The organism is Acinetobacter pollinis (assembly GCF_015627175.1).
In the GTDB taxonomy this organism is placed as follows: Bacteria; Pseudomonadota; Gammaproteobacteria; order Pseudomonadales; family Moraxellaceae; genus Acinetobacter; species Acinetobacter pollinis.
In genome coordinates this window covers 57,672-111,084 of the sequence record NZ_VTDQ01000005.1, presented here as the reverse complement: position 1 = coordinate 111,084, position 53,413 = coordinate 57,672, and the positions used below count along the sequence as shown (strand labels likewise).

General features: G+C 36.9%; 48 protein-coding genes, 7 tRNA genes and 1 pseudogene (1 of these 56 running past the window's edge). 29 read left to right on the top strand and 27 right to left on the bottom strand.

The genetic code is table 11. The features are described 5' to 3' along the window. Positions 1-35: 35 nt before the first annotated feature. Positions 36-1,412, top strand: coding sequence for a sensor histidine kinase (locus tag I2F23_RS03945; RefSeq protein ID WP_228285380.1), 1,377 nt, complete (start codon positions 36-38; stop codon positions 1,410-1,412). 22 nt (positions 1,413-1,434) lie between these two features. Here the strand turns inward: I2F23_RS03945 and zupT are convergent, their stop codons facing one another. From zupT to pstS, 5 genes are all read right to left on the bottom strand, one after another. Next, positions 1,435-2,229, bottom strand: a complete 795-nt coding sequence (gene zupT, locus I2F23_RS03940; protein WP_195771263.1) for a zinc transporter ZupT — start codon at positions 2,227-2,229, stop codon at positions 1,435-1,437. Positions 2,230-2,482: 253 nt separating this feature from the next. After that, positions 2,483-3,262 (bottom strand): phosphate ABC transporter ATP-binding protein PstB, encoded by a 780-nt coding sequence (gene pstB / locus I2F23_RS03935; protein WP_195771266.1) that lies wholly within the window; start codon positions 3,260-3,262, stop codon positions 2,483-2,485. 82 nt (positions 3,263-3,344) lie between these two features. Then, complete coding sequence (gene pstA / locus I2F23_RS03930) at positions 3,345-4,187, bottom strand: phosphate ABC transporter permease PstA (protein ID WP_195771262.1); 843 nt, start codon at positions 4,185-4,187, stop codon at positions 3,345-3,347. Between the two features lie 2 nt (positions 4,188-4,189). Continuing rightward, positions 4,190-5,140 (bottom strand): phosphate ABC transporter permease subunit PstC, encoded by a 951-nt coding sequence (gene pstC, locus I2F23_RS03925; RefSeq protein WP_195771265.1) that lies wholly within the window; start codon positions 5,138-5,140, stop codon positions 4,190-4,192. Between the two features lie 77 nt (positions 5,141-5,217). Continuing rightward, entirely contained in the window at positions 5,218-6,249 is a 1,032-nt protein-coding gene (pstS, locus tag I2F23_RS03920; protein ID WP_195771261.1) for a phosphate ABC transporter substrate-binding protein PstS, read from the bottom strand. 625 nt (positions 6,250-6,874) lie between these two features. Here pstS and I2F23_RS03915 point away from each other — a divergent pair. From I2F23_RS03915 to I2F23_RS03895, 5 genes are all read left to right on the top strand, one after another. Then, a complete protein-coding gene (locus I2F23_RS03915; protein ID WP_195771260.1) occupies positions 6,875-8,992 on the top strand; it encodes a TonB-dependent siderophore receptor in 2,118 nt (705 codons plus the stop codon). Between the two features lie 166 nt (positions 8,993-9,158). Beyond that, a complete protein-coding gene (locus tag I2F23_RS03910) occupies positions 9,159-9,575 on the top strand; it encodes a DUF2946 family protein (RefSeq protein ID WP_407647992.1) in 417 nt (138 codons plus the stop codon). 73 nt (positions 9,576-9,648) lie between these two features. Further along, on the top strand, positions 9,649-11,658 hold the full coding sequence (locus tag I2F23_RS03905) for a TonB-dependent copper receptor (RefSeq protein ID WP_195771258.1): 2,010 nt from the start codon (positions 9,649-9,651) through the stop codon (positions 11,656-11,658). A 503-nt stretch (positions 11,659-12,161) separates the two neighbouring features. Next, on the top strand, positions 12,162-13,460 hold the full coding sequence (locus I2F23_RS03900; RefSeq protein WP_195771257.1) for an FAD-dependent oxidoreductase: 1,299 nt from the start codon (positions 12,162-12,164) through the stop codon (positions 13,458-13,460). Between the two features lie 41 nt (positions 13,461-13,501). After that, positions 13,502-14,314 carry an SAM-dependent methyltransferase gene (locus I2F23_RS03895; RefSeq protein WP_195771256.1) on the top strand — a complete coding sequence of 271 codons (813 nt, stop codon included), beginning with the start codon at positions 13,502-13,504 and terminating at the stop codon, positions 14,312-14,314. Here the strand turns inward: I2F23_RS03895 and I2F23_RS03890 are convergent. Then, positions 14,286-15,185 carry an EamA family transporter gene (locus tag I2F23_RS03890; protein ID WP_195771255.1) on the bottom strand — a complete coding sequence of 300 codons (900 nt, stop codon included), beginning with the start codon at positions 15,183-15,185 and terminating at the stop codon, positions 14,286-14,288. The genes I2F23_RS03895 and I2F23_RS03890 overlap by 29 nt on opposite strands. Positions 15,186-15,424: 239 nt before the next feature. Between I2F23_RS03890 and I2F23_RS03885 the strand changes: the two genes are divergently transcribed. Then, on the top strand, positions 15,425-15,745 hold the full coding sequence (locus I2F23_RS03885) for a hypothetical protein (protein WP_195771254.1): 321 nt from the start codon (positions 15,425-15,427) through the stop codon (positions 15,743-15,745). A gap of 45 nt (positions 15,746-15,790) precedes the next feature. Here I2F23_RS03885 and I2F23_RS03880 read toward each other — a convergent pair. Then, a tRNA-Thr gene (locus tag I2F23_RS03880) sits at positions 15,791-15,866 on the bottom strand. Between the two features lie 280 nt (positions 15,867-16,146). On the opposite strand from I2F23_RS03880, the gene I2F23_RS03875 reads away from it, so the two are divergent. The 7 genes from I2F23_RS03875 to I2F23_RS03850 are packed head-to-tail and all read left to right on the top strand — an operon-like array spanning position 16,147 to position 22,289. Then, complete coding sequence (locus tag I2F23_RS03875; RefSeq protein WP_195771253.1) at positions 16,147-16,551, top strand: ExbD/TolR family protein; 405 nt, start codon at positions 16,147-16,149, stop codon at positions 16,549-16,551. 2 nt (positions 16,552-16,553) lie between these two features. After that, on the top strand, positions 16,554-17,390 hold the full coding sequence (locus I2F23_RS03870; RefSeq protein WP_195771252.1) for a TonB family protein: 837 nt from the start codon (positions 16,554-16,556) through the stop codon (positions 17,388-17,390). Positions 17,391-17,416: 26 nt separating this feature from the next. Beyond that, entirely contained in the window at positions 17,417-19,648 is a 2,232-nt protein-coding gene (locus I2F23_RS03865; RefSeq protein ID WP_195771251.1) for a TonB-dependent receptor family protein, read from the top strand. 18 nt (positions 19,649-19,666) lie between these two features. Further along, on the top strand, positions 19,667-20,287 hold the full coding sequence (locus I2F23_RS03860; RefSeq protein ID WP_195771250.1) for a MotA/TolQ/ExbB proton channel family protein: 621 nt from the start codon (positions 19,667-19,669) through the stop codon (positions 20,285-20,287). Then, on the top strand, positions 20,280-20,849 hold the full coding sequence (locus tag I2F23_RS13890) for a phospholipase D-like domain-containing protein (protein WP_228284750.1): 570 nt from the start codon (positions 20,280-20,282) through the stop codon (positions 20,847-20,849). Before I2F23_RS03860 ends, I2F23_RS13890 begins: the two co-directional genes overlap by 8 nt. An 18-nt stretch (positions 20,850-20,867) precedes the next feature. Beyond that, positions 20,868-21,536: a phospholipase D-like domain-containing protein gene (locus I2F23_RS13885; protein WP_323127179.1), complete on the top strand. Its 669-nt coding sequence runs from the start codon at positions 20,868-20,870 to the stop codon at positions 21,534-21,536. Between the two features lie 3 nt (positions 21,537-21,539). Further along, positions 21,540-22,289: a CDP-diacylglycerol diphosphatase gene (locus I2F23_RS03850; RefSeq protein ID WP_195771249.1), complete on the top strand. Its 750-nt coding sequence runs from the start codon at positions 21,540-21,542 to the stop codon at positions 22,287-22,289. Positions 22,290-22,333: 44 nt separating this feature from the next. On the opposite strand, the gene hisF is transcribed toward I2F23_RS03850, so the two are convergent. Continuing rightward, the gene (hisF, locus tag I2F23_RS03845; RefSeq protein ID WP_195771248.1) at positions 22,334-23,092 is read right to left on the bottom strand and encodes an imidazole glycerol phosphate synthase subunit HisF; all 759 of its coding nucleotides are present in this window, start codon (positions 23,090-23,092) and stop codon (positions 22,334-22,336) included. 103 nt (positions 23,093-23,195) lie between these two features. Here hisF and I2F23_RS03840 point away from each other — a divergent pair, with 103 nt between their 5' ends. The 3 genes and pseudogenes from I2F23_RS03840 to I2F23_RS14080 form a co-directional block, all read left to right on the top strand. Further along, the gene (locus tag I2F23_RS03840) at positions 23,196-24,152 is read left to right on the top strand and encodes a homoserine kinase (protein ID WP_195771247.1); all 957 of its coding nucleotides are present in this window, start codon (positions 23,196-23,198) and stop codon (positions 24,150-24,152) included. A 3-nt stretch (positions 24,153-24,155) separates the two neighbouring features. Then, positions 24,156-24,776, top strand: coding sequence for a DUF1294 domain-containing protein (locus tag I2F23_RS03835; protein WP_195771246.1), 621 nt, complete (start codon positions 24,156-24,158; stop codon positions 24,774-24,776). Positions 24,777-24,787: 11 nt separating this feature from the next. Further along, a pseudogene (locus I2F23_RS14080) lies at positions 24,788-25,004 on the top strand (DUF4870 family protein); the annotation flags it as partial. A gap of 211 nt (positions 25,005-25,215) precedes the next feature. On the opposite strand, the gene hisA reads toward I2F23_RS14080, so the two are convergent. The 4 genes from hisA to hisB form a co-directional block, all read right to left on the bottom strand. After that, positions 25,216-25,941, bottom strand: coding sequence for a 1-(5-phosphoribosyl)-5-[(5-phosphoribosylamino)methylideneamino]imidazole-4-carboxamide isomerase (gene hisA, locus I2F23_RS03825; RefSeq protein ID WP_195771244.1), 726 nt, complete (start codon positions 25,939-25,941; stop codon positions 25,216-25,218). Positions 25,942-26,050: 109 nt separating this feature from the next. Next, positions 26,051-26,638: a DUF805 domain-containing protein gene (locus I2F23_RS03820; RefSeq protein ID WP_195771243.1), complete on the bottom strand. Its 588-nt coding sequence runs from the start codon at positions 26,636-26,638 to the stop codon at positions 26,051-26,053. Between the two features lie 105 nt (positions 26,639-26,743). Then, positions 26,744-27,361 (bottom strand): imidazole glycerol phosphate synthase subunit HisH, encoded by a 618-nt coding sequence (gene hisH, locus I2F23_RS03815; protein ID WP_195771242.1) that lies wholly within the window; start codon positions 27,359-27,361, stop codon positions 26,744-26,746. Continuing rightward, a complete protein-coding gene (gene hisB, locus I2F23_RS03810) occupies positions 27,362-27,958 on the bottom strand; it encodes an imidazoleglycerol-phosphate dehydratase HisB (protein WP_195771241.1) in 597 nt (198 codons plus the stop codon). An 86-nt stretch (positions 27,959-28,044) separates the two neighbouring features. On the opposite strand from hisB, the gene I2F23_RS03805 reads away from it, so the two are divergent. From I2F23_RS03805 to I2F23_RS03790, 4 genes are all read left to right on the top strand, one after another. Continuing rightward, positions 28,045-28,428 carry a GNAT family N-acetyltransferase gene (locus I2F23_RS03805; RefSeq protein WP_195771240.1) on the top strand — a complete coding sequence of 128 codons (384 nt, stop codon included), beginning with the start codon at positions 28,045-28,047 and terminating at the stop codon, positions 28,426-28,428. A 104-nt stretch (positions 28,429-28,532) separates the two neighbouring features. Further along, positions 28,533-28,608: transfer RNA gene (locus tag I2F23_RS03800), tRNA-Phe, on the top strand. A 123-nt stretch (positions 28,609-28,731) separates the two neighbouring features. Next, a tRNA-Phe gene (locus I2F23_RS03795) sits at positions 28,732-28,807 on the top strand. 161 nt (positions 28,808-28,968) lie between these two features. Then, positions 28,969-30,330, top strand: coding sequence for an Nramp family divalent metal transporter (locus tag I2F23_RS03790; protein WP_323127178.1), 1,362 nt, complete (start codon positions 28,969-28,971; stop codon positions 30,328-30,330). Here the strand turns inward: I2F23_RS03790 and I2F23_RS03785 are convergent. The 4 genes from I2F23_RS03785 to ompR all read right to left on the bottom strand — a co-directional run bounded on the left by I2F23_RS03785 (position 30,327) and on the right by ompR (position 34,683). After that, entirely contained in the window at positions 30,327-30,746 is a 420-nt protein-coding gene (locus tag I2F23_RS03785) for a GNAT family acetyltransferase (RefSeq protein ID WP_195771238.1), read from the bottom strand. The genes I2F23_RS03790 and I2F23_RS03785 overlap by 4 nt on opposite strands. Positions 30,747-30,819: 73 nt before the next feature. Further along, positions 30,820-32,319, bottom strand: coding sequence for an acetyl-CoA hydrolase/transferase family protein (locus I2F23_RS03780; protein WP_195771237.1), 1,500 nt, complete (start codon positions 32,317-32,319; stop codon positions 30,820-30,822). A gap of 153 nt (positions 32,320-32,472) precedes the next feature. After that, a complete protein-coding gene (locus I2F23_RS03775) occupies positions 32,473-33,882 on the bottom strand; it encodes an ATP-binding protein (RefSeq protein WP_195771236.1) in 1,410 nt (469 codons plus the stop codon). A 39-nt stretch (positions 33,883-33,921) separates the two neighbouring features. After that, the gene (ompR, locus tag I2F23_RS03770; protein ID WP_195771235.1) at positions 33,922-34,683 is read right to left on the bottom strand and encodes an osmolarity response regulator transcription factor OmpR; all 762 of its coding nucleotides are present in this window, start codon (positions 34,681-34,683) and stop codon (positions 33,922-33,924) included. Positions 34,684-35,011: 328 nt separating this feature from the next. On the opposite strand from ompR, the gene I2F23_RS03765 reads away from it, so the two are divergent. After that, the gene (locus I2F23_RS03765; protein WP_195771234.1) at positions 35,012-37,354 is read left to right on the top strand and encodes a Tex family protein; all 2,343 of its coding nucleotides are present in this window, start codon (positions 35,012-35,014) and stop codon (positions 37,352-37,354) included. 42 nt (positions 37,355-37,396) lie between these two features. Here I2F23_RS03765 and I2F23_RS03760 read toward each other — a convergent pair whose 3' ends face one another. Then, positions 37,397-38,284: an SDR family NAD(P)-dependent oxidoreductase gene (locus I2F23_RS03760; RefSeq protein ID WP_195771233.1), complete on the bottom strand. Its 888-nt coding sequence runs from the start codon at positions 38,282-38,284 to the stop codon at positions 37,397-37,399. A 342-nt stretch (positions 38,285-38,626) separates the two neighbouring features. Between I2F23_RS03760 and ettA the strand changes: the two genes are divergently transcribed. Continuing rightward, the gene (gene ettA, locus I2F23_RS03755; RefSeq protein ID WP_195771232.1) at positions 38,627-40,288 is read left to right on the top strand and encodes an energy-dependent translational throttle protein EttA; all 1,662 of its coding nucleotides are present in this window, start codon (positions 38,627-38,629) and stop codon (positions 40,286-40,288) included. 51 nt (positions 40,289-40,339) lie between these two features. On the opposite strand, the gene I2F23_RS03750 is transcribed toward ettA, so the two are convergent. Beyond that, on the bottom strand, positions 40,340-41,128 hold the full coding sequence (locus I2F23_RS03750) for a DUF4198 domain-containing protein (protein WP_195771231.1): 789 nt from the start codon (positions 41,126-41,128) through the stop codon (positions 40,340-40,342). Between the two features lie 94 nt (positions 41,129-41,222). Here I2F23_RS03750 and I2F23_RS03745 point away from each other — a divergent pair, with 94 nt between their 5' ends. Beyond that, entirely contained in the window at positions 41,223-42,137 is a 915-nt protein-coding gene (locus I2F23_RS03745) for a cation diffusion facilitator family transporter (RefSeq protein WP_195771230.1), read from the top strand. A gap of 9 nt (positions 42,138-42,146) precedes the next feature. Here I2F23_RS03745 and I2F23_RS03740 read toward each other — a convergent pair whose 3' ends face one another. Beyond that, on the bottom strand, positions 42,147-42,485 hold the full coding sequence (locus I2F23_RS03740; RefSeq protein ID WP_195771229.1) for a hypothetical protein: 339 nt from the start codon (positions 42,483-42,485) through the stop codon (positions 42,147-42,149). Between the two features lie 198 nt (positions 42,486-42,683). Here I2F23_RS03740 and I2F23_RS03735 point away from each other — a divergent pair, with 198 nt between their 5' ends. Then, entirely contained in the window at positions 42,684-44,879 is a 2,196-nt protein-coding gene (locus I2F23_RS03735; RefSeq protein ID WP_195771228.1) for a TonB-dependent receptor family protein, read from the top strand. Positions 44,880-44,979: 100 nt separating this feature from the next. Here the strand turns inward: I2F23_RS03735 and I2F23_RS03730 are convergent. From I2F23_RS03730 to I2F23_RS03715, 4 genes are all read right to left on the bottom strand, one after another. After that, positions 44,980-45,055: transfer RNA gene (locus I2F23_RS03730), tRNA-Glu, on the bottom strand. 23 nt (positions 45,056-45,078) lie between these two features. Continuing rightward, positions 45,079-45,154: transfer RNA gene (locus tag I2F23_RS03725), tRNA-Glu, on the bottom strand. A 112-nt stretch (positions 45,155-45,266) separates the two neighbouring features. Beyond that, positions 45,267-46,208, bottom strand: coding sequence for a lipase family protein (locus I2F23_RS03720; RefSeq protein WP_195771227.1), 942 nt, complete (start codon positions 46,206-46,208; stop codon positions 45,267-45,269). A gap of 106 nt (positions 46,209-46,314) precedes the next feature. Continuing rightward, entirely contained in the window at positions 46,315-47,733 is a 1,419-nt protein-coding gene (locus I2F23_RS03715; protein WP_195771226.1) for an amino acid permease, read from the bottom strand. A 184-nt stretch (positions 47,734-47,917) separates the two neighbouring features. Between I2F23_RS03715 and I2F23_RS03710 the strand changes: the two genes are divergently transcribed. The 3 genes from I2F23_RS03710 (at position 47,918) to I2F23_RS03700 (ending at position 50,402) form a co-directional block, all read left to right on the top strand. Further along, positions 47,918-48,823, top strand: a complete 906-nt coding sequence (locus tag I2F23_RS03710; protein ID WP_195771225.1) for a lysine exporter LysO family protein — start codon at positions 47,918-47,920, stop codon at positions 48,821-48,823. A 98-nt stretch (positions 48,824-48,921) separates the two neighbouring features. Beyond that, on the top strand, positions 48,922-49,497 hold the full coding sequence (locus I2F23_RS03705; RefSeq protein WP_195771224.1) for a TetR/AcrR family transcriptional regulator: 576 nt from the start codon (positions 48,922-48,924) through the stop codon (positions 49,495-49,497). After that, a complete protein-coding gene (locus I2F23_RS03700) occupies positions 49,497-50,402 on the top strand; it encodes a DMT family transporter (RefSeq protein ID WP_195771223.1) in 906 nt (301 codons plus the stop codon). The genes I2F23_RS03705 and I2F23_RS03700 overlap by 1 nt, the downstream gene beginning before the upstream one ends. Positions 50,403-50,430: 28 nt before the next feature. On the opposite strand, the gene I2F23_RS03695 is transcribed toward I2F23_RS03700, so the two are convergent. The 4 genes from I2F23_RS03695 to I2F23_RS03680 form a co-directional block, all read right to left on the bottom strand. After that, positions 50,431-50,506 (bottom strand) — tRNA-Glu (locus tag I2F23_RS03695). Positions 50,507-50,527: 21 nt separating this feature from the next. Continuing rightward, positions 50,528-50,603, bottom strand: a tRNA-Ala gene (locus tag I2F23_RS03690). Between the two features lie 61 nt (positions 50,604-50,664). Then, entirely contained in the window at positions 50,665-52,170 is a 1,506-nt protein-coding gene (gene gltX, locus I2F23_RS03685; RefSeq protein ID WP_195771222.1) for a glutamate--tRNA ligase, read from the bottom strand. A gap of 96 nt (positions 52,171-52,266) precedes the next feature. Beyond that, positions 52,267-52,590, bottom strand: a complete 324-nt coding sequence (locus I2F23_RS03680) for a hypothetical protein (RefSeq protein WP_195771221.1) — start codon at positions 52,588-52,590, stop codon at positions 52,267-52,269. Positions 52,591-52,961: 371 nt separating this feature from the next. Between I2F23_RS03680 and rsmH the strand changes: the two genes are divergently transcribed. Continuing rightward, positions 52,962-53,413 carry the 5' end (the start) of a 16S rRNA (cytosine(1402)-N(4))-methyltransferase RsmH gene (gene rsmH, locus I2F23_RS03675; protein ID WP_195771220.1) on the top strand. Its footprint extends 475 nt past the window's final position, so 452 of the gene's 927 nt are visible here — the first part of the coding sequence; the start codon lies at positions 52,962-52,964; its stop codon lies off the right edge, out of view.

Here is a 53,413-nt window from a genome sequence, read left to right as displayed (position 1 = left end):
TGTATATACATCGTTTATGCAGCTCAGTACGTAGGATGTATCAACAAAAATCATTAAGTACTCAGATGTCATGGTCAATTTCCATCTTCAGTATATTGCTGTTGGTTGTCATTGGGTTTGCAGCTTATCGTATTGCTCTTGAAGAGTCTCAAGAAGTCATTAATAGCCAAATGGAGCATATGGCTTACTTTTTAGAGCAAAATAATCCGACGTTAAGGACATCGACATTTAATCCAAAACGTCATTATGGAGAAGTTGATTTTTTCATTGATATCGTTGCCAAAGACCATCTGCAACAATCTGGATTGACTGGCGGTTATCTCATGCCATACAGTGATAAAAGCTACGTGAAAAGACAGAAAACATCACGTGGAACACTCATTATCTATGTCAAACCGATTGGTGATAAACAAATTCAAATTAGTCAACTGAATCATGTACGTGTCAACCTTGCAAAAGAGTTGGCCATTAATATGCTATTGCCTTATTTATTTTTTGTACCTTTTGGTATTTTGGGTTTATATAAATTAATCCAGAGACATTTACGTCCTTTATTTACACTTAAAGAGATTTTTTCAGTAAGACATCCCTCTGATTTATCACCCATTCATGTTCAGCAACTGCCTGCTGAGATCTCACCTGCAATTAATGAGTTAAATTATTTATTTAAGCGAATAGAGGAAGCACAAATTCAGCAAAAATCATTTGTTGCCAATGCTGCACATGAGTTAAGAACGCCATTAACGGCGATTAATTTACAAACAAATTTGTTATCTAAGCTCAAGCAAAATACAGCTCAATATGATGAAAATATGGTGGATTTAAGACTAAGCTTACAGCGAATGATTCGTTTGGTCGATCAGCTTATGAAATTGGCGCATCAAGATGACATGGCTGTAAATGAATTAGAGCAGATGAATGTAGTAGATGTATTACGAACTGCTTTAAATCAGCTATCAATGAGTGCAAAAGAAAAAAATATTCAAATGCAGTTTGTTGTCGATCATTATGAAGAAGTGTTTGTCTGGGCAACGCAGTCTATTTTAGAAACAATTTTTTTAAATTTAATTGATAATGCTATCAAGTATAATCGTACCAATGGTCAAATTTTAATAAAAGTTTATGCAGATCATTCGCATACAACTGTAGAGTTTCACGATGCAGGCCCTGGCATTGATGAGAGCAATCTAAAGAAAGTAAAGGAGCGATTTGTCCGCTTAGAAAGTACTCAGCATCAAGTTGTAGGTAGTGGTTTAGGATTATCTATTGTTGAGGCAGCATTGAAACTCATAGATGGTCAACTCTCCTTTACAGATTCATCGATTTTAAGTGGATTGAATGCAAAAGTAATGTTTAAAAATAAAAATGTATTGCCTAATGACACGGTCGTACATACAGGTAAATCTATTTAGATTTACCTGTTTTAAAATTGATTTATGCAAATTTAAATGCAACTAAACTAATAGCTAGAGCTGACATACCAATAACCAAACCATATACAGTTTCATGACCTTTGGCATATTTTTTTGCAGTCGGTAATAGTTCATCTAAAGCTAAGTACACCATCACACCTGCAATAATGCCGAATACGATACCATAGACCAAATCATTTAAATAAGGGGCTAAAAAGATATATCCGAGTAATGCACCGATGGGTTCTGCAAGGCCTGAAACAAAGCTTGCGGCCACTGCATAAAGTTTATTTTGTGTTGCAATATATACAGGGAGTGCAATTGCAATACCTTCAGGAATATTATGTATAGCAATTGCCAATGCCAATGGAGCACCTACAGTTGGGCTATCTAGTGTTGCAAAAAAAGTAGCTAATCCTTCAGGTAAGTTATGTGCTGTAATTGCAAACATAGTTAATAAGCCTGTTCGCATAATTTGTTTTGTATTTAATGCCTGAGAGGATTTTTCTTCTAATCCATCATGAGGATTGGGAATCACTCTATCTAAAATTAATACCAAGACGAGGCCGCCCAAAAAGGCAAACGTTGCGAAACTATAGCCTATATTTTCAGGATAGACATTTGAGAATGACTCAATTGATTTATTTAAGATTTCCGTTAAAGAAATATAAACCATTGCACCTGCTGCAAATGCTAAGCCAAAAGAAAGTAATCGAGGACTAGGCTGTTTAAAAAAACAGACCAGTACTCCTCCAATGACGGTTGCTAAGCTTGCAATAATTGTGACTAAAAAAGCCACTAAGATCTGACTATCCAATGTAAATTTACCCTCATCTGAATAATTATTGTAAGTGACTTAGATGGATCTAGCCCAAAATAAATCACTTTGAATGGTTATCACTAAGGTAATCGGAATTAGAAAAATATAAAAGTTTAAAACAAGAGAATAGGGAAGTTTTATTAGAGGAAATAACTTTTATGATGATTGGATATTGTGTTTATAAGATAGACCAAATAAGAAAATAAAAAAGGAGAAAGAATTTTTCTTACTTTCTCCTTGAAAATTGTACTTATCCGAAGCGACCAGTGATGTAGTCTTCTGTTTGTTGTTTTTGTGGGTTAGTAAATATATTGTTTGAATGATCTAGCTCAATTAATTCACCCATAAACATAAAACCAGTATAGTCCGATATACGGGCTGCTTGTTGCATGTTATGCGTTACAATAAGAACAGAGTATTGTTGTTTAAGCTCTTCAATGAGTTGCTCAATTTTTGCTGTTGAAATTGGATCTAATGCAGATGTGGGTTCATCTAATAAGAGAACCTCTGGTTTAAGTGCAACAGCACGTGCAATACATAATCGTTGTTGCTGACCGCCTGATAAACCTAAAGCACTTTTATGCAGTTTGTCTTTTACTTCATCCCAAAGTGCTCCGTCACGTAACGCTTTTTCTACACGATCATTCATGTCTGATTTAGAAAGCTTTTCATAATGACGGATTGCATAGGCAATGTTTTCATAAATTGTCATTGGGAAAGGGACAGGTTTTTGAAAGACCATTCCAATTTTTGCGCGAAGCTGATTAATTGAAATTTGGTCTTTAAGAATATTTTTCCCTTCGAAAATAATTTCACCTTCTGCACGTAGTTTGGGATAAATATCATAAATACGATTAAAGATACGCAATAGGGTGGATTTCCCACAGCCTGATGGACCAATAAGCGCCGTCACACGATGCTCAGGAATAACCATATTAATATTTTTAAGTGCTTGAGTGTCGCCATAGTAAAAGCTTAGATTACGAACATCTAACTTTGCTTTTTCTGGTTTAGGTGCTGTTTTATTCATAAAATCGAGTGTGATATCTGAATGATGAGGCGTAGAGGTAGATTGATGAGGGTTGCCTAGAATGGCTTCTTTAATATCCATCTTATTTCTCCTTTTTCACTAAGAGTGAACGTGAAATGATGCCTAAAATAAGAACAAAGAGCATCATAACCAATGCACCTGCCCAAGCCAGTGCGTGCCAGTCATCATAAGGGCTCATTGCATATTGGAAAATAACAACAGGTACATTTGCCATTGGTTGCATAATGTCTGTCGACCAATATTGATTGTTAAGTGCAGTAAATAAAAGCGGTGCTGTTTCACCTAAAATTCGTGCCAGTGCGAGCAATACCCCTGTGATAATGCCTGACATAGCTGCTCTATATAGCACTTGATTTACGATTTTCCAGCGAGGGATACCGAGTGCTTGTGCGGCTTCTCTCATGGTATTTGGTACAAGCTGTAGCATTTCATCTGTGGTACGTACGACAACAGGTAAAACCAAGAATGCGAGAGAAACTGAGCCTGCAAGGGCAGAGAAGTGTCCCATGCGTCTTACCATAATCTCATACACAAAGAGTCCAATTACTATAGAAGGTGCAGAGAGCAAAATATCGTTAATGAATCGAATACAAAAACCAAGTTTTGTATCTCGTGCATATTCAGATAAGTATGTTCCAGCAGCAATACCAACGGGTGTTCCCACAAAAATGGCAATAGCACTCATAATAATGCTACCGACAATTGCATTAAGCAGACCACCCGATTCACCTGGTGGTGGTGTCATGGCGGTGATTAAATTTAAATTAAGTGCAGGTAAGCCATTGATGAGAGTGGTCCATAGAATCCACACAAGCCAAAAGAGTCCGATAATTGCAGTGATGAGTGAGAAAACTTTTGCAAGAATATTTTTAATTTGTCGAGTTTTCCAAAGCATATTTGACATAATTATGCTCCCTCACGACGAGCCAAACGGCCTAACATGAATCTTGCTAAAGCAAGTACAATGAATGTAACAACAAATAGGATAAATCCTAATGCCAGTAATGAAGATAAGTAGAGACTTGAATCTGCCTCAGTAAATTCATTGGCAATGGTTGCAGAGATTGAGTTTCCAGGCTGGAGTAAAGAAATACTGAGTTGATGTGCATTTCCAAGGACAAAGGTAACGGCCATGGTTTCACCAAGTGCACGACCTAAGCCCAAGAAAATACCACCAAGTACAGAAGATCGAGTATAAGGTAAAACGATATCCCAAATGACTTCCCATGTGGTGTTCCCAACTGCATAGGCAGATTCAATGAGTGGTGTTGGCACAGTAGAAAAAACCTCTCGCATAATAGAAGATACAAAAGGAATAATCATAATACTCAGTACAATACCTGCAGTAAGCATACCTAGACCAATAGGTGGGCCTTGGAAAAGTTGACCAATCAAAGGTAAAGCGCCCATATGTTCATCTACCCATGGATAAACGTGGTCTGCCATGAACGGTACAAATACAAATAGACCCCACATACCGTAAATAATGGATGGGATTCCAGCTAATAATTCGATTGCAGTTGATATGGGTGTTTTTAACCAATTCGGTGCAAGATTAGTGATAAAAATTGCAATACCAAAGCTGACCGGAACAGCAATAATCATTGCGATACACGATGTGACCAATGTACCGTAAATAGGGACAAGAGCGCCAAATTGCTTACTTACAGGATCCCATGCGCTGTTCCATACAAATGAGGTGCCAAATGTTTGAAATGCTTCTTTACCTCCCCAAATCATTGAGAAAGAAGCAGCAAGCATAATCAGAAGAACAAAAAGAGCACAGCTTTTGACGGTATAGTGAAAAAGTTTATCGTTGCGTTGATCTTTTAGATCTGTATTACTATTTTGTTTCATCATCGAAGAGCTTCATTTTTAAAAGAAATAAATCCAACAAATCAATTTGCTGGATTTAGGGAGATAACTTGCATGAATTACTTGATGTTCTTCGACCAATAGCCCTCGATTTCCTTCACTAAGTTGTTTGGTAAAGGAATATAATCAAGTGCTTTTGCATCTGCTTGTCCATTCTCTAAAGACCATTTGAAAAAGTTCAATGCTTCACGGCTTTCATTCACAGATTTTGGTACTTTATGCATAATTACAAATGTTGTTGCTGTAATTGGCCAAGAGTTTTCACCTGGTGCATTGGTAATAATATTGTAGAAATCTGGGTTTTGATTCCAGTTTGTACCTGCTGCTGCTGCTTGGAACGTATTGGTGCTTGGTTGAACAAATTTACCTGCTTTATTTTGTAAAGCGGTATAACTCATTTTGTTTTGTAAGGCATATGCAAGTTCTACATAGCCAATAGAGCCTTTAATTTGTTTAACGTATGCAGCGACACCTTCATTCCCTTTGCCGCCTACACCTGTTGGCCAAGAAATAGATGTACCTTCACCAGCTTTTGTTTTCCATGTTGGACTTACTTTTGAAAGGTAGTTAGCCCAGTTAAATGTTGTACCTGAACCATCAGAGCGATGAACAACAGAAACACGTTGGTTCGGCAGTTTTAATTTTGGATTAAGTTTTTGAATGGCAGGATCATCCCATTTGGTAATTTTTCCTAAGAAAATATCTGCCAATACAGGACCTGTAAGTTGTAAAGCACCAGGTGCAACACCTTCAATATTTACGACAGGTACAACACCGCCAACAATTACAGGGAACTGTTTTAGACCAGCAGTGTTTAATTCTTGAGGAGTCAGAGGCATATCTGAAGCACCAAATGTGACTGTACCCGCTTTAATTTGTGCGATCCCACCACCTGAACCAATAGACTGGTAATTTACTTTATTGCCTGTTTTTGTATTGTAGGCCGCAGACCATTTTGAAAGTACTGGATAAACAAAAGTTGATCCTGCACCTGTGATTTCAGCAGCATGCGCAACAGAAATTGAAAGTGCTAAAGGTGCCACTAGAGCCATTAATGATGACTTAAATAGTTTTGTTGTGCGATATGCCATGGATGAGATTCCCCAAGTTTTGATAACCTATATTTGCTAAAAATATAGATGCGTATTAGACGAAACTGACTATAAATTAAGAGACATTTATGACACTCATATGACGGAAATATTTTAGTTTTATTACTAAATAGTCTTTTAAAAACAATATCTTATATAATTATAAATCGTAAAAAAATATGAATAAATTAAGTTCTATTTAATATTGATTTGATTCATTTTTATAATGAGTTTATCTTGTTTATTTATAAGGTATAAATGAATAATAGTTTGGACTGAAAAAAATACTTACTTGTCTATTTATTCATAAAATATATTAATATAGTATTGTAGGTTACAGATAGTTATCATAATTATGAGTGAAAATTATACAAATATTCTGTGCATAAATTTATAGAAATATTTAACATTAACAAATTTAGATTTAATGAGGATTTCACTTTTATTAAAAAAAGATGAATTTGTCATGTTTTATATCATTCATATTTATTTTTTTGCAAAAAAGCATAAGCTAGATAGTGAATAGTATAGATTATGACTTAATTATATTTAGAAAATATAAATCAAGAATAACTATTATGTAATAATGTTATAACATAACGGTTTGTTTGAGTGTTGTTGTCGCATGAAGATTTTTTCTCTTGGGGTTGTTCCTTTATCTCTTTTATTTGTCAGTACAATTTCTAATGCACAAGAGCAAAATGCAGTTGAAACGCTCTCTACCATAAAAGTTTCATCAAAAGACACTACACTTCCTTATTTAGGGAAAAAGTCATCTGTAGCAACGAAGTTTGATGTAGACCCTATGAAGTCTTCTCAAAAGGTTGATGTAGTAAGTCAAAATGTTTTAAAGGATATTAATGCTCAACGCATTAGTGATACTTTATCTGTAGTCAGTGGTGTCTCTGCATTAAATCCAATGGGTGGATTATGGGACAATTATTCAATTCGTGGTTTTAATACAGATCAAACCATTGGTGCATCTAGTCTACGAAACGGTATTCTTTCAAATCTAGGGCTTAGTGCTGCAAAAGATATGGTAAATATTGAGCAGGTCGAATTTCTTAAAGGGCCTGCTGCTGCAATGTATGGTGCAGGAGATCCAGGTGGTACATTAAATATTATTACTAAAAAACCTAAGTTTGAACCAGAGCATCATCTTGAACTCAGAGGTGGCTCGTATGACCAGTATCGTGCGGCAATAGACAGTACAAATGCACTTACAGATACAATTGCATATCGTTTGGGAGTGTCTTATGAAAACAACCATAGCTTCCGTGATGATATAAAAAATAATCGATTATTTGTCGCACCACAGTTAACTTGGCAGCCTTCTGATCAAACACAAATTGATTATGATAGTGAATATTCTGTGACACGCAGTCTATTTGATCGTGGTGTACTTGCTAAAAACAAACAATTGGGTGTTATTCCAAATAGTCGCTTTTTAGGTGAAAAATCAGATGGTCTGATGAACATGAAAGACTATTTACAGCAGGTACGTATCAAGCAAGTTTGGAATGATCAATGGACCAGTCAAATGGCATTGAATTATAAAGAGAATGACTGGAAAGGATTCTCCTCAGAAGCATATCAATTGTTAAATAGTCAAGGAGATTTAAACCGAGAGCGCCGTTATCGTGATTATAAAACCACAAGCTATTTATTTAACCATGATCTATTAGGTAGATTTAATGTTTGGGGGATTCCAAACCAAGTAGTTATTGGAACGACAGCAAGTTATTTAGACATTGTAAATAACTTACAGAGATATCGTGTAAAAGGTACAAACTCATTAGATATTGTCAATATTTATAACCCTATTTATGGACATGCTTCACCAGCAGTTAAACCAGCGTTTAGCCCAGTAGAAAAACAAACCAATGTGGGGCTTTCAGTAAGTGATATGATGGAATTTACAGATCAATGGTCTGTAACGCTAGGGGGACGATTTGACCTTTACAAACAATCATATCGTGAGTCATCACAAAATATTTCAGGCTCTAGAAATTTTAATCATTTTAGTCCTAAGTTTGCGACAAATTATCTTATTAACGATCAGTTTTCTATTTTTGCAGGGGCGGGACAATCTTTTCACTTAAATTCAGGTTTAAATATTCAGAATCAGCCTTTAGATCCTGAAAAAGCATGGACGTATGAGGTCGGCTTTAAAACGAAATTATTAGAAGATCGCTTAACATCGAGTATGTCGGTGTTCCACGTGGAAAAAGAAAATGTAGCAAGAACTGATACGAATAACAGTACTTATATGATTACGACGGGAGAGGAGCGTAGTCGAGGTATTGAATTTGATTTAACAGCTCAACCGACTGATGCATTGAATCTTAAACTTGCATATACATACATTGATGCTTCAGTAATGAAAGGAGATGTATCTCAGGGTATTCGACAAGGTGCACGTTTATTGAATACACCTAAGCACACAGCAAATTTACTTGCGATGTATGATGTGTGGCAGTCTGGTTCACAGAAAGTTGGTTTAGGGGGCAATATTCAGTATGTTTCTGCCCGTTCTGGGAATGTCGCAGATGATGGTTTTGAGTTACCTGCATATACCCTAGTTAATCTAAATAGTTATTATCAAGTAAACGATAAATTGCGTTTCCAAATGACATTAAATAATGCATTCAATACGACTTATTATAGCTCTAGCTTAAAAGATCTTTGGGTGACGCCAGGTAACCCTCGTGAAGTATTTTTAACAATGAATTATCAGTTCTAAGTGATGGGTATGGGGGAGTACGTATTTAAAATACGTATTCCTCTTTATTTGCTGATAAATAAAATTTTTTAAAATCAGTAACTATTCGAAAAATAATAAAAAATACCAATTTTTCTAAATTATATATTCTAAAATATGCTATTATTTTCGTAATTATTTTGCTTAAGTGATGTTCTTGTTTAAGTCTGGTTTAGCCCTTTCATTAGGTGCAATCATCTTACAACTTGCCGTTTTTTTACAGCCTTTTTTGCCTCAGCAATATCAGGTTGCATTAGTGTGTGAGCAAATCACAACCGCTCTGGCTTCAAATAGCCCGAGTGAAGAACATCATCATATGCATGATATGAAATCGATGCAGATGTCTGAACATCCTCAAACAATGCACCATGATGCTGCTCATCAATGTCCATTTTGTACAGTATATAATCATATTATTCCATTTATAGATTTAGGTATTGATGAGGTCTTCGAACGTCTGAATATTCGGTTATTGGCCTTTGCTCAAGCGTTTCAGCATATCTATTTTGTATTACAGCGACTATTTTTAATCCCTCAAGGGCGAGCGCCACCATCTATTGCTTAAATTCTAGAAAACTTAACTTTAATAGGTGTTTTTAATACCTATAGCACTGTTTTATCTAAAATTTGAGATAGATATGTTGAATTCAAAATTTTTTATACAGCGATTGACTGTAGCGATCTCTTTTGCGCTTTATTCTAATTACACTTTGGCAGAAACAGCATCGGACACACCTTATCATTTAGTTCCCATCGTACTCACAGCACAACAAGGCAACGAATCTCATGGTTTGGTCGTCATAAAAGATCCTAAGCAGCCTGTGCAACCTATTCCTGCAATAGATGGTGCCTCTTATTTACAAAGCATTATGGGTTTTAATGCAGTTAAAAGTTCAGGTATGGCAAATAGTGATGTGACATTTAGAGGAATGTTTGGTTCGAGAATAAAAATGCTCATCAACGGTTCTGAAAATCTAGGAGCATGTGGTGGTCGTATGGATTCACCTACTTCGTATATTTCACCAGAAAGCTTTGACAAAATTATTGTCGTCAAAGGCCCTCAAACAGTTCGTTTTGCCAATCCCGGATCAGCAGCAACGGTTATGTTTGAACGTGGCCCTGTACATTTATCCGAAGGTAAAAATATGGAAGGTCAGGTAAGTACAGTGGTGGGTTCTTTTGGTCGATGGGATCATAATTTAGATCTAGCAATTGGAGACAGCACAAAATATTTAAGGGTAAATGCAAATAGGTCGATTTCAAATAATTATAAAGATGGTAATGGAAAATCAGTACATTCAAATTGGGAGAAGTGGAATACTGATTTAGCAGCAGGTTGGACACCTAATGATAATACGTGGATAGAAGCAACTGCAGGCCGTACCGATGGTGAAGTGGCATATGCAGGCCGTGGTATGGATGGGACGAAGTTCGGTAGAGAAAGTTTAGGTTTACGTGTTCAGAAAAAGAATATTAATCGTTTTATTCAAAAAATTGATACACAAGTGAACTACAACTTTAATGATCATGTCATGGATAACTATCGTATGCGTCCTATTACAGGAATGAAAATGCTATCGAATGTTGCACGTGAAACATTAAATAGTCGTTTGGAGTTGACCACTATTTGGACGGATCGTTTAAGCATAGTTACTGGCGTTGACAGTCAGCATAATACACATACAAGCCGTGGTGGGTTGAAGTACACAAGCTTACCGAGACAAAAAAATATGACTTTTGAGTCCTATGGTGCATTCTCCGAAGCAACATACGACATTACAGCTCACCAAAAGCTTGTATCTGGTATTAGATTTGATGCCGTACAAGTTCAAGACTTCCGTACTAGAACTAAAATATTTAATCAAACGCGAAACGCTGTTCTGCCAAGTGGTTTTTTACGTTTAGAGAGTGAGTATCCTGAACTCAATGCAAAGACTTATATTGGTATAGGTCATGTACAGCGCATGCCAGATTATTGGGAAATATTCTCTCCAATGATGTTAGATACAACTGGTTCAAAAGATGTTTTTAATGGTGTGAAAACAGAAAAGACAACACAGATTGATGTAGGGTATCAATATAAACATGGCGCCTTATCACACTGGGCTTCTGCCTATGTTGGACAGGTGAATGATTTTATTTTAATGCGTTATGCACCCAATCGGAGTGTTAACAATGTCGATGCACAAATTGCGGGTGGAGAATTGGGGTTAGGCTATGCGGTTACTGATCATCTGCAATTTGATGTAAGTGGTATGTATGCTTGGGGAGAAAACACAACCAATGATCGAGCATTACCACAAATAGCGCCGTTTGAAGCACGTATAAACCTTAATTATGTTACTGATAAGTACAGTCTAGGTGCCTTATGGCGATTGGTTGCTCCACAACATCGCTATAGTAAAAATGAAGGAAATGTTGTGGGTTATGATTTAGGTGAGAGTAGAGGTTTTGGTATTCTTTCCCTGAATGGTACGTATCAAATGACAACAGATCTCAATTTGGCATTAGGTATAGATAATGTACTTAACCGAAGCTACTCTGAGCATCTTAATAAATTAGGCGCCGCAAGTGCGGGCAATATTGGAACAGAGCAAATAAACAATATTGGTCGAAATTATTGGTTAAGATTGCAAATGAAGTTTTAGGTATTTATTTATCATGACTGTAAACGCTCACTCAATCTTTTAAAAGGTTTAGCGTTTGAAGACCGTTTCTGATGTTTGTTTGAAGAGACGGTCTTTTAATTTTTATGGAAAGTGCTGAAATGCTGTTTAAAAAAGATACATTTTATAGAAATTACTCAATAAGTTACAATTACTCAATAAGTTACAATTATTCAATCAAATAGTTAGTGCAGTTTAAAAATAAATTCATATAATTCATACGTTTTTTCCATTCCCGACCTGAAAAAGGGTCGGTTTTTTTCGACTAGATGGGTTTGTATTTAAAAATAAATATAAAAGAACAGAAGCCTTTTTCTTCATTTGAATGGTCTATGGATTATCTTTTATTTGCAGTGCTATAGATTCTTAGCCATTTGGAAGTTAATAAAACCATACATAACAGCCAAGAATGGTAGTTTTTAATAAAGTTTTTCATGTCATTATCACGCATAATAAAAAAAACTTTTTTCAAAATGGATAAGAAATTGGATATTGCAGTCATTGGTAGTGGCATGGCAGGACTTGCTGCTGCACGAATTCTAAAAGATGCCGGACACAATATAACCGTGTTTGAAGCACTTCCTGGTCGCGGCATGGACAGTCATACCATTGAGTTTGATGGGGGCATGATTGATGCACCTTTGCGTGTGATGAATCCATATTTATGGAAAAATACGCTAAGCCTTGCAACTCATTTGGGTATTGATACTTTTCCTGTACGTACCTATATGTCTTGTAGTTGGTTGTTTGAAGAAAAGACAGAAACATGGCTAACAACATCGCGTGCACCGATTGGAAACTTCCCAATTATTAATAATCGTAAGGGATTACAGCAATACGGTGTGCGTTTAGTGAAAGGCATGCTTCAATTAAAAAGTGCCATTTATCGCTTTTTTAAGTCTAAGCATCAAGATATTACCTTAACTGAGTTCATTAATAAAAATGAAATCGAAGAGGTATTTTGGCATGGTGCAGTCATGCCTGTACTCTATACAATTTGTACTTGTAATCCTGAAACGATTGGCGAATGGCCAGCAAAACCATTACTGGTATTTTTACAGCAGTTGACCAATGGCGACCAGCTACTTCGTTTACAAGGGGGTACGCCTGCATTTGTAAACAAACTCATTGAAGGTGTAGATATTCAAAGTGGTTCAGCAGTTACCAAAGTTGAAATTCAAGGCGAGAAAGTTTACGTTGAAAATGAAGCAGGTTTTCACCAATTATTCGATCGTACAATTGTTGCAACACCGACAAATAAACTTGAAGACTTCTTAGATAAAACGCAATTTGCTGAAGATATTGAGTTATTAAAGCAATTTAAATTTGAAGAAGGTGACTTGGTCATTCATACAGATTCAAGTGTGATGCCTCCACGTCGTAAAGATTGGTCTGTTTTAAGTTATATGATGGATCGCAAGTTCACCAAGCAACAGTTTACTGTATGGATGAATGCAGTTGAACCGACTTTGGTGGGTAAAGAGGCTGTTTTCCAAACATGGCGTCCTGTGACTCCGATTGATCCAAAGAAAATTGTTTCTACTGTTAAACTCAGTCGTGCTGTGGTGAATTGGCAAACTGTAGAGTTAAATAATGAGTTGCAACGCCGTCAGAAAGCAGTGGATCGTAAAGTCTATTTCTGTGGTTCATGGTCTTGTGATGGTTTACCAATTTTAGAATCTGCGGTGACATCAGCAATGCAGATTGCAAAAAATTTAGGTGCGCCTTTACCTTTTGTTGGTCTTAAACCAAAGGTTGAAATTGCACCTGAATTGGGTTACTAGACTAAATATAGCGACTGGTGCATGATCATTTGAAAGCTAAAATGCCCTCACACAAGTATGCAATTAATGCTGTGATGCTTGGAGATACATCTTCGTTGCCATGGACCAATTTGGGTTTATGGCAAGTGGGGATAGATTATCCTCAAGCTTGCCAAAATCTGGCAATTACTTTGGCAAATGCTCTCGTTTTGAATTCAAATGATTATGTACTTGACCTAGGTTGTGGATGGGGCGGAAGTTTAAATTTATGGCAACAAAAGTACAATGTAAGTCATATTGATGCTGTTGAGTTACAAGCAGAATGCTTTCAACATCTTGGTCGGCATAAGGCTCTAAAGCAGATCAATAAATATCAGGGATCATTTTTGAATTTAAAATCACTAGATTTAAATTCAAATTATGATGCGATTATGTGTATAGATGCGTTGTATCATCATGCTTTGCCCCATTTTTTAGCTTCAATTGAACCATTTACACATGGTCGTACACGTCTTGGTTTTCATTATTTGGTATTTAAAAGCCGTTGGACATCACTCTCTTTTCTGCAAAAGAAAAAATATCGCTATTTACTCGGGTTAGCTGATGTTAATTTAGATCATATTTACTCTTCTCACCAACTTGAATGTGTCTTAAAGCAATTTGGTTGGCAACATACGGATATTCAGATACTTACAGAGCCAGTATTGGGTGGGTTTTCAAGTTATATTACAGCACGAGAAAAAGAATCTAATCATATCCATGGTTTAGATGGCATCAAAATTAAGCTCACCGCAAAACTATGCCATTTGCTATTTAAGGAAGGTATTTTAGATTATGTGCAAGTTGTTAGTTATAAATCGACCGAATCTTCTTAAAAATACGTGCGCCAAAAACGTTAATGCATAGCCCTAAAATAACTATTAATGTACCTATGAATTGCTGTATCGACAAAACCTCATTTAAAAATATAAAAGCTGAAATTAGACCAACAACAGGAACCAATAATGTAAGTGGTGCAACTTTCCATGTTTCATATTTGTGGAGTAAATGGCCCCATAGACTGTAGCCAATGAGAGAGCAAATGACAGAAAGATACATTACAATCATGACATCTTTAAAAGAAAAATGGCTCAAACTATGTTCTATTTGAGTTTTTCCTTCAAATATAAATGAGCAAATAAGAAAGGGAAAAATTGGGAATAATCCACCCCATGCGACAAGAGAAAGCGTTTTTGTCTGACCATTCTTTAAAATAACTTTATTACAGATATTTCCCATACCCCATGAAAGTCCTGCTGTGAGAACGAAGAAAAGCGGTAATACTGGAATAATGGTTTGGGTATTTTGCATATATTGGCTAGAGGCTAGGGTGATTAGCCCAAGTAGTGCAACACAAATACCTATTATTTGAGGTAAATGAATTGCTTCTTTTAAAAATAAATAGCTCAATAAAATTGTAAAAAAGGCCTGAGACTGTAGAACTAATGAAGCAATTCCTGCGGGCATGCCAAGATGTATAGCTAAGAAGAGTAAAGCAAATTGCCCAAAACAAAGTGTAAGCCCATAAAATGCAAGCAGATGAAGTGGGATACGTGGGCGAAAAATAGCAGGAAAAGCGACGCATATGAAACGTAAGGCACCGAGTAAAAATGGTGGAATATCTGCAACACCGAATTTAATAACGACAAAATTTAAACCCCATGCCAAAATAATGACCATTGCCAAAAAAATATCTTTAATCGCCATTTTTTACTTTCCTTGTTCTATATTTACTTTTTATCCTGTATAAGAATTTACAGCATATTTAACCTAAAGCGTTAAGTTTTTTTATTTTAGTACAATGATTTTTATGATCTTTTTATATAATATAAAGTATTGAAACGTTGGTTATTTCTTATTTTTTGCTACTTTATTGTAGGTTGTCTCGTAAATATTAAATAAGTCTTATATAAATATAAAATATATTCTTAGATTAAGGGATTTATATGTTTAATAAAAAAGTTTTATGTTTTGCGATTTTAGCATTAGGGATTCAAAGTACCTTTGCACAAATGTCGTGGCCACCAGAAACGGGGGCAAAAGTCGTAGGGAATGCATTGGAATATCCTACGACATTAAATAGTCAACAAAAGTCGATGTCTGATTTTTTGAATCATGGTGCTAAAATTATCAACACTCAAATGGGGGAGCGAGGGCCAATTTTTACTTTGCAACAGGGTAAAAAATCTTTGTTATGCTTTGTTTATCCAGCAAATGCACAAACAGATCAAAATGTTGCAACATCAAAATGTTATGGATTAAATTAAAAAAAATCCTCTCTATAAGGCATAGAGAGGATTTTTAGAATTCGTTGGTGCCGACACTCGGATTCGAACTGAGGACCTACTGATTACAAGTCAGTTGCTCTACCAACTGAGCTATGTCGGCAACGTGTGGCTATTCTATAGGATTATTTCTAAAGGTCAAGCCAAAAAATAAACAAATAGAGTAAATAAGGACATTCAGATAGATTAAAAGAAGAAATATTAGGGTCTAATTTTAAGATGAATTTTAAGTTATTGTTTATAAATAACTTTATAAGAATAAAAATAGCTCTAAATAAAGTGGAGAATTTATGGAATATTAATTTTATCTTAATATATTCATCACCGAAGTGTAATAATTGGCCGATACCATGTCGATCATCGAATGGTAAGGTATTTATTTCATGCGTAGTTGGAGTGAATCTAAAAAAGCAAAACCACATATAGAACTCATTCCTATGATTGACGTGATGATGTTCCTCTTGGTGTTTTTCGTATTAATTAGTTTAAATGTTATTCCTTCTCAAGGACTAAAAACACAGCTTCCTTCAGCCACTACAGCTCAGGCTTTGAAGCCACAAACCAAAGCCGTAGTGACATTATTGCCAGATACAATTCAGCTGGATGGTCAGAAACTGACAGTAGATCAGTTATTACAGAATTTAAAAAATCAAAAACAGCAGGGTCAAAATCTTTCAATAATTATTAACAGTGACAAGGGCGTAGCTGTAGAGCAACTTGTTCAAGTCATGGATCGTTTACGTGCCGATGGCTTTACTTCCGTCTCTTTGGCCGCGCGGAAGCCATAAGTATGAGTACATACTTCGTTTATCAAAATAGACATATTTTAAGTTGGTGCCCTGCGGTTTTTATGGGTGCCTATTTATTATTTATGAGTCAGCCTGATGCACTAAAGATTCAACCGAAATACGATGAAAAAACAATAGAGATTTCATTGGCAGAGCCACTGCCTGAGCCAACACCTAAAGTGATTGAGCCTCAAACACAACCTGAACCAATACCTACACCCACTCCAGAGCCTGATGTTCCTGTGGAAGATGCGATTGAACAAGTGAAGCCTAAACCAAAAGTGAAGGTAGAACAGCCTAAACCGAAACCTGAGCCTCTAAAACCGAAGATTGAACCAAAAGTAAAAAAGGTTGAGCCAAAAATTGAGGCGAAAGTCGAAAAGGAAGTAGAAAAACCAACGCCAGAAGTTACGCAAAAGACAGATACCTCGAAGGTTGAAGCTCCTAAAGCCGACGTTGTTGAGAAACCAAAAGCTGAGCCTGTGGTGGAAAAGCCAAAGCCAACACCTCCAGTAGTACATAGTACAGGAAATCCTAGCGCGGAAGCAGGTTACTTGAAGCAAGTACGTGCCGCGGTTGAAGAGCAAAAGCGTTATCCAACAGGTAGGGATGCATCATTAGATCGTCCCGAAGGAAATGTAGTGGTGTGGTTGCAAGTTGATCGTTCAGGAAAAGTCCTTGATTCAGGAGTTTCAGAAAAATCGAAAAGCATGTTGTTGAACAGAGCTGCTTTGTCAAGTTTACAAAATATTAAGCAAGTTGAGCCATTTCCTGCAGAAGCTTTTGCAGGGGAAAGTCAGAAAAAATTTATTGCCACATTAAACTATAGCGCACCTTGATGTTGTCTGCGTTAGGGAAATTATCTATGAAAATGTTTGAAAAGAAATTGTTATCAGTTTCGATAGTATCTATTTTAATGTCAGTTGTTGCACATGCAGAAAATAGTGCAGTTAATGTTGGAACAGTCAGTGTTAAAGGTCAATCACTTGGTGGTGGCTTAATGGTTCAGGAAGATACACCCAAAGCACGTTCGGTGGTTACAGCAGAAGCTATGAACACTAATCCAAGTGCGGGGAATGCGCTGGATAAAATTGCAAATGTTCCCGGTCTGCAAATGGCGAGTAATGACTCGACAGGTATTAGTGGTCTGAACTATAGCATGCGTGGTATGAATGCAGACCAAATTGGTTTATCTGCAGATGGAATTCCACTTAATGATTCAGGCAATTATGCCGTTTATCCTAACTTGCTCGGCGACTCTGAAAATGTAAGCCAAGTTTTTGTCACTCAAGGTTCATCTGAAGCAGATGGTCCACATATTGGTTCAAGTGGCGGTAATATTGGTTTAGTGACCAAGCGCCCAGACCGTGATGCAGGTGTATTTGTAGAGCAGAAATTTGGTAGTAATAATTTAAGAAAAAGTTTTGCTCGTTTAGAAACAGGTAGAATAGGTAATTTTAGTGCATGGCTTTCGGCATCTCATACGGAAGCAGATAAATGGAAAGGCCTTGGTGATTTAGAGGGAAATAAAGTTGAAGCTAATGCCTTTTATAAAGCAGATAATGGTAATACCAGTAGCTTGATTGTTAAATATAATAAGCAGAACAATTATCAGTATAATACCATCACGAAAGCAGATTATGACTCGGCACCCACAGCAAATGGTACAACTGGACATAAAGCAGACTACTCATCAGACCCTACAAGTTCAAAATATTATCAATATGCACGTAATCCATTTGAAAATTTAAATATTTCATTTACACAAGATTTGATTCTAAGTGAACGTCTTAAAGCAACTATTCAGCCATACTATTATTGGGGTAACGGTGGTGGTGCCGTCGGATCGAGTACTTTATCTAAATCATCAAATAAATCGAATGTATATGACTTAAGCAATTTAACGGGGTCTGCATCATATTATAGACCATCAATGACGACCACATGGCGTCCAGGAATTACTACAAAAGTAAAATGGGATGTAACAGACGAGCATAGTATTTCGGCGGGATATTGGTATGAGCGTGCACGTCAGCGTCAAACTCAACCTTATATTTATGCAAATAATGGCGTGCCTACAGATGTTTGGGCAGAATCAAATCAAGTTGTAGATGCAAAAGGAAATATTGTACAAGGGCGTAATCAATTTACGACCACACCTGCACAGCGTATTTGGTTGCAAGATACGTGGTATGTTTCTCCAAAAATCACTTTAGCAGGTGGTTTTGCTTGGGAAAGTGTACAGCGTAAAGGTGAAAATAAAGGAAGTCTTTCGACAACTGCATATCAGAAACAAGCAAAATATAATGAGCTTTTACCTAATTTTAGTGCAAAGTATCAGCTTAATGAACAGAACCAATTTTTCTATAACATCTCAAAAAATATGCGTGCACCACAAAACTATGTGTTGTATAACGCAGATGATTCTTTAAGTCTCAAACCAGAAATTAGTTTAAATAATGAACTGGGATGGCGCTATCAAACAGATAAAATGCTAGTAAGTGCCACTCTATTTAATCTGCATTATAAAAATCGTCAGCTCTCAAGCCAAAATGGAGGCGGTGACGATATTATGATTAATGGTGGAACAGTTGATACTCGAGGCTTAGAGTTAGAGTGGAGTGGAAAGCTACCTTATAACTTAAATTATTATACATCATATAGTTATACAGACTCTGAACAAAAAGACAATGTCATGAGTAAAGGCGTTGCCTTACCAACGAGTGGCAAGCAATCTCCGAATACTTCAAAAAATGTACTGACTGCTGGTCTTGGTTATGACGACAGTCGTTGGACATGGGATTTCAAAGGAAACTATACAGGCCCATTTTATGGTGATATGACCAATGATGAAAAAATTGCAGGTCGTACAGTATTTGATTTCTCGGCAGGTGTACATTTACCAGTAGACAAAAAGTTTATTAAAGAAGCAACCCTAAGCTTTGGTGTAAATAATTTGTTTGATAAAGAATATCTAGCATCAGCAAAATCTGTAAAACAAAACTCTAAAACTCTCGGACAAGCTAAAGGTTCATCTCCTCAATATATTATTGGTGAAGAGCGTACGTTTGTAATTTCTTTATCTGCAAAAATGTAAATAAAAAGGTAACTTAAAATGAATGCTGAACTGATCCATAATCTTATTTTCTACGTGATGTACGCTTCTTTGGTTGTATTGGCTGTTATTTTTATTGAGCGAGTGATTTACTTCTCTTGGACATTGAAACAGAGTAAAAAGCTAAAAGATCAATTACAACGTGATGCAAAAATTGATGAACAGCAAGTTGATAAGAAAGACAAGAATCCTGCATATGCTTTAATTCAGCCTCTACTCACTACACACTTTTCCTCTGAAAATGAAAAGTCAGATGTTATAGAACAACAATACTTACAAAGTAAAGGTGCGTTAAATAAAGGTATTTGGATTTTAGAAACGATTGTGACTGCTGCACCTTTATTGGGTCTTCTAGGTACCATTCTTGGTATTGTAGATACATTCCATGCGCTTGCTGCATCGGGTACCTCAGATGCAAGTAAAGTATCTGGTGGTATGGGTACAGCACTGTATGCCACAGGACTAGGTATTGCGATTGCATTAATTGCATTAATCGCGAATAATTTCTTAGGTAGTCGTATTGAAAAAATTAACGAGCTTTCAAAAATTTTACTCATTCAAGTCAGTAAAGAGAAAAAATTAGCAAAGCCAGAAGTCGTTAATGAAAAGCGTTATGCTTAGTTGTAATTCATCTCAAGAGCTCAGACGACTGTGTCGTTTGGGCTTTTTTAGTATTTTATCTATATTTATGACAACACATACATCTTATGCCAAATTTCAGTCTGAAGGGATGGAATTGGTTGTAAATACACCCGTAGAAACACAGTTACAAAATGATGATCTACGTAGTGCAGCAGTCGTTTGGGAAGAAATGTTTGCTTCAGCAAAACATAGTATTGATATCGCGCAATTTTATGTATATAACCAGTCAAATTCTAGTTTAGATCAGGTACTCAATGCATTGCATCAAGCTGGTGAGCGTGGTGTAAAAATTCGATTTTTATTGGATCAGAAAGGAGTGGATATCTCTAATCCAGAAACAATTCAGCGAATTCAAGCAATTCCTCATTTAGAATTACGAATTATAGATTTTTCTAAAATTGAAAATGGAATTATTCACGCAAAATATTTTGTTGTAGATGATAAAGTAGCTTTTGTTGGAAGCCAAAATTTTGATTGGAGAGCATTGACGCATATTCATGAAACAGGTTTAGCGATTCACCAAATAAATCTTGTTCAATAAATAGCCCATATTTTTCAGGTGGACTGGATAAACCAAGCACGTATTCATCAGGGAAAAGCGCTTGAAACATTTTCTCAGCATCAGATTTTAAATGATCCGAAGAAAGAAAGTTACTTACTGGCCAGTCCTGCGCAGGTAACGCCAAATGAAACATATATTACTGAAGAAGCTTTTCCAAAATTGATAGCAACTGCACAGTCAGAAATAAACATACAGGTGATGCAGTATTCTCCACTTAGTTTTACAGAGACAAAAGGGAAAAGAGCGTTTTATCCATTAATTGACAATAGCCTGCGTGCAGCTGCAGCCAAAGGGGTAAAAGTTAATTTAATGGTGGCTGATTGGAATGTGAAAGAGCCCGATCTATCATGGTTAAAAAGCTTGGCACTTATACCTAATATTCATATTAAAATTGTGACGATTCCTAAGAGCAAACAAGGCTTTATTCCCTTTGCACGCGTTGTTCATAGTAAATATATGACAATAGACCATCATACTGCATGGGTAGGGACATCGAATTGGAGCGGTGGTTATTTTGACAGTTCAAGAAATTTAGAAGTTGTCTTGAATGATGAGCATATGGCAAGGCGTTTAGATATGCTATATGAGCAACTTTGGACAAGCCCTTATGCACAAGATATTGATGTTCAAAAAAAGTATATGAGAGTAAACCCAGCAAAAGAGTAAATCATGCAATATAAACACTGGATTTATACCCTGTTGGGACTTGTAATGCTTAGTGCATTCGGATGCCAACAAGTTTCTAAAGTGGTTTCAAATAGAAATGTACTTTGGCAAATTGTAAATGAACGTTGTGGTACAAGCCAAGATCTGAAAGGCGATTGTCTTGTAATTAATAGACAAGAAGGCTATGTGGTGTTGCGTGATATTAAAGGGCCTGTACAGACTTTAATTATCCCTACACAAAAAGTGACTGGTATTGAAGATGTACAACTATTGAATGTGCAAACGCCAAATTACTTTCATGATGCTTGGGTAAATGCCCAAATTTTGAATCAGCAAAATAAGAAAGAAATTGATCCGAAGTATCTTTCTTTTTCTGTGAACTCTTCGCATGGACGTACACAAGATCAATTGCATATACATTCATCATGTTTAAAGGAAAATGTTTATACAGTGCTTCAAAAATATCGCTCAGATATTCGTGAGCAATGGTCTATTTTACCCGATAAACTTTTGGGTCATACGTATATTGCTAAGAAAATAAAGGTAGCTGATTTAGATGAGCAAAGTCCATTTTTACAGCTAGAGCAATATGTAAAAACACAGCCAAAGACAAAAATGGGTGACTATGGTCTAGCAATGGTTTCTATAGAGAATAATGAGGCAATATTACTTGCAACGAAGTTTAATGTATTAGAAATGAACTTAGGTTCAATTGAAGAAGTACAAGATACCGAGTGTCAAGTGACTCATTAAATAAATGGAAGTGCCATCACATCTAGTGTTATGGCACTCGATTTTTAAACTCGCATTTCTATGCCTTGTGCGGCAAGATATTCTTTTGCCTCAGGAATTGTATGTTGGCCAAAGTGAAAAATACTTGCTGCTAGAACAGCATCAGCACCACCTTGTAAAATACCATCTGCTAAATGCTGTAAATTGCCCACACCACCTGATGCAATGGTTGGAATAGAAACTCGATCATTAATGGCACGCATAAGCGCAATGTCATAGCCCGCTTTTGTACCATCTGCATCCATACTTGTAATGAGTAATTCACCTGCGCCGTAATCTGCCATTTTTACAGCCCACTCTATAGCATCTATTCCAGTTGCTTTACGACCACCATGGGTAAAAATTTCCCATTTGTTATCTGCAACTTTTTTTGCATCAATTGCGGCAACAATACATTGCGCACCGAAGCGTGAAGAGGCTTCTTGTACAAATTCAGGATTAAATACAGCAGCAGAGTTAATACTTACTTTGTCTGCACCTGCATTTAAAAGTGAGCGAATATCTTCGACTTTACGTACACCACCACCTACAGTGAGTGGGACAAATACAGAAGAAGCCATACGCTCTACAGTACGATATGTAGTATCTCGACCATGATGCGTTGCTGTAATATCCAAGAAGGTAATTTCATCTGCACCTTGTTCGTTATAACGCTTTGCAACTTCGACAGGATCACCTGCATCACGAATGTCTAAGAACTGAACGCCTTTAACAACACGACCGTTATCTACGTCTAAACAAGGGATGATTCGTTTTGCAAGCATAATTGTAGTCCAATGGTCTATAAATAAAGTTCCCGTGAAGGGCTACAAACTTGATAAACTTCATGTATTCTATCAAGCTTATTTTGTTTCACGCAGGTTTTCTATGTCTGTTTACACACCGTTGAATGTTGATGAAGTCCAGCAGTTTGCTGAGGCCTATGGTTTAAATGTTATTGCACTTGTTCCCATTCAAGGTGGTATTCAAAACACAAACTACTTTATTATTTGTAAAGATGAGACGCAATATGTTTTAACGGTTTTTGAAAATGAAACTGAGCAAAGTGCGGGTGAATTAGTCCCTGTTTTAAAACAATTAGAACAACATGATGTACCTGTTGCTGCGCCGTTAGAACATAGTGGAAAGGCGATTCATTATTTAGTAGGTAAGCCTGCACAAATTGCTCCACGTGTTTGGGGTGAACATCCTGAAGAAGCAACTGTCGAGCAAGTGAAACAAATAGCGATCGCACAAGCAAAATTGCATATCGCGCTACAAGATTTTCCTTTGTCGCGTAGTCATAGTCGTGGCCATATTTATTGGACAGATATTGGGAAGACATTACAAAAAGAAGAAATGTCTGAGCAAGATGCGGCATTGTTTGAGCGTGTTTATCAAATTTTTGCAAAGTACCAAAAACAATATCCAAATCGCGCACAAGGTTGGATTCACTCGGATCTATTTCGTGATAATACCTTGTTTGAAGGAGATCGGTTAGAAGGAATTTTAGATTTCTTTGAGTTAAATTTTGATGAGCTACTCTTTGATATTGCCATTACGATTAATGATTTTTGCACGCAATATCCTGATGTTTCTTTAGATAAATCACGTGTAGATGCATATTTAACAACATATGAAATGATTCGTCCGCTTAGTGAAGATGAGCGAATGTGTATGAACGTCTATCTGGCGATGATGGCTTGTCGTTTCTGGTTATTACGTTTAAACGTAGCGAGACTCAATCGTTTAGAAGGGCGTGGAGGTGATGATGTTTTTCAAAAAGATCCTGCTCAAATGCGCGCAATGCTTATTGAACGTTTAGCACATGTGACTGAGCTATAAGTAATGAAGAGAGATCAAGGCCGTTTAACTGAGTGGTTTGATGAAAAAGGTTATGGCTTTATTCAGTCAGACCACCAAAAAGAGCATAAGGTATTTTTGCATATTCAAGATTTTGCAAAAAAAGGACCACGGCCTTTGATTGGATGTGCATTAGATTATGCAGTGGTTGTTGATGCGAAAGGGCGTATACGTGCAAAAGATGTTATTTATTTAAAGGCATCTCAAACTCATAAGCCACTAAATACACGCATCGAGTCATTTTCTAAGCAAAATTCAACTTTGGACAAAATGACCATAGGTATTATTCTGTATTGGCTCATTCTCTTTGTCTTACTGAACGTTGGAAAGTTACCGCAGTTTTATTTCTTATGGCTTGTCTTAGTGAATGCTATTACTTATTTGGCATATCGCCGTGATAAAACTGCATCACAACGAGGAAAGCAACGTATACCTGAGATGACTTTGCATCTCCTTGCATTGTTAGGTGGCTGGACTTTTGCGTGGTTTGCGCAACAAAAGTTCAGACATAAAACACAAAAGCAACCGTTTAAAAAGATTTTCCTCTGTACTGTTGTCATTAATATATTGTTTACTATAGGTATGCTTATCTTATTAGAACAATAGAAGAGGGATATATGTCATTTGATGCACAGTTTAAGTCAGACAAAACACTTACTTTTGTACTCTACATTTTGTATATAGCTGCCATTTTTTCTGCAGGTATTTTGGCAGTTGTTGCACTTATTATTAACTATGTAAAAAGAAAAGATGTACAAGGAACAATCTTTGAAAGCCATTTTACTTGGCAAATTCGTACAGTTTGGTGGTACCTACTTTGGAATATTTTGGGTGCTGTTCCACTTTTTATATTTTTAATAACCACCAATGGCGCAGACTCACAAGATGTTGTCGGTCCTGTAGGGTTAATGATTTGGATGGCAATTGTCGTTATTGCATGGTTTTGGATTATTTATAGAGCTGTTCGAGGCTTAATTGTATTGAATGACAATAGAGCCATGTACTCATAAAAAAAAGAGGTCATTTGACCTCTTTTTTATGGTTTTTATTTACTATCGAGTAGCATTTGTGCTTCGCGTAGGTTTAATGAACCTTCATAAATTGCGCGACCTGTAATAGCACCTAAAATACCGTGTTGGCCTTTTAATTTTTGTACATCATCTATATTGGTTACACCACCAGATGCAATGACAGGAATGCCACAATAATCGGCAAGAGCAATAGTTTGCTCCATATTCACACCTTGCATCATGCCATCACGTGCAATATCAGTGTAGACAATGCTTGAAACACCTGCATCTGCAAATCGTTTTGCTAAGTCGGTTGCTTTTACATCAAGTACATTTGCCCAACCGTCTGTTGCTACATAGCCATCTTTAGCATCTATACCAACAATAATATGTCCAGCAAATCTTTTACATGCTTCTTCTACAAACTCAGGTTCTTTTGCTGCTTTTGTACCAATAATAGCAAAAGATACCCCCGCCTCTAAGTAATGCTCAATAGTTTCTAGTGAGCGAATACCACCACCAATTTGAATAGGTAGTTCAGGGTGTGCTTTAGCAATTGCTTCAACAACATTTTTATGAATAGGTGTGCCTGCAAAAGCACCATTTAAATCTACAAGATGGAGACGACGTGCACCCTCATTCACCCAATGCGTTGCTGTTGCTACAGGATCATCAGAAAAAACGGTATCGTCTTCCATACGTCCTTGTTTGAGTCGAACACACTTTCCATCTTTGAGGTCAATTGCAGGAATAATTAACATGCTGTCGCACCTTGTTCTCAGTTAAAGTCGTAAATATGCTTTGATATTAGCAAACTATCTGTTGTTGTCTATGAAAAAAGCAGATTTAGATTGCAATAAAATAACCAAGCTAAAAGTAGAAGATTTCAAGGTAATGAAAGTAGAACGTAATTACGTGAGTAAGAAGTATATATCTTTGATCGTCTGATAGAAAAAATATCACTCCTGTAAACAATAAGGAAAATAGTGGTAGAACGACAATATAGAACCATCCTAAATACTTTTCCCATGCCTTTGTTTCTCTAACATTGCCATACTGATTTGCTTCGCTAGTACCAGCAGCACAGTATAAATAGATAGAAAATAAAATGTTAACAATAGGTATGAAACTTAATAAAACCATCCATCCACTTTGATTGCAATCATGTACACGTTTAATACTTAGTACCGTATATAAGTAAAACAGGATAATACCAAAAATAAAAAAAATAATTATTGGGAAAATGAGGTTATAAGTGAAGTCAGGATGATGATTATGAAAAGAATTACTAGATAAACAACGAAATAGAATTGGAAAAATAAGTAAAGCAAATATACTACCGACTAAACCGTACCATGCTGCAAAAGAAAGTCTTCCTAGACGGCCTTTACGTGAAAATATTTTAGGTACTTTTTCATCATTGGTAGAAGAAGGATTTTGAGAAACTTCAGTGGTCATTTGTGTGCTCTATTTTGCATTTTTGTTATTATATGTTAATTTTTTATCAAAATAAAATAATAAAGAGGCCATTTTAGCCTCTTTATATTGTTCTAAATCTTTAGTTTAAATATTCCACTCTACAAAGTTTTTAAGTAACTGTAAGCCAGCGGTATGACTTTTCTCAGGATGGAATTGTGTTGCAAATAAATTTTCCTTATGAATTGCTGCACAAAAATCTAAACCATAATTGCATGTAGCAGCTACTGTGCTCGTATCTTTAGGTTCGACATAGAAACTATGTACAAAGTAAAAACGTGAATCTTGTGAGATATCTTTCCACATAGGATGGTTTGGCTCATTTTGATGAACTTGATTCCACCCCATATGTGGTACTTTAAGCTGATCTATGTCTGGGAAGCGTTTTACCGTTCCTTCAAAGATACCTAATGCATTACTACCGCCATTTTCTTCAGACTGCTGTAACAGGGCTTGCATACCCACACAAATCGCTAAAACGGGCTTATTAAAAGCAGCATGTTTAATGACTTCATCAATGCCAGCATCTTGCATACCTAATATACAGTCACGCATTGCACCTACACCAGGAAAAACGATTTTGTCGGCTTGTGCAATGAGTTTTGGATCATTGGTTACATCTACACTTGCACCCACATGCTCTAAAGCTTTTGCAGCAGAGTGTAGATTACCCATGCCATAGTCCAAAAGTGCTATACGTGTCATTTATAAACTTCCTTTTGTTGATGCGATTGTACCTGCCGCACGTGGGTCTTGTTCACATGCCATACGTAAAGCACGTGCAAATGCTTTGAATGTACTTTCGATTTGATGATGACTATTTTTTCCTTTTAGATTGTCAATATGCAGCGTCATTAATGCATGGTTTACAAATCCTTGGAAGAATTCTGAGAACAAATCAACATCAAATGTTCCAATACGTGCGCGTGTAAAAGGAATGTCCATAAATAATCCCGGACGCCCTGAAATATCTACGACAACACGAGAAAGAGACTCATCAAGTGGTGCATAGAAGTGACCATAGCGACGGATACCTTTTTTGTCACCAAGTGCTTGTGCAAAAGCTTGGCCAAGTGTAATGCCACAATCCTCTACTGTATGGTGGTCATCAATTTCAAGATCGCCATCACAGTGTATATCTATATCAAATAGACCATGTCGCTTGATTTGATCGATCATATGATCTAAAAAAGGAACACCAGTATTTAAAGTGCCCTGACCTGTACCATCGAGGTTTACACGAACACGAATTTTAGTTTCGTTGGTGTTTCTCACTACTTCACTGATACGTTGAGTCGTCATGGACACATTCCTTAATAAATGGCTGGTTTTAATAACAATGGCTGTATTTACTATAGCAATATTAGATGGCTCAGGAGGGTTAATCAATGCCTATCACCATTCATCCTTATTCTTCTTTAGAAAATAAAGAAATAGAAAGGCAATTAGAACAGCTTTATATGACGAGTCCTGAGTTTTCTAATGGTATAGAAGCTGTTCACGAATTAAAAAAAACGATAGGCGAGCAAACATTATTGTATACAGCAGAATTTAATACCAAAATTATTGCGGCAATTTGGTGCTTTAGAGCTGAAGCGAATTCTAAGCGTATTTTAAAATATATTGTTGTACATCCTGCCAATAGGGGAAGAGGGGTTGCTCAAAGGCTAATTTCAGAAGTATGTTTTATGGAAAAAAAGCATAATCTACATACTTTATTTACTCCTGGCTGTGCAGCAATTAAACGAATCCTCGATTTGCTGTCTAAATGATATTCATATATAACTCAATTGGGTTTAAAAATAATCATTTGTAATAAATATTTTAATAAGTACTTGACGCAAATGTCATGAAGCTGTTTAATACGCACCACATCGGCGCGATAGCTCAGTAGGTAGAGCAACGGATTGAAAATCCGTGTGTCGGCAGTTCGATCCTGCCTCACGCCACCAAAATTTGTGTTTTCAATCCCTGGTCCCATCAGGGATTTTTTTTGAATAAAGAATGTTCAGTTGATTGAATTATGAATATTTTTTATTGACTTTTGTACCTGTTTCAGGCTTAATACACCCATTGGCGCGATAGCTCAGTAGGTAGAGCAACGGATTGAAAATCCGTGTGTCGGCAGTTCGATCCTGCCTCACGCCACCATATTCAAAAAAGCCCTAGTATTTTACTGGGGCTTTTTTTATGCTTATTGTTATAGTAGATGGTTAGGATCGTAAAAAAATTAAAATCTAGATAGAGAAACACAATAAAATTATTTAAATGATAATCATTTTCAAATATATTAATAATGATATAAGGTATTGATGAAAATGCGAGAGAAAATGACGAAAAGTCTTCAAGAAGTCAATAATACAGTACCTATACCCAGCTCCAATGCTTCTTTTTTTCGAAAACTGTTTGCATTCTCAGGGCCAGGTGCGCTTGTTGCAGTGGGATATATGGATCCTGGTAACTGGATTACTTCTATTCAGGGTGGGGCACTGTATGGATATCTTTTATTGTCGGTAATTTTGCTTTCAAGCTTGATTGCAATGCTATTGCAAGCCATGTGCAGTAAACTTGGTATTGTTACAGGAATGGATCTAGCACAAGCAACTCGAACACTGACAGGAAAGAAAGGGGCTTTTATTTTATGGGTTATTGCTGAGCTTGCTATTATGGCAACCGATGTTGCAGAAGTGATTGGAACAGCAATTGCCCTTAATTTATTATTTGGCATGCCATTAATGCTAGGGGTATTGTTAACTTTATTTGATGTCTTCTTATTACTGTTGTGTTTATCCTTTGGTTTACGCAAGATTGAAGCTTTTGTATTTACACTTATTTTGACAATATTTCTCATTTTTGCCTATGAGGTCATGCTCGCTTCACCTCATTTGGGTGACATTGTACGTGGATTTATTCCACAAAAAGAAATATTTACTGCTTCTTTGTCTGGTCAAGATTCTGCACTGCTTATTGCTTTAGGAATCGTGGGGGCAACTGTTATGCCTCATAATCTTTACCTTCATTCATCTTTAGTACAATCGCGTCAATATGATCGTAAAACTAAAGAAGGGATTAAAGATGCAATTAAGTTTTCAATTTTCGATTCAAATTTGCAGTTAACATTTTCTTTTGTGATTAATTGCTTACTACTAATTCTAGGCGCTGCGTTATTTTTTGGTCATGACCCTGAACAGTTAGGGCGGTTTTCACAGTTATATCATGCGTTAGAAAATCCTGCGATTGTTGGAAGTATAGCCAGTGGGTTGCTTGCTACATTATTTGCAGTTGCATTATTGGCTTCAGGACAAAACTCAACGATTACAGGCACTTTAACTGGACAAATTGTCATGGAGGGCTTTGTTAACTTGAAAGTACCTGCATGGTTACGTCGGTTTATTACACGTGCTTTAGCAACATTACCTATTTTTCTAGCAATTTATTTTTGGGGAGATCGTGAAGATGTGATCGAAGGCTTACTTATTTACTCACAAGTATTTCTAAGTATTGCTCTGCCTGTCTCAATGATCCCATTAATTTGGATTACATCGAATAAGAAGTGGATGGGAGAATTTGTTAATTCGAAACTAACGATTGCTGTAGGTGTTATTTCTACTACACTATTAGTGGGGTTAAATATTCAACTTATTATTGAAACTGCTAATAAATTATTCGGTTAGTCCTGAATTAAGCGTTTGCCTAGGCAGACGCTTTCAATTTCTTCGAAATCTAATGTTTCATAAAAATGAATAACCGATGTATTTTCTGGTCGAACCATGAGTTGAATTTTAGGACAGCCAATAGCAATAAGTCTTTTTTCAATATTCTGTATAAGTGCTGTGGCTATACCTAGGCGCTGATGGTCAGGATGTACTGCAAGATAGTGAATCCAACCTCGATGTCCATCATATCCTCCCATAATGGAAGCAATAACATTGTTATCTTTTTCTGCAACTAAAAATAGATCATCTTTTTGATTCATTTTTCTAAAAATATCCGTTTCAGGATGATTCCATGGACGCGTAATATTACAGATTTCCCATAATTCAACGACTGTATCTATATCTTTATTTTCAATTGTTCTAATAATAAACATAGTAACCACATCAGTAATATTTAGTATGAAAGATCGCCATGTAAGAAAAAATCATGGCGACTTACCTTATCGTTTAGTTTTTGTTGGGTTTCATTGAACCATAGTCTTCGAAATTGGTATGCCACTCAATTGCTTCTTTTAAAAGATGTGGTGTGTGGCCACCTTTTTCGCATGCGCGGTTAAAATAATCTTCGAGGATTTCTTTGTAGTCAGGATGAACACAGTTTTCAATAATGACTTTTGCGCGCTCTCTAGGAGCGAGGCCTCTTAAATCTGCTAAGCCTTGTTCTGTAACAAGAATATCTGTGTCGTGCTCTGTATGATCTACATGACTTACCATTGGAACTACCGAAGAAATCGCTCCACCTTTTGCAATAGATTTCGTAACAAAAATAGCCAAATGTGCATTTCTAGCAAAGTCGCCTGATCCTCCAATGCCATTCATCATTTTAGTACCACCTACATGTGTAGAGTTTACATTACCGTAAATATCGAACTCTAAAGCAGTATTGATACTAATAATACCGAGTCTACGTACAATCTCTGGATGGTTAGAGATTTCTTGTGGGCGAAGTACAAATTTATCTTTGTATTTTTCTAGATTATTAAAGACACGGTCACCACATTTCTTAGAAAGCGTAATCGAACACCCAGATGCAAACTTCATTTTTCCTGCATCAATTAACTCAAAAGTACTGTCTTGCAATACTTCTGAATACATAATCAAATCTTCAAAAGGTGCATCTTTAAATCCAGTTAATACTGCATTTGCAATTGAGCCAATACCTGCTTGTAAAGGTGCAAGATGTTTAGGCAAATATCCAGTTTTTACTTCATTTTCAAAAAACTGAATGAGGTGATCTGCAATTGCTTGGGTTTCAGTATCAGGATCTGTTACTGTCGAAGGCGAATCAGGCAAGTCATTAAATACAATACCAAGCACTTTATTTGGGTCAAAAGGAATCCCTTTTGTACCAATTCTATCGTCTACCTGTGTCAGTGGAATAGGGGCACGACTTGGTCGTGCTGAAGGAGTATAAATATCATGTGAACCCTCTAAGGTTGGGCTGACTGAAGTATTAATTTCAATAAGAATTTTATCTGCAAACTCAATAAAGCTCGCGGAGTTACCAACGGATGTTGTAGGAATAATCAAACCATCTTCTGAAATAGCAATGGCTTCTATGATCGCGATATCAGGTCTTTTTAATGTGAAGCCGCGCATTTGTTCGACAGTTTCAGAAAGATGCTGATCGATAAACATGACTTGTCCCTTATTGATCGCTTTTCTAAGTGTCGTATCGACCTGAAATGGCATACGACGGGCAAGAATACCTTTTTCGGTGAGTTTCTTATCGAGGTCGTTCCCTAAACTTGCACCTGTAATAAGTGTAATTTGAGGTGCTTTATCATTATGTTTTTCGGTCAATGCTAAAGGAATGGCTTTTGCTTCACCTGCTCGTGTGAAACCACTCATTCCAATAATCATTCCATCTTGAATAAAGTCTGCTGCTGCTTCTGCTGAAATAACGCGCTCTTGTAGTGGCGCAAAACGAATACGATTAGATGACATGTTGAACCCTTCAAACATTATTTTTTTCCCTGTATCAGCGATTTTACGCTGTTGTACTCACCGATGTAACTACCTTAGTCTAAGGTATAATAATCCAAAATAAATATATGTATTTTAAATAGCAACTTTTGAAAGCGTTCTTAATCTGACAATTTATGTTTTTACATTTTTTGTTTGAATGGGAAGAGAGATTATTGCTTCAAACCCACCCTCATCGCGATTTTTTAAGGTTAACTCTCCTTGGTGAATATCTACAATACGTTTTACGATGGCAAGCCCCAATCCACTGCCTTGGATAGTACGTGCTGTATTTCCACGAACAAATGGTTGCATGAGTGCTTCTATTTGATCATTGGGTACGCCTTCACCATGGTCGGCAACACTAATTTCAATTTGCTTATGATTGACTCGTGCAGAAACTTCAATAGGCTCTGCACCATAGCGTTTTGCATTATTAATTAAGTTACCAATGAGTCGTTTAAGAGATAAGCTCCGTGCTTGAATGACGGGTATATCTTCTGGGGTAAATCGAATATCTAAAGGACTAAACTGAACAATTAATTCTTGTAAAAGGCAGTTAATGTCTGTATCTGAAAGTATCTCATCCGAACCATCGCGCATATAAGAAATAAATTGGTTCAAAATCGCATCCATATCATCGACATCATAGATTAATCCTTCTTTTAAGAAGGCATCAGGCAACATTTCAGCTGTTAGTCGAATGCGTGTTAAAGGGGTTCTTAGGTCATGAGAAATACCTGCAAGCATAATTTTACGATCTTTTTCAATTTGCTCTAAATTGTAGACCATATGATTAAATGCCTGATTTACTTCTCTAATTTCTAGTGGGCCGTGATTGGTTGTCAGATAAGGTGCTGTACCTGTTTGGCTATAGGCATTGGCCGCATTTTGTAATCGTTTGAGGGGACGATTTAACTGACGTACTAATGTGAGAATAATGATAAATGCCAGAATAGGAATACCAAAGAGCCAACCAAATATGAGTTCTGGCTTATAGTTTGCATAAGTGGTTAATGGTTCTTTGAGCCAATGACCATGCATATCTGGTGTTTGTACCCAAATTGTTGGTGAAGGCTTAAATTTAAAATAAACAGTCACTTGCTCTCTATTCACTTGTAACTCTTGAGCAAGGCGTTTTTCTATTCGACTTGTAATAAAATCTGCAATTAATTTTTCTTGTACATTCGGATATTGCTTAGGATCCGTAATGTATTCCACGCCCAAACGACGATATAACCATGTATCAACATCGATATCCTTTCCATGATGAGAGATCGTGAAGTTGGGGTTGTGAATAATATCGAGTTCTATGGCTAAATAGCGTGCATGTTGCTGTATTTCAGGCAAATATAATGTACGCCAGAAAAACCAAAGTGACATAAATAAGCTAAAGAACACCACGGAGGCAACCAAAACAGTTGTTCGCATTGCCGCAGAACGTGGCTTAATTTTATCTAGAAACTTTTCCATTTTGGTACGCTTTTGCGCGTAGTAACCAGATGAATCAATGAGTTCTTTAGGGTTAATTGGATCAAGTGTCACTTAAGTTTCCTAGCATAAGCATATATAAAGCAGTGGCTGTTATTCTGCACCATCTGGGACAAAAACATAACCAACGCCCCACACTGTTTGAATATAACGTGCACGTGCTGGGTTGTCTTCAACCAATCTGCGTAAACGTGATACTTGAACGTCGATAGAGCGTTCCATTGCACCCCATTCACGGCCACGCGCAAGGTTCATCAGCTTGTCACGAGTAAGTGGTTCACGAGGGTGTTGTACCAATGCTTTGAGTACAGCAAACTCACCTGTAGTTAGTGTAACTACTTGACCCTCACGTGTAAGCGCACGTGTTGACAGATCTAATGACCAAGGGCCGAAACTGACAACTTCCATTTGCTGACTTGGTGCACCTGGCACTTCACGGACTTGGCGACGTAAAATTGCACGAATACGAGCCAGTAGCTCATTTGGATTGAATGGTTTGGGTAAGTAATCATCTGCACCAGCATCTAAACCTGCGATACGGTCAGAATCACTTCCTCTAGCTGTAAGCATAATAATAGGAGTGTCGATGTTAGATTGACGTAATCGACGACAGATACTTAACCCATCTTCCATTGGAAGCATAAAGTCTAAAACAATAAGAGAAAATAATTCGCGTTGAAGTAAACGATCCATTTGAGTGGCATCGTGTGCTGTTTTGACGACAAAGCCTTTATCTTCTAAAAAACGCTGTAAAAGTGTACGTAAGCGTACATCATCGTCGACTACCAAAATACGTTCAACACGGTCTGTATCTACAACATTTTCCGTGTTTTCAGCAGGTACCACTAAACTCATAAAGTGCTCCCTTTTTAATCAATTATTTAATATTAGATAGTTTGAGTATAATGCTTTCAACCTGTGTATGGCTATGTATTAATTTGCCTAATTTTACAAATATCTACAGTGACATGACGGATTGTATAACTTTTCATTATATGTCTTTAGGTGGTTGTTAAAGTAGCGATATTCAAGGTAAAGATACCTAGAAATACATTTAAAAACAAAATAAGTGCATATTTATTGCGATAAATTTAAAAAATCCTACTTCTACCTGTAGATTTTACGAGCATGGTCTTTATAATCTCTGCTTTTAGTTTATGTTCCTTAAGTAGGATTCCATACGATGACTGACCTCGTTCAGCAGTTGGCAAGTGAGCTTGCCGCACGTCCGAACCAAGTAGAAGCCGCAATTCGTTTAATTGATGAAGGGGCAAGTGTTCCATTTATTGCACGTTACCGTAAAGAGGTAACCCAAGGCTTGGATGACACGCAGCTTCGTCAGCTGGACACACGTTTGAGCTATTTACGTGATTTAAACGAGCGTCGTGAAAAAGTCATTCAGTCTTTAACTGAACAAAATAAATTGAGTGATGATTTACTTACACGTGTAAATACTGCAACAACAAAAAATGCATTAGAAGAAATTTATGCGCCATATCGTCCAAAGCGCACAAGCAAGTCTTTCAAGGCAAAAGAAGCAGGTTTAGGGCCTATTGCAGAGCGTATTTTGCAAGAAGAGATAGAGCCAACACTTGCACTTGATGGTTTTGCTCATGAAGATTATGCAGACACAGAAAGCCAGTTAGATGCTGTACAGCATATTATTATTGATACGTGGGCGCAAAATATTGCACTATCTGTCGACTTAAAAGCGATTTTTTCTAAAACGGCTGTTTTAAATAGTGCAGTTGCTTCAGATGAAAAGCGTGAAGTAGGCAAGAAGTTTAAAGATTACTTTGAGTTTTCAGAAAATTTAAACAAAGTACCTTCTCATCGTTTACTTGCGATGTTACGCGGTCGTCAAGAAAACGTATTGGGTTTAAAAGTAGATGGTGAAGATGAAGCACCATTATTACGTATTGAGCAAGAATATGCCTTAGACAATATTCAACCTCAAGCACGTCAAAATTTCTTAAAACAGACGGCAAAACTTTTTTGGTTAGGTAAAATTAGACCACAAATCGAACATTCATTGCTGACTGAAAAACGCTTGGCTGCAGAAGCGGAAGCAATGCAAGTATTTGCAGAAAATCTACGTCACTTGTTACTTTCAGCACCTGCTGGCGGTCGCTGTACACTGGGTGTAGATCCAGGTGTTCGTACAGGTGTAAAACTTGCAGTTGTGAATGCATCGGGTGACGTTGTTGCACATAGTACAGTTTATCCTTTTGCTCCAAAAGAAGATAAAGCTGGTGCAAAAGAGGAGCTTGCACGTTTATGCCGTGAATATGCTGTCGATTTAGTTGCAATTGGTAATGGTACGGCAAGTCGTGAGACGGAAACGATTATTGCTGAAATGATGGCAGAAAATAGCGACCTTAAACTGACACGTGTAACAGTCAGTGAAGCAGGTGCATCGGTTTACTCTGCAAGTGAGCTTGCTTCACAAGAGTTACCTGAGCTTGATGTTTCAATTCGTGGTGCAGTATCTATCGCACGCCGTTTACAAGATCCTTTAGCGGAGCTTGTGAAAATTGATCCTAAGTCAATTGGTGTAGGACAGTATCAACACGATGTAAACCAAGCAGGTCTTGCAAAAGCACTTGATGCAGTTGTAGAAGACTGTGTGAATGCTGTTGGTGTGGATGTAAATACAGCATCACCAGCTGTATTGGGTTACATTGCGGGCTTGAATAAAGCAATTGCACAACAAATCGTTGAATATCGTAAAGAACATGGTCCTTTTAATGATCGCCAAGTTTTGAAGAAAGTTCCTCGTTTAGGTGAGCGTACTTTTGAGCAAGCTGCTGGTTTCTTACGTATTCACCATGGCGAACAACCATTAGATGCTTCTGCTGTACACCCTGAAAGTTATGGTCTAGTTGAAGATATCGTGGCTGCAAAGTCGACGACTGTAAAAGATATTATTGGTAATACTGAAATTCTTCGCCAAATTGATGCGGATCAGTTTGTAAGTGAAAAATTTGGTTTACCAACAGTGAAAGATGTTTTAAGCGAACTTGAAAAACCTGGTCGTGATCCTCGTCCTGAATTCCGTACAGCTAAATTCCGTGAAGATGTAACAGAAGTTGCGCATTTACACGAAGGTATGGAGTTAGAGGGCGTCGTTACAAATGTGACTAACTTTGGTGCTTTTGTCGATGTTGGTGTTCATCAAGATGGTTTAGTACATATTTCTGAGTTGGCAAATGAGTTTGTTGCTGACCCACAAAAGATTGTAAAACCAGGCCAAATTGTACAAGTACGTGTTATTCAGGTAGATGCAGAGCGTAAGCGTGTGAATTTAAGCATGCGTCCAGAAGGCGCTCAGGCTCCTGTAAAAGCACAGCGCCCGCCACGTCGCGAGCACAAGGGACAAGATGAGCAACGTAAGCCACAACACAAACGCCCAGCACAACCACGTAAAGATCAACCAAAACGTGCGAAGCAAGATAAACCACAAGAGCAAAAAATTGGTGGTTTAGGTGCGTTGTTATTACAAGCAGGAATTAAAGGGTCAAAATAATTGACTGACATAAAAAAGCCTCCTTATTAGGAGGCTTTTTTATTACCAATGCTCACCCGGAAATAGTTTGGCATAAGCGCGTTGAATAAGGTTTAATTTTTCTTTTTTACCTACGGACGCTGTAGAGCTTGGAAATAAGTTAAAGCCAATAGACATCAGCTTATTATTTAAATCCGGAACGATTGAGTAAGTAAGCGATGCTAAACGGCCCAAATTTGTCGCTACACTTTTAGGGCGTTTAACAATAGCATATGCAATAAGATCTGCAGCTTGTTCTGTAGAGAGTGTTGGAACGTAGTTATAAATTTTTGTGGGTGCAATCATGGGTGTGCGTACTAATGGCATATATACAGATGTAATTGCAATTTTGTGTGCATGTACTTCGGCTGAAAGACAGCGACTAAATGCATCAAGTGCAGCTTTAGATGCAACATAGGCAGAAAAGCGTGTAGCATTTGCTAAAACACCAATCGAACTAATATTAATAATATGTCCATCACGACGCTTAATCATATGAGGTAAGATGTTCAGTACTAAACGGACAGCACCAAAATAATTAAGTTGCATGGTTCTTTCAAAATCGTGAAAACGATCGAGGGACTCTTCAACGGCACGACGAATTGAACGTCCTGCATTGTTAATTAAAATATCAATATGTTCAATATTTGCTAAAATTTCCTGAGAGCATCGGTCAATTGCATCCATGTCATTTAAATCGCATGGGAAAATAGATGCTTGACCGCCAAGACGTTCAATTTCTATTTGTACCTCACGTAAATTTTCTTCTGTGCGTGCTACTAATAAAACGTGTGCACCTGCAGAAGCAAGGCGTTGAGCAATTGTACGCCCAATACCACTTGAGGCCCCAGTAATCAGTGCAACTTTTCCTTGAACGCGTTGTTGAAAAAGATTCTCTAATTTTTTTTTCACGAAATGGTACCTAGGCGCATATGGTTGGTGAGCAGACAATATCTTCATCTGATTTCTATGATAAGAAGTATCAGCGATATCACGAAAGCATATCGTAAAACCCAACAGGAGATAATGACAAAATATGAAAAATAGATGCGTATTTTTCAGGTTGAGAATATTTTAAACAGATTTGAAAACAGTACAATCTTTTGTCACAATGATATTGAATAATAATGTTGTTGGTATGAAGTGATAGAACCAATGACAATAAAAAGGCAATCACCTTATTTTCTGAGTACTTTTAGGTATAATAGTTTCAAATATTTTTAGCTGTACATTATTTTCAATTGAGGAGTCCGCGTGGCCCAATATATCTATACAATGAACCGAGTATCTAAAATGGTTCCGCCGAAGCGCGAAATCCTTAAAGATATCTCTTTATCATTTTTCCCTGGTGCAAAAATTGGTGTACTTGGTTTAAATGGTGCGGGTAAGTCTACGCTACTTCGCATTATGGCGGGTGTAGATAAAGATTTTTCTGGTGAAGCACGTGCACAACCTGGTATTAAAATTGGCTATCTTGAACAAGAGCCACCTTTAGATCCAAACAAAGATGTACGTGGTAACGTTGAAGATGGTCTACGTGAACCTCTAGATGCTTTAGCGCGTTTAGACGAAGTATTTGCTGAATATGCAGCTGAAGATGCCGATTTTGATGCACTTGCGAAAGAGCAAGAAAAACTTGAAGCAATTATTCATGCATGGGATGCACATAATTTAAACAACCAAATGGAACAAGCCGCAGATGCGTTACGTTTACCTGCATGGGATGCAGACGTAAACAAACTTTCTGGTGGTGAGCGCCGCCGTGTTGCACTGTGTCGTCTGCTTTTGTCTAAACCTGACATGTTGTTACTTGATGAACCGACAAACCATTTAGATGCAGAGTCTGTATCTTGGCTTGAACGTTTCTTAAAAGACTTCGCGGGCACAATTGTTGCGATTACCCATGACCGTTATTTCTTAGATAATGTTGCTGAATGGATTTTAGAACTTGACCGTGGGCATGGTATTCCTTACCAAGGGAACTACACAACGTGGTTAGAGCAAAAGAATGCTCGTTTAGAGCAAGAGAACAAACAAGAAGAGTCTTTTGCAAAGGCATTGAAAAAAGAACTTGAATGGGTTCGTTCAAATGCTAAGGGTCAGCAAAAGAAAAATAAAGCACGTATGGAACGTTTTGAAGAGTTAAACTCTAAAGAATTCCAAGAGCGTAACGAAACTTCAGAAATTTATATTCCACCTGGCCCTCGTTTAGGGAACAAGGTTGTTGAAGTTGACAACATTAGTAAGTCATTCGGCGATCGTTTACTTTACGAAAATCTTAGCTTCTCTGTACCGCCAGCTTCTATTGTAGGTATTGTTGGGCCAAATGGTGCAGGTAAAACAACGCTATTCCGTATGATGACAGGTGAGCAAGAACCAACTTCAGGAACGGTTACTGTTGGTGATTCTGTAAAAGTAGCTTATGTAGGTCAGATTCGTGATACGTTAGATGATAACAAAACGGTTTGGGAAGAAGTTTCAGGTGGCTTGGATATTTTACGTGTAGGCGATTACGAAATTGCTTCTCGTGCTTATATTGGTCGCTTTAACTTTAAGGGTTCAGACCAACAAAAACGTGTTGGTGAACTTTCAGGTGGTGAGCGTAACCGTTTACAACTTGCAAAAATTCTTCAGCAAGGTGCAAACGTTATCTTACTCGATGAACCATCAAATGACCTTGATGTTGAAACGTTACGTGCCCTAGAAGATGCTATTTTAGTTTTCCCTGGTACCGTTATGGTTGTATCGCATGACCGTTGGTTCTTAGACCGTATTGCAACGCATATTCTTGCTTTTGAAGATGAAGGTCCTGAATTCTTTGATGGTAACTATACAGAATATGAAGCATTCCGTAAGAAAAAATTGGGCGATGAGGCTCGACCAAAGCGTCAAAAATATAGAAAAATTGGTGGCTAATTACTAAGCCAATAAAAAAGCCAGCTCCTATGTGAGCTGGCTTTTTTTTGTTTAGCGAATACTTAAACTAATCAATGTATAACGTTGCAGAGTCGGTTTAACTTTAGGGTTAAACTTTTGACTGACTGAAATTAGATATTGACCAGTATGGGGAAACTTAAATGCTAATTTCCCTGATTTGTCAGATGTAAAATGTTTTGCTTGTTCGTCATTTTGCCCCAAAGATCGTATTGTAATTTCTGCATCTGTCAGTGGTAAACCTTGATATGTTGTTTTTAAAACAATAGGCTCGTTTGCCTTTATATCTGTTGGATGAGTACTAAAATCAACATGAATACTTGAATCTGACTCTTCTTTTAAAGGAGAACTGTGCTGTTTAGAAACGTAGCTTTTTATCGTCCATTCTCGTGTAACTTCTATCAATTTGGGTGCAGTCGTAAAGTCACTTGGAATAACAAATGTACGATCTTTCATATCTGTGACTTTATTTGCTGTAATATTAAAAAAAGTGCGCCATTCATCATTAAAATATATATATTGTAATTGATGAGAAAGCACTGATTGAATTTTATATGTTCCTTCAGTCGGGAGTTCTAAATCGAATGTGCTTGCCGACTTTAATGTGCTATTCGATTGAACTGTTTGAACGTTTTGATGAGGATCAGTGATGGTAAAAGTTGCATCTTTCAAAGCAATTTCACTATTTAGAGCCTCTTCACTGTAGCCTGCTGTAATAAGAATGCGATGATTATCTGTTGTACTTATAGGTGCTGTTAAGAATGGTTCATGCGCATATGACATAGTTGAAAATAGAAGTGAAATAAATAGAACAGGTTTCATAAAAGAATACTGACAATAAATGATAATCATTATTATTTAAAAGTATCTAAGTTGCAAGATTTATTCTATAACTATATAAAATAAGGAGTAAAACGTGAGTGGGCATGACCATCGTCATGTAGAGGTAACAGAGGGGAGTGCTAAAAAATTAGCGATAGCTTTGGTTTTAACCTCTATATTTTTAGTTGTTGAAATAGTTGCAGGATTTGTGACAGAGAGTTTGGCGTTACTCTCTGATGCTGCACATATGTTTACGGATGTAATTGCGTTAGCAATCGCTTTAATTGCTGTGCATATTGGCCAATTACCAGCAGATGACAAACGTACGTTTGGTTATCAAAGGTTTGAAATATTAGCTGCTTTGTTGAATGCTTTAATGTTATTTATGATTGCCTTATATATTGTATATGAGGCATATAAGCGCTTTACGCAGCCAGCTGAAATACATAGTTTAGGCATGTTGGTCATTGCTAGTATTGGTTTAATCATAAACTTAATTTCTATGCGAATTCTTGCTTCAGATGCGAATAATCGTTTAAATATTAAAGGTGCTTACCTAGAGGTTTTAAGTGATGCAATTGGATCGATGGGGGTTATTGCTGGTGCAATTGTCATTTATTATACAGACTGGAAATGGATAGATTCTGCTGTTGCTATTCTTATTGGCCTATGGGTTTTACCTCGGGCATGGATATTATTGAGGCAAAGTTTGAACATTCTGCTTGAAGGTGTTCCAGAAGAAATTGATATAGAAGCTCTACGACAAGATTTACTCGAGTTGCCTGGTGTGCATGGCATACACCAGTTAAGAGTGTGGGCAATTACTTCAAAAAATGTACATTTAACAGTACATGTATTTGCACCTTTGGTGAATCAAACAAGATTATATCGTCAGGCTGTTGACATGCTCTCTTATCGCTACGGAATTACAGAGGTAACCCTGCAGATCGAAACTGATATTTCACTCAATCATGAGCATACTCATACTCATGATTTTTCTAAACATTAAAATTACATGTTAGATTTGCCACTGGTTGTTGCATTCGCGGCATTTCCAAGCTTTCTGTGACTGCATAAATGCTTGCATAGAAAGCTTAAAATTAGGTAAGTCTTTCCAAAATAGTACACCGGAAATAGCAGTAATGACGAATACAATTGCTGTTGCAATTTGTAGATTTGTTCCTGCACCTTTACTAAAAATCCACATCACAATGTTTGAAATGATGAGTAATAGCAGTAAAAAGATAGAAAAAACTAAAACCATAAGACTTTTTGGGACATCTGGTCGTGTTGCATTGCCTGCTTGTGCAACAGGAATGACTTTTTGACTTTGGCATTTAGGGCAACGATATTGCATGAAAGCTCCAAAATAATTTTATCTTCATTTTAGCGAAATTATATAGAAATAAAAAACTTTAAGTCAGAATCCCTTTTTTTATCTCCAATTTCACAAGAAATATCGATAAGTATAAATAAGAATAATTATTGTTTTTATTTTTGAGTCATATTATTTTATCACATATTTTTACATATATTATACTTTAAGAGACCCAGAATGCATCAAAAGCTCTTTTTTTATCAACGTCAGTTTCGCTATTCAAAAACAGCATTTGCAACATTATGTATTTTATTAGGCATATCTGCATCGATACACGCACAAGAAGATGGAGCAACACCCCCCGTTTTAAATACGATTCAATTACGTGCGCAAGGAAACTGGTTGGAAGATGTGACTGCAAAAAAAGTCTTCGAACATCCTGGTGCAAGAACGATTATTGATCGTAAACAATTGGATGAAACGGCTTCTACAACGCTAAAGGATGCATTAAAGCAAGTTCCAGGTATTCAAGTACAAGATAATGCAGGTACAGCAGGAAGCGATCTGTCTCTTAGCTTTGGTGTACGTGGTTTAACATCGAGATTCTCACCACGCTCTACTGTACTTATGGATGGTGTGCCATTGGCATTTGCACCTTATGGTCAACCTCAACTCTCTCTTGCACCAACAAGCCTAGGAAATATTTCGTCAATTGATGTAATACGCGGTGCAGGTTCAGTACGTTTTGGACCACAAAATGTAGGCGGTATTATTAACTTTAATACACGTGAGATTCCAAGTGAGTTTAAAGGTAGTGTTGGCCTAATAACTGAGTTTGCTAAAAATGGTAATGTGAAGTTAAGCCCGAATGCATTTTTAGGGACTACATTCGAAAATGGCTTAGGTGTGGCCTTGATGTACTCTGGAACACAAGGAGATGGCTATAGAGATGACAATGATCATAACAATATTAATGATGTTATTTTAAAAACAGCTTATCGTTTTACAGATACAGACAAACTTGAGTTTAGTTTACATCGATATGATGCAAAGGCCGGTATGCCTGGTGGACTAACGCCACAACAATATGCTGTTAACCCTGATCAATCTGTTATGAAAAATGATTTCTTTGAGGGGCATCGTACAGATGGTTCTTTAAAATATACGCATCAGGATGATGTAAATACATTTGAGGTTTTAGCGTACCATACTGATACGTATCGTAATGCAGTTATGGAAAATCAGGCGCAAAATTCAAAAACTAAAAAGCTAGAAATGCAACTTAGAAATGCGCCACGTACTTATAGAGTCTCTGCCATAGAACCACGCTTTTCACATGCTTATGCCATTGGTCATACAAATAATGAAATCTCAGTGGGATATCGTTATCTTTATGAAACCAGTAAAGAATATATTGGGCGTAGCGCATTTTATGCAATTAATAGTCCTGTAATTACCCAGTTAGATGGTTATTCATCTGCCAATGGTAAGACTACAGCACATGCGATTTATTTGGACAATAGAACAGATATTGGACGTTGGTCAATTACGCCTGGAGTGCGTTTTGAGTCAATTAAAACGACAGAGAACTTTAATCGGTTAAATGCAGATAATACGGTTAAAAACTCAATTACACCTGTAGTAAAGTCGAATGAGGTGTTGCCAAACTTTTCAGTCAAATATGCCATTAATGATCAGTGGAATGTATTTGCGAACTATGGTATTTCATTCGGTCCACAGCAATATAGCCAAATGGCAAAAATCGATGGTGATCGAGCTGTTTCTCAAACTGAAGGCCTACGCCCTGAAAAAGCAAAAAACTATGAGATTGGCACACATTATTTAGGCCATGGCTTACAAGCAGAGTTAACCGCTTTTTATATCGACTTTAATCAGGAGTTAAAGCGCTCTAAAATTAATGGCGTTGAAGAGTGGAGTAGTCTTGGTGCTACACGTCATGCAGGATTTGAATTGGGTGTAAACTATGATTTTGGTCAAATGTATGATGTACTTCAAGGCCTGTCTGCCTATAGTAATTTAACGTATACCCATGCAACCGCAGCAGCTGGAGTTCGTAAAGGTAAAGATATTCCACTTTATTCTCGTTGGGTCGCAAATCTTGGGTTGGGCTATAAAGTTAATCAATGGACGATTAATACAGATCTTTTTGCACAATCGAGTCAAGTTGCCACAAATAAAGACGATTTAGTCATTGAAGATGATAAAGGTCGTTTTGGACGTATTCATGGTTATACGACCACTGCCGTGCGTGTAGGATATGACTTTAACCAGCAGTTAAAAGGGTTAAAAGTTGCTGCGGGTATTAAGAATGTATTCGATACAAACTATTTTACCCGTTCATCTGACAGTATCTATGGTAAATATGAGGGTCAACCAAGAACGGTTTTCTTACAAACTTCATTAGATTTCTAAGTTAGTACATTTAGCAGTAATACCCCAGCAAATTGTTGGGGTTTTTTGACGATTAAACACATAAAAAAAGCCACTGAATATTCAGTGGCTTTTTAGAATTTGGCGTCCCTACGGGGATTCGAACCCCGGTTACCGCCGTGAAAGGGCGATGTCCTAGGCCTCTAGACGATAGGGACTTCTAGAGTATTCTGAATTTAAGTGGCGTCCCTACGGGGATTCGAACCCCGGTTACCGCCGTGAAAGGGCGATGTCCTAGGCCTCTAGACGATAGGGACACATCAGAAGGTGGGCGTATATTAGGTTTAATCTGGCTCACTGTCAAATGCTTTTTCATTAAAAATGAGGTATTTCTAATCTTTTGATTAAAAAATAACAACAATTATGTTTTTAGGTAGTTTTTTGAGCAGATTTAAACAATGATTGAGTTTTAGGCATTTGTTTTAAGTAGTTTGTTTGTTCAAAAATGGAACGTATAACATTTGGATGTTGTAAGTACCCAATAATCTCGTGTGGCTTATCTGCAAAGGTTGTAATGAGATGATTTTTGACTTTCGGTGAAATTCCAAATCTTGGTGCAGTCATTGGGAAGGTTGTTAAATAGTCGTCTCTGGAATAGAAATTGTACCAGTCGCCATATAATGCTTTAGGTCGCTGAATAGGGGAGACAATATGTCGTTGGACGACATTAAAAGGAAGTGGAGATGCAAGCGTAATAAATCTTTCTATAGGATAATCTTTTGAAAGCTCGTGTAAGACATTATAAGCAATGACAGTTCCTAAAGAATGGGCAACTACAATATGTTGTTCTCCTTTCTCAAAACACGACAATATACGTTCATGAATTTGTTTCTTAAAAGTTGTATCGTACCAATACAAATATGCTTCTGAAATAAATTTTTGAACCAATGACTCATGTAGGTTTGGAAAGTGGTTAAGCAAAATGACCATTTCTTTGAGTACATGATCTTTAGCCAATTGGGACATGAGAAAAAACTTTCTTTTAAGAGAGTATTTTAGATTTTCGTCATAATGAGGCAAGAGTGGAATTTCTAGAGCTTTCTGAATTTTCTCTTTATTTCTTTCTTTGAGTTTGGGAAGTTTTTCAAAGAAGGCCCAATTAGGATTCATGGTATCTAAATCAACAGCATTTTTCATATTTCTGGCTGTTAAAATGTCGCCATAAAATGGAAATTCGAGATTAATATCTTTCGATGTTAAATCAAGATTGTTTCGTTCTAGACCAATATTAAATACATTTGACCAATGATGCTCGAAAGATTCTGCATCAAAGTTTTGTTGATTTATGCCATGAATAAAAACAATCTTCATATCTGTTTGAAGTACATCACGATAGCTAAGACTTTTTAGTATAAATGCATAAAAAAAAAGTGTAGCGATTCGCTACACTTTTATAATAAAAGACGTTTGTCTCTTATTATGAGTTTTTCTTTCTATATAAAAAGAAATGACTGATATAACACAGTGCAATAAAGCCCAAACAACTATAAAAACCTGGAAGCATTTGGGGATCTGCCGCCATACTTATGCAGGTAATCACACAGAAAATGAAACCAAGAATTGGCGTGATAGGAAATAATGGTGCTGCAAATTTAAGTTCTTCCTTGCTATGGCCCAACTTGTACCATTGGCGGCGAAAATTAAATTGGCAGACACAAATTGCTGTCCAAACAATAACCATGGTAAATGCAGCAACGCCAAGTAAGTTCTTAAAAATCGTTTCAGGTGCAAAATGCTCTGAGAGTAAACCAGGAAGCGCGCCAAACATCGTCACAATAATTGCAATAATGGGTGTACCCGATTTTGTAAGTTTTGAGAACACTTTTGGAAGTTGCTGTTTATCAGAAAGCGACCACATCATACGTGATGCTGCATATAAACCAGAATTTGCTGCAGAGAGTAATGCTGTAATAATGACGAAGCGTATAATGTCTTCGGCATAAGGAATACCAATATATTTAAATACCGTCACAAAAGGGCTACTACTCACTGAATTGCTACTTAAACCAGCTTGTTCGTAAGGCAATAGCGCACTAATTACAATAATTGTACCTACAAAGAAAATAAGTAGACGCCAGATTGAAGCATTAATTGCTTTTGGAATATTTTTGGCAGGATTTTCAGTTTCTCCAGCTGCAACACCAATGAGTTCTGTGCCTGAAAAAGCAAAGTTAACAATCAGCATTGTGGCAAATATTGGGAAAATACCTTGAGGGAACCAACCGTGAGAAACCAAGTTTGTAAAAAGAGGTGCTGTCGGTTGGTTGTTATAATGAATTATCCCAAATATGGCTAATATTCCAAGTAATATAAAGCTAATTACGGTAATGACTTTCACCAGTGCAAGCCAGAATTCTGACTCTGCAAAGAGACGTGTAGAGCTAATATTGAGTGTGAAAACAATTGCAGCAAATACAAGCGTCCATATCCACATCGATACATGTGGGAACCATTCTTGCATTAAAAGTGCAGCAGCAGTGAACTCTGTTCCTAGGGTGGCTGTCCATGTGAGCCAGTATACCCATGTAATCATATAGCCTGTACCTGGTCCAATATATCTTGTGGAATATTCTCCAAAAGAGCCAGATACTGGCATATGAACAGCGAGTTCACCTAAGCACAGCATAACAAGGTAGGCAATTAAGCCACCTAGAAAGTAAGAGATGATGGCACCTACAGGCCCCGTTTGTGCAATGACTTCACCCGAGCCTAAGAATAGGCCTGTGCCAATGGCACCACCTAGTGAAAGCATCACCAAGTGTCGGGTACTCATAGCGCGTTTGAGCGGCGCAGAATTGCCCTGATCCAATGGATCATTCGGAGGAGATGACGGCATGAATACACAAATCAATTGAAAAAAGAAGCGAGTTATTGTAGAGAAAAGCTATAAATGTGCAATAGCCTTATAAATGAACAAAAATCAAGACACTTTATTTGTTTAAAAAGATACCCTTCAAAACAAATGGCTTAATCGTACTTTGTGTTATATTTCGTTTTAGATATAAACCAAACAAAAATATATGCTTACAATTCTCATTTATTCACTTTTGCCGTTAGTCTTTGCTTTGTTTTTAGGCTGGAGCGGTGCACGTGTTATTTCTTTATCTTTACGTCAATATTTAATTAAAAAAATAGGATATGTAATTTGGATATTGCTGGTTTCAGTGGGTTATGAATTTGGAAGTGTCCTCGCAAATCCTTTGGTTGGTCGGCAAGTCTCCTTAGATGCTTTTTTGTATGCATCTATACTTAGTTTGACCACATTTTTTTTACTTTTTACTCAAAAAAAGCGTGTAGGGTTAATACATGCTTCAGTCAAAAAAGAACTAAAAGATATATGGCCTCCAATTATAGAGTGTATATGTGCAATCTCTATGGTGGTTCTTGGTGTTTTGTTATATAGCTTATTCCCACAGGTTTTGGTGAATACTCCTTTAACAACTTATTTGCTCTATATTGTTATTGTTTTGATTGGAATTGATTTAGCTTCTATAAAAATAGAGAGATTTACCTTTGGGCATATTTATGTACCTCTTATGGTGATATTGACCCTGTTTATCGCTGCTTTTTTTACAAGCTATGTATTGGATTATAAGTTTTCAACTTTAATGATGGTCGGAAGTGGTTTTGGTTGGTTTAGTCTATCGGGATCTTTGGTCGCAAAATTAACCACCAATGAGTTGGGAAGCTTTGCGCTTCTGACTGATTTAATTCGAGAGTTGTATGCGATTATTTTACTATATATATTTGGACAGTACCGTTCACATGCCGTCATTGGGGTATGTGGCGCAACTGCTATGGATTCAACTTTACCTTTTGTAAAAAAGAACTGTAGCGATTTAGATGTACAAATTGCGATATTTAGCGGTTTTATATTAACAATTTTGGCACCATTTTTTATTACCTTCTTTGCATCTTTTAGATAAGTATTTTTGTTTTTAGAGTAGAACTGATTTTGATAGCTATTGTATAGGTACAATAAAGTTTATATATTAGGTAGGTCGGTCTACATATTTATTATGGTATGGTTATGAATAAAGCAAAAGATAAAATATTAGATGCAGCATCTGTCCTTTTTTATAACGAAGGAATTGAAGCAACGGGTATTAATAGCATTACAAAAAGAGCGAATGTTGCGAAGATGTCTTTGTACAACAATTTTGAAACGAAATCTGATTTGGTGGCTGCATATATCACGGCAAGACATGAAGAATGGCTTCAGTTATATGAGTGCCGTGTATTAAAAGTAGAACATCCTATAGATAAAATATTGGCGACATTTGATGCATATCAAGACCATGCCGAGTTCAATTATGAAAATGGATTTAGGGGGTGTGGTTTATTAAATGCAGCTGCAGAATTTCCTGCCAATAGTCCGCATAGACAAGCTGTAAAAATACATAAACAAGAAGTTGAAAATATTATTAGAAAGCATCTTATAGATTTAAAACTAAACGCTGAAAAAATAGATGAACTTGCTTTAACGATTTCTTTTCTATTAGAAGGGTCTATATCACGTGCAGGTTTAGAAAGTTCAAGCCGTAAGATTTCAAGTGCAAGAAAGCTAGCCGAGAATATTTTAGTGAGAGAAAACTCATAATGAAATCGAGTGTAAATATTTCACATTATTATGGATTGTTTAGCATTCTGTTGGCGGCTTTTCTATGGGGAACCACTGGGACAGTTGCATCACTTGCACCGACTTTAAGTCCTTTAGCTGTAGGGGCTGCTGCTATGGGAGGAGGGGGAATTTTACAAGCGATACTTGCACGGAGGCAAATTGCTCAACAGATTAATGATATTCAATCCAATTTATCTATACTTTTAGTTGGTGTAATTGCTGTTGTATTGTATCCATTGGCATTTTATTCATCTATGCATTTGGCTGGTATTACTATTGGTACTGTTGTATCTATGGGTACGGCTCCTTTATTTACTGCAATACTTGAAAGAGTTTTCGATAAAAAGCAATTATCTTTAACATGGTTTATTAGTTTCATTTTGGGAGTTACTGGGGTAGCGTTATTATCAATAGGAGAAAGCTCCCATATCTCTGAGTTAGATCAAAATCGGGAAAGTCAGAAATTTATAGGTTTAATCTTAGGTTTGGTAGCAGGGTTCACTTATGCGCTGTACTCTTGGAGTGCAAAAAAACTAATTGAGCGTAAGATTCATTCCAAAGCAGCTATGGGAACAATGTTTGGAGGTGCAGCTCTTTTTCTTTTACCTGTACTACTCATTACAGGCGATCATATCTTCTCGAGTAATATAAATCTCTATGTAGTAGGATATATGATCTTTATTCCTATGTTTTTAGGTTATGTACTATTTGGTTATGGTTTGAAAACAATAGATGCCAGTAAAGCGATTACATTAACTTTATTTGAGCCAGTTGTTGCAGCAATCTTCGCAATTACAGTTGTTGGAGAGTCTTTAAATGTACTTGGTTGGTTTGGAATGGGATTAATTATGATTTGCTTGCTACTACTTAGTAAAAAAGCCTAGTATTTTAATACTAGGCTTTTTTAGAATTTGGCGTCCCTACGGGGATTCGAACCCCGGTTACCGCCGTGAAAGGGCGATGTCCTAGGCCTCTAGACGATAGGGACATATAAAAACAACAAAGAGACTGGTGGAGTTAAGCAGGATCGAACTGCTGACCTCTACAATGCCATTGTAGCGCTCTACCAACTGAGCTATAACCCCAGCTGTGTTGTGAGCGCTATACTATGAATAACACTCACAGAGGTCAAGTAAAATATATATATTATGAATCAGTTGAGTTGTTTTTAGCCAACTCTAGAGATTCATTCAGCTTTTCCCATGTTTTTAGTTCTTTTTTACTTGGTTTTCCTACCACTTCAAGTGCATGTCTTAAGCGAGCATATGTTAAGTCTGGTCCAATGGTGACCATTGCTTGCATAATTGGTGTTGCACTGGTTGAACCTGCAATTGCGATAAAAAACGTAGGCATAAAATCACGTAGTTTAATTTCCATCTGATTTGCTAAATCCATGAGAATTTGGCTTACAGTGTCATTATTCCATGTGAATGTTTTTTCCAACCGCCAAATTGCAAATTGTAGGCTTTGACGCACTTGTTCTGCCGATAGTTTCTTATGCTCAAACATCTCTGGCGTTAAAGTTGGCATATGATTGAAGTAGAATGCTGACCAATTTACTGCTTCTGAAAGTAAACTAATACGTGGTTGAATCGCTGAAGCTATATCTTCTAATTTTTGGCGATCATTCTGCCATTGCAAGATACGTGTCATCAGTTCTGTAGGTGTAAGAGATTTAATCCATTGACCATTTAACCAGTTTAGCTTTTCGACATCAAAGATTGGACCACCAAGAGAAACACGTTTGACGTCAAAGTTAGCTTTCATCTCATCTAGGGTGAAAACTTCACGCTCATCGGGCATAGACCAACCCATACGTGCCAAATAATTTAATAATGCTTCAGGAAGTACACCAATGTCTTTGTAGTAACTAATTGATGTTGGATTCTTACGTTTTGAAAGTTTAGATTTATCTGGATTACGTAATAAAGGCATGTGACAAAGCACAGGCATTTCCCAACCAAAGTATTGGTAAAGTAATTGATGTTTTGGAGCAGATGGAAGCCATTCTTCACCACGTAATACATGGGTAATTTCCATTAAATGGTCATCTACGACATTTGCTAAATGATATGTCGGTAAACCATCTGTTTTCAGTAGAATTTGCATATCTACTTGTACCCAAGGAATTTCTACTTCTCCACGTAGAAGGTCATTAAATTTACAAACGCCTTCTTCAGGAACTTTCATACGAATAACATGTGGCTCACCTGCGGCAAGTCGACGTGCTACTTCTTCATTTGAAAGTTGAAGGCCGCGGCCATCGTATTTAGGTGTTTCACCACGTGCCTGTTGTTCAGCACGCATTTGATCAAGCTCTTCTGCTGTAGCAAAACAATAAAATGCATGGCCTTTTTCTACGAGCTCTAAAGCATATTTTTTATAAATATCCATACGCTCAGATTGGCGATAAGGAGCATGAGCACCACCAATGTCTGGGCCTTCGCTCCATTGTATACCTAACCAACGTAGCGAATCTAAAATCATTTTTTCTGATTCTGGCGTAGAGCGTTGTTGGTCTGTATCTTCTATACGGAGAATAAATTCGCCCCCATGTTGTTTTGCAAAACATAGATTAAATAAGGCGATATATGCAGTTCCGACATGTGGGAAACCAGTAGGGGATGGAGCAATACGTGTACGAACAGTCATAGTTACTTTAATTCAAATAAAAACCATTATAGCGTTAAGTGTAGCGTGAAAAATATATGTCGCAATCGCTGAATTTAACTTTGACTGTGGTTTTTCTTAGGAGTCGTGTGAAAAAAGACTTTGGAGAAAACGAGAAAAGCGGTCGTGTTGAGCTGCAAAGAAGTTTTGAGTGGGTTGTACATGTATTGTGGTTAAAATTTTAATGTCGTCTGAGTTCGAACTGAGCTGGTCGACAGCTTGACGTTGTTTATTTAGTGTTTGCTCAATGAGTGAAATATGAGATTTTTCAGTAAAATTTTGCTTGCTAATCAAATTTGAAGTGGGCTTGCTAGAATGCGCTTTTTCTATAGCATTGGCATAAACAGATGTTGTATTTATTCCAATACACAGGCTTAGTAAAACCAAGCGAAAAACCGTCATTTCTATACTCCCAATACATGCAAAATTAATGTTCAGATCCGTTATTGTGACTTTATCGTGATCTTAGTTGTTACTATACCGTATTTTGATAAAAATGAGAGTCATTTTATTTTACAATATGTATACAGGGATAAAAATTATATCCACAGTTGTAATCAATACATCGATAAAACTATACGTTCATACTGTACTTTGTATTTTCAAAAATAAAATTCTTTGGAAGATTGGCTAAGTTTGTATAAAAAATAGATAAAAACATCATTATGCCTTCAATTGGGTTAATATTTTTCTACAAAAAGGTATTTGGTACTTGTGATAAAGCCATAGATAATGTGCAATTACATTTTTAAATCATTTGATGCTTGCTTTTTATGTCACATATTTCTGTACTGCTTAATGAAACCATAGATGCGCTACTTGCTGACCGCGATACAGGAGTATATGTAGATGCAACTTTTGGTCGAGGTGGTCATACAAAGCTTCTACTTTCTAAGTTAGATCAAAACAGTTGCGTTTATGCTTTTGATAAAGATCCTCAAGCTTTAGCTGTTGCTGCTGAGTTGGAGCAAGAAGATTCTCGCTTTAAAATTATTCATGCAAGTTTTGCAGACATACAAGCTGAGTTAAATGCAATTGGTGTTGAGCATGTAGATGGAATTATGGCCGATTTAGGCGTGTCTTCTCCACAGCTTGACGAAGCAGAGCGAGGGTTTAGCTTTATGCACAATGGGCCACTTGACATGCGTATGGATAATTCTAAAGGTCAAACAGCACGTGAATGGTTGCTTGAGGTTGAAGAAGAGAAGTTAGCAAATACGATTTA

Excerpts from the sequence above, each read along its gene's own strand:
- I2F23_RS03945 (WP_228285380.1), top strand. The coding sequence starts at position 36 with ATGTATCAACAAAAATCATTAAGTACTCAGATGTCATGGTCAATTTCC.
- pstB (WP_195771266.1), bottom strand. The coding sequence starts at position 3,262 with ATGAATAAAACAGCACCTAAACCAGAAAAAGCAAAGTTAGATGTTCGT.
- pstA (WP_195771262.1), bottom strand. The coding sequence starts at position 4,187 with ATGTCAAATATGCTTTGGAAAACTCGACAAATTAAAAATATTCTTGCA.
- pstC (WP_195771265.1), bottom strand. The coding sequence starts at position 5,140 with ATGAAACAAAATAGTAATACAGATCTAAAAGATCAACGCAACGATAAA.
- pstS (WP_195771261.1), bottom strand. The coding sequence starts at position 6,249 with ATGGCATATCGCACAACAAAACTATTTAAGTCATCATTAATGGCTCTA.
- I2F23_RS03915 (WP_195771260.1), top strand. The coding sequence starts at position 6,875 with ATGAAGATTTTTTCTCTTGGGGTTGTTCCTTTATCTCTTTTATTTGTC.
- I2F23_RS03905 (WP_195771258.1), top strand. The coding sequence starts at position 9,649 with ATGTTGAATTCAAAATTTTTTATACAGCGATTGACTGTAGCGATCTCT.
- I2F23_RS03895 (WP_195771256.1), top strand. The coding sequence starts at position 13,502 with ATGCCCTCACACAAGTATGCAATTAATGCTGTGATGCTTGGAGATACA.
- I2F23_RS03890 (WP_195771255.1), bottom strand. The coding sequence starts at position 15,185 with ATGGCGATTAAAGATATTTTTTTGGCAATGGTCATTATTTTGGCATGG.
- I2F23_RS03885 (WP_195771254.1), top strand. The coding sequence starts at position 15,425 with ATGTTTAATAAAAAAGTTTTATGTTTTGCGATTTTAGCATTAGGGATT.
- I2F23_RS03875 (WP_195771253.1), top strand. The coding sequence starts at position 16,147 with ATGCGTAGTTGGAGTGAATCTAAAAAAGCAAAACCACATATAGAACTC.
- I2F23_RS03870 (WP_195771252.1), top strand. The coding sequence starts at position 16,554 with ATGAGTACATACTTCGTTTATCAAAATAGACATATTTTAAGTTGGTGC.
- I2F23_RS03865 (WP_195771251.1), top strand. The coding sequence starts at position 17,417 with ATGAAAATGTTTGAAAAGAAATTGTTATCAGTTTCGATAGTATCTATT.
- I2F23_RS03860 (WP_195771250.1), top strand. The coding sequence starts at position 19,667 with ATGAATGCTGAACTGATCCATAATCTTATTTTCTACGTGATGTACGCT.
- I2F23_RS13890 (WP_228284750.1), top strand. The coding sequence starts at position 20,280 with ATGCTTAGTTGTAATTCATCTCAAGAGCTCAGACGACTGTGTCGTTTG.
- I2F23_RS03850 (WP_195771249.1), top strand. The coding sequence starts at position 21,540 with ATGCAATATAAACACTGGATTTATACCCTGTTGGGACTTGTAATGCTT.
- hisF (WP_195771248.1), bottom strand. The coding sequence starts at position 23,092 with ATGCTTGCAAAACGAATCATCCCTTGTTTAGACGTAGATAACGGTCGT.
- I2F23_RS03840 (WP_195771247.1), top strand. The coding sequence starts at position 23,196 with ATGTCTGTTTACACACCGTTGAATGTTGATGAAGTCCAGCAGTTTGCT.
- I2F23_RS03835 (WP_195771246.1), top strand. The coding sequence starts at position 24,156 with ATGAAGAGAGATCAAGGCCGTTTAACTGAGTGGTTTGATGAAAAAGGT.
- hisA (WP_195771244.1), bottom strand. The coding sequence starts at position 25,941 with ATGTTAATTATTCCTGCAATTGACCTCAAAGATGGAAAGTGTGTTCGA.
- I2F23_RS03820 (WP_195771243.1), bottom strand. The coding sequence starts at position 26,638 with ATGACCACTGAAGTTTCTCAAAATCCTTCTTCTACCAATGATGAAAAA.
- hisH (WP_195771242.1), bottom strand. The coding sequence starts at position 27,361 with ATGACACGTATAGCACTTTTGGACTATGGCATGGGTAATCTACACTCT.
- hisB (WP_195771241.1), bottom strand. The coding sequence starts at position 27,958 with ATGACGACTCAACGTATCAGTGAAGTAGTGAGAAACACCAACGAAACT.
- I2F23_RS03805 (WP_195771240.1), top strand. The coding sequence starts at position 28,045 with ATGCCTATCACCATTCATCCTTATTCTTCTTTAGAAAATAAAGAAATA.
- I2F23_RS03790 (WP_323127178.1), top strand. The coding sequence starts at position 28,969 with ATGAAAATGCGAGAGAAAATGACGAAAAGTCTTCAAGAAGTCAATAAT.
- I2F23_RS03785 (WP_195771238.1), bottom strand. The coding sequence starts at position 30,746 with ATGTTTATTATTAGAACAATTGAAAATAAAGATATAGATACAGTCGTT.
- I2F23_RS03780 (WP_195771237.1), bottom strand. The coding sequence starts at position 32,319 with ATGTCATCTAATCGTATTCGTTTTGCGCCACTACAAGAGCGCGTTATT.
- ompR (WP_195771235.1), bottom strand. The coding sequence starts at position 34,683 with ATGAGTTTAGTGGTACCTGCTGAAAACACGGAAAATGTTGTAGATACA.
- I2F23_RS03765 (WP_195771234.1), top strand. The coding sequence starts at position 35,012 with ATGACTGACCTCGTTCAGCAGTTGGCAAGTGAGCTTGCCGCACGTCCG.
- I2F23_RS03750 (WP_195771231.1), bottom strand. The coding sequence starts at position 41,128 with ATGAAACCTGTTCTATTTATTTCACTTCTATTTTCAACTATGTCATAT.
- I2F23_RS03740 (WP_195771229.1), bottom strand. The coding sequence starts at position 42,485 with ATGCAATATCGTTGCCCTAAATGCCAAAGTCAAAAAGTCATTCCTGTT.
- I2F23_RS03735 (WP_195771228.1), top strand. The coding sequence starts at position 42,684 with ATGCATCAAAAGCTCTTTTTTTATCAACGTCAGTTTCGCTATTCAAAA.
- I2F23_RS03720 (WP_195771227.1), bottom strand. The coding sequence starts at position 46,208 with ATGAAGATTGTTTTTATTCATGGCATAAATCAACAAAACTTTGATGCA.
- I2F23_RS03715 (WP_195771226.1), bottom strand. The coding sequence starts at position 47,733 with ATGCCGTCATCTCCTCCGAATGATCCATTGGATCAGGGCAATTCTGCG.
- I2F23_RS03710 (WP_195771225.1), top strand. The coding sequence starts at position 47,918 with ATGCTTACAATTCTCATTTATTCACTTTTGCCGTTAGTCTTTGCTTTG.
- I2F23_RS03705 (WP_195771224.1), top strand. The coding sequence starts at position 48,922 with ATGGTTATGAATAAAGCAAAAGATAAAATATTAGATGCAGCATCTGTC.
- I2F23_RS03700 (WP_195771223.1), top strand. The coding sequence starts at position 49,497 with ATGAAATCGAGTGTAAATATTTCACATTATTATGGATTGTTTAGCATT.
- gltX (WP_195771222.1), bottom strand. The coding sequence starts at position 52,170 with ATGACTGTTCGTACACGTATTGCTCCATCCCCTACTGGTTTCCCACAT.
- I2F23_RS03680 (WP_195771221.1), bottom strand. The coding sequence starts at position 52,590 with ATGACGGTTTTTCGCTTGGTTTTACTAAGCCTGTGTATTGGAATAAAT.